Below are 57,671 nucleotides of genomic sequence, written 5' to 3'. Positions count from 1 at the left end.
TAAGCATTTCTTCGTTATAACCATTGATTTGACCAAGTTTCTTCTGCTGAATTTGGAAATAACGACTTGATCTCACAGTCAAGTAGCGAACAATTCCAAATGACAAAGCAAAGATAATAAATGAGAAGACAGTTAATTGCCAACTAAGTACAAACATCGCAATCACAACAAAAATCAAACTCAAAGCTGAATTAGTAAATTGTGGGATAGATTGCGAAATCATTTGCATCAAGGTATCAATATCGTTGGTATAACGAGACATGATATCACCAAATTCATTTTGATCAAAATATGAAATCGGCAAACTTTCCATGTGGATAAACATTTCATTACGAACACGGAATTGAACTTTTTGGGCTAAAACACCCATTAGCATGTTAAAAAGATAGTTAGACAAAAAACCAATTGCATAAATTCCAAACATTACCGCAATTGCTGTAGCAAGCGGACCATAATTGGGAACTCGTTCTTTTGTTAAAGGGACAATATAGTTATTGATCAATCGTTCAATAAATAATGAACCAATAACGTTGCTGGCTGCTGCCAAAACAATCGTAATCATGGAGATGATGAGCATCCATGGACTTGTGCTACCAACTAACTTAAGCAAACGAATTAAAATCTTAATTCTATTGCCTTTAGTTTGATTTTTATTTTCTACTGCATTTGCATTATCCAAATTACTCACCCTTTCCTTGTTCTTCTTGGAACTTAGCGATTGAACTGTAAAGTTCATTAGTCTTCATCAATTCATCGTGAGTACCGATATCTTGGATCTTTCCATGATCCATCACGATAATTCTGTCAGCATCCTTAATTGAAACAATTCTCTGGGAAATAATAATCTTAGTTGTTTCGGGCATATCTTTTGCAAGAGACATTCTAATTTCACGTTCTGTGCTGGTATCAACAGCTGAAGTGGAATCATCCAAAATCAAAATTTTAGGATCCTTAAGTAATGCTCTGGCAATAGTAATTCTTTGCTTTTGACCACCAGAAACATTGTTACCACCTTGTTCAACCATGGTATCGTAACCGTCTGGCATTTCACGAATGAAGCCGTCAGCATGAGCAATCTTGGCAGCAGCAACAACTTGTTCATCAGTAGCGTTTTCGTTACCCCACTTTAAGTTGTCTTTAACTGTACCAGTGAACAAAACATTCTTTTGCAAAACCATCGCTACGTTATCACGTAAGGTCTTTAGATCATATGACTTGACGTTATGTCCCGCTACACGAACAGCACCTGACGTTACATCATAAAGACGAGGGATCATTGATACTAAAGTAGATTTAGATGATCCTGTTTCACCAATAATACCGATTGTTTCCCCTGGCTTAATCCGCAGATTAATATCGCTAAGAGCCTCATTTTTATCAGCTAATTCATACTTAAAGTTTACATGGTCAAAAATAATTTCACCATTAGTCAAACGCTTAAGTGGTTTCTTTGGATTTTCAATAGTAGGTTTTTCATTAATTACAGCAGCAATACGACGACCGCTAGCACCTGAAATTACTAATTGGGTGGTAATCATTGCCAAAATATTCAAACTAAATAACACTGAATTTGAATAAGTAAACATAGAAATAAGTTGACCTGTTTGCAAGGTACCGCCAACTACTTCTTTAGCACCAAACCAGCAAATTGCCAAAGTTGAAATATTCAAAACAGCAGCTACTACAAGTGCATTCAAAGACATAATCTTTTGTGCGGTTGCAAATAACTTATAAATAAAACCCGATGATTTTTCGAATTTCTCAATTTGTGGTTTTTCTTGAACATAAGTCTTAACTTCGCGAATACCACGAACGTTTTCACGAACAACTTGGTTCATGCGGTCGTATCCTCTAAAAATCTTAGGGAAATATGGATAAGCTGATCTAATAATTAAACCTAAGGCAATTGCAAAAATTGGTCCTAATACCAAGAAAATCAATGATAATCTTGGACTAATAATTACAGACATGATGATTGAAACTATAAACATCATTGGTGCTCTTACCGCAATTCTGATAATCATTTGGTAAGCCATTTGTACGTTGTTAACGTCGGTTGTTAGACGCGTAACTAGACTGGCACTTGAAAAATGATCAATATTTTCAAAAGAATAATCCTGCATGTGATAGAACATATCTTTACGCAAATTAGCTGCAAAACCGGCAGCAGCGTGAGCTGAAACATAACTGGCACTCGCACCTAAGATTAACGAAACAATCGTTAATACAAGCAAAATAAGCCCCATTTTACTAATATAAGACATGTTCCCTTTCATAATTCCATTATCGATCAAGATACCAACCAAATATGGGATCAGCATTTCGATAATAACTTCACCGATAACGAACAATGGTGAGAGCAGCGACAATTTTTTATATTGTCGTATCGACTTGCTCAACGTTTTGACCATATAAAACCACCCTTCTATTTCTATCCTCATAAATTAAAAAGATAAATGGAGCAAAACCATTTATCTTTTTCTAGCTATTTAATTAAGTATGTACCTATTTTTTTAAAGAAGCAAGTTATTTATGTTGTGGACGCGGTGCAAATGTTGACCCCACAATGTGATAATGTCTTCTGAACAAGTAACGAACACCATATGCTATAGCAGCAATTACAATATCAGCAGCGCCTGGTAAAACTGGATTGATCATCCGGATAGCTGGAAGAGATAAAATCCAAATCCACACAAATAATACTGCCGCAATACCTAATCCACTTAAAAGTAATCTAGCCCAACCAATACGTTGACCATTCTTAGGGGTAATCCATTCGTTGTACTTAACCATAAAGATACCCATTAAGATACCAACACTAGCTAAAGTTAAAATACCCATTTGAGAGTTGGCTTGAGATTTATCATTTTCAAATAATGCAATGATCCCAAATAAACCTACAAAAATTGCTAAGTATAAAAGTGCACCATCAATTGCTGATTGCCAAAATGGTGTTTCAACTGGCTTTTGGTCTGGGTGAAGCATTTGTTCTGCTTTGATCTTAGGTGAAGCTAAGTATAAACCATTAGCTGGTTGACCGTGACGTTGCGCAATTACAATTTCACCAAGAAGCCCATCTGTCATTGCCATAGCTTCTTGTCTAGACATTGAGCCTTGAATTTGTAATTCTTTTTCTAAACGAAAAACGTAATCTTGGTTTTTGTTACTTAACTTTTGACGAAGAATCTTAGGATCTTCTTTTTTTAACTCTTCATCTTTAGTATCAGTTTCAGATTTTTTCTTTAACTTTTCTTGCTTTTCAGCGTTAATATTTGCGCTACTTTGCTCTTTCTTTGTTTCTTCAGCCATTCTTCTCCCCTAGACGTTAAATCTAAATTCGATAATGTCACCGTCTTGAACTTCGTAATCTTTACCTTCAAGGCGAAGCTTACCAGCTTCTTTAACCTTTTGCATAGTTTCAAGTTCGTCTAAGTCATCGTATGAAACTACTTCGGCACGAATGAATCCACGTTCAAAGTCTGAGTGAATAACACCTGCAACTTGTGGAGCTTTCATCCCCTTGTGGAAAGTCCAAGCACGAGTTTCAGGACCACCAGCAGTAAAGAAAGTTCTAAGACCCAAAATATGGTAGGCTGCACGAATCAGACGATCCAAACCAGATTCTTCAACGCCTTCCATTTCAAGGAATTCTTTCTTTTCATCGTCTTCCATACCGGCAATTTCTTCTTCTGTAGCTGCAGAAATACCTAAGCATTCTGCGCCTTCACTTTCTGCATGTCTTTTGACGATTTGGTAGTACTTGTCGCTTTCTGGATCAGCCATTGAATCTTCTGCAATATTTGCTACATAGATGATTGGCTTAGAAGTAAGTAAGAACAAGCCCTTAACAATCTTTTGTTCATCTTTATTAAAGTCAATTGAACGAGCGGCGTTTCCTTCTTCAAGAACTGGCTTCAATTTTTCAAGTACAGCCATTTCTGCCTTGGCATCCTTATCGCCTTGTTGAGCGATCTTTTGCACCTTACCAATACGCTTATTAACCGCATCAAGGTCAGCAATAGCAAGCTCTAAGTTAATAGTATTAATGTCTTCTTCTGGATCAACTTTACCAGTAACTGAAGTAATATTATCATCATCAAAGGCACGTACTACATGAACAATAGCATCAGTTTGACGAATATTTTCAAGGAATTTGTTACCAAGACCTTCACCCTTGGAAGCACCTTTTACTAAACCAGCAATATCGGTAAATTCAAAAGTAGTATGAACAATCTTTTTAGCAGGAATCAATTCTTGAATTCTTGCCAGACGCTTGTCAGGAACTTCAACCATTCCGACGTTTGGTTCAATGGTGGCAAATGGATAGTTGGCCATTTCAGCCCCAGCCTTAGTAATCGCGTTAAACAAAGTTGACTTACCAACATTTGGTAAACCAACAATACCAGCAGTTAATGACATTTGTTGTCCTCTTTTTCTAAAAAACTTTATTTATATTTTTATCTTACTTGTCTATTTTATCCAAAATTTGGACGAACGATACGATCTTTTGGTACATAATGCTCTTTTTTCAGATTAACCGGATCATTAGCCTTGGTTAAAACTTTTTTCACTTTACGATTAAACTCACTACGTGGCATCATTACCATCCGACCACATCCCAAACATTTAAGCTTGATATCTGCACCCATGCGTAAAATTTCCCAGTCATTGGTTTGACAAGCATGGGGTTTCTTCATTTGCACTGTATCAGCCAAATTATAAATAATTTCTTTAGCCATCTAAATCAACACCTAACAAATCAAGAATTCGATTCAATTCATCTGCAGAAGCAAAATCAATGGAAAGATGTCCCTTTCCCTTTTTGTTTTCTGAGATACTTACGCTTGCACCAAATTTATCAGAAAGTTGCGTTTCACTTGCATGAATAAAAGCAGATTTTTTAACTACCTTTTTCTGAGGTTTTTTCGCATTCATTTCACCAACAAGTGCTTCAACTTTACGAACAGGCATCCCTTCTTGGACCACTTTTTTAGCTAAAACATCAATCTTATCTTTATCCTTTAAGCCCAAAAGTGTTCTAGCTTGTCCCATTGATAATTCACCATGTTGCAATAAACGTTTAGTTTTACTTGGCAAAGTCAATAAACGCAAATAGTTGGCAATATATGGACGTGACTTACCCATCCGCTTAGAAACTTCTTCTTGAGTTAGTCCCAGATTTTTTTGCAACATTTCATAAGCTTGCGCTTCTTCAAGCGGAGTCAAATCTTCACGTTGCAAATTTTCTAATACCGCAACTTCCATCATTTGACTCTCGTCAAATTTACGAATAATAGCTGGAATAGTCGTCTTCTTGGCTAATTTAGAAGCGCGATATCTACGTTCACCTGCAATAATTTCATAACCATTCACAGACTTACGAACAATAATTGGTTGAAAGACACCATTTTCTTTAATTGAATCTGATAATTCCTTTAAACTTTTATCGTCAAAATGTTTTCTAGGCTGATATGGATTAGGGCGAATATCACTTAACTCAAGTTCTTGTACTTCTTCAGTTTCTTCAACTTGAGGTTCATCTTCGAAAAGAGCTTCAATACCACGGCCTAAGCCGCCTTTTTTTCTAGTATCTTTACTTTTTGAGTCTCTTACCATGAGCTTTTAACACCTCTTTTGCTAACTCATCATATACCTTCGCGCCACGAGATCTTGGAGCATATTCAGTAATTGGTTGACCGTAGCTTGGAGCTTCAGCCAATTTAGTAATTCTAGGGATAATTGTTTTATATACTTTCTTGCTAAAGTAAGATTGAACTTCTTTAACAACCTCGGCCCCTAAATTGGTTCTAGCATCAAGCATAGTTAAAAGTACGCCTTCAACGCCTAAGTCTTTGTTAAAGTGCTTTTGTACTAAACGAATAGTGTTTAGCAATTGACTTAACCCTTCCATTGCATAATATTCACTTTGCACTGGAATCAAGATTGAATCAGATGCAGTAAAAGCATTAATTGAAAGTTGGCCCAATGATGGGGGACAATCGATAAAGATAAAGTCATATTGATCACTAACTGCATCAAGAGATGACTTAAGGCGAGTCTCTCGGGCCATCATACTAATCAATTCGGTTTCGGCACCAGATAAGTTAATTGTTGCCGGAACCATATCAAGCTTAGCAGTCGAAGTATGATGAATTGTATCTTGAATAGGAACTTCATCAATCAAAACATTGTAAATGTCCTGGTCAATCTCTGATTTTTCAATTCCTAAACCAGAGGTAGCGTTACCTTGAGGATCGATATCAACGATTAAAACGCGATAACCACGGTCGGCAATTGAGGCCGCTAAATTAATAGTAGTGGTAGTTTTACCAACTCCACCTTTTTGGTTAGCAACCGAAATTACATTTACCATATTTTTCATCCTTTTCTATTTTCTCTTCAGTTCGATAGTAATCTTGTAGTCATCAGGATTTTTATCTTCTTTAATTTTAACTTTGATACCTGAGTCTTCAGCTAATTTAACAGCCTTTTTAATTGTATTGATTTGAACTTTTAGATCCTTAGGAATGCGGTTTACTACACGTTTTTGTTCAGATTTTGCCTTAGGCTTAGGATTAAAGTATGCTTCAACATCTTTAGCGATTTCTTCAGTTTGTTTAACATTTAAGCCCTTAGCTTCGATTTCTGCTAAAACGCGTTTTTGATCATCTTCGCTAAGACCAATTAAAGCACGACCATGACGAGCAGTAATTTTACCTTCGATTAAAGCTTGTTGAACTTCATCACCCAATTTAAGTAAACGCAATTTATTAGCAACATATGATTGTGACTTTCCCATATCTTTAGCTAAAGCTGTTTGAGTTAAATTATTTAACTTCATCAAATTAGTGTATGCTTTTGCTTCATCAATTGGATTTAAGTCTTCACGTTGTAAGTTTTCAATTAAAGCAAGAGAAGCTGCTTGATCATCGTCCATATTTTTAACGATTGCTGGAATTGTTTCCCAGCCTAAGCTCTTAGCAGCACGATATCTACGCTCACCGGCAATGATCTCATATTGATCACCATCTTCACGAACTACTATTGGTTGAAGTAAGCCATCCTTATCAAGTGTTTCAGCTAACTCTTTAATTGAATCTTCTGAAAATTCACGTCGTGGTTGGTAACGATTAGGTACAATCTTATCCAATTCCAAATCTTGGATTTGTTTGTTCTTAGGGACTTCCTCGTCATGACGCATAAAAGAAAATAATGACATAGCTATGTCCTCCTAAATTAATGTATTGGTTTACGCCGCGGCGTTCCAGCTTGACGTGGATACTTCTTTGGCGTTTGCTTGATTTTTTTTACTAAAATTAAAGTTCTCTCTTCCTTACTATGTGGCAAAGTTAATTCTTCTTCTTTAACTAATTTACCACCAAGCACTTCAAGAGCTTTTTGGCCGTCATCTAGTTCATCTTCTGCCTTAGGGCCTTTAAGTGCAATGAAATATCCACCTTTTTTAACAAGTGGTAAACAATATTCACTTAACACACTCATTCTAGCAACAGCCCGAGCTGTGACAAGATCAAATTTTTCACGATAAAGTTTATTTTGACCAACATCTTCTGCACGACCATGAACTAATTCGACATCAGTTAAACCTAATTTTTCAATTAAGTTCTTTAAAAAAGTTAATCTTTTAGCAAGAGAATCAACAATAGTCACCTTAAGTGTTGGATTTAAAATCTTAAGCGGAATTGAAGGAAAACCGGCCCCGGCCCCAACATCACATAATGTTGCACCATCTTTAAATACTTCACCAAAAGTAAATAATGGAGTCACACTATCAAAGAAGTGCTTTAAATAAACTTCATTTTCTTCAGTGATCCGAGTTAAATTGACATGCTCATTAACTTCGATCAAATATTTAAAATAAAGTTTAAATTGTTGCTTCTGCTTATCAGATAATTCAAAATTATGTTTTGATAGTTCTAAGATAAATTCTTCAGGATTCATTTTTCACCCGTGAAACTTGTTTCATATTTCTAAAATTAACGTAAAATGCATTGACTAGCAAAGACAAATCGTCCTTTCAATTATGAAGTATTTTACTGCAATCGTCAAAGTTTTGATGAGCAAAGAAAACTAGTTCTTTCACTTACGAAATAAGGTATAATTTAGCGCAAAGGAGAGTTTTATTTTGGTTGTTACTTTAATAGTTTTGGCCTACTTGGCATATCAAGCTTATACAGGTTATAAAACCGGCTTTACACGGTATATCATCGGATTAATTTGTTCTGCGATTGTTTTTATGGTGGCTATTTTTATGCAAAATCCATTTGGTAATTGGCTTTACACACAATTTACCGGAGAAATAATCGGAAACAATTCAACAAATAATATCGAATTAATGATTGCACGTTTCGCTGCATTCTTTATTATCTTCTTTATTGGAAAAATGGTAATGAAGATTTTCAAGAATTGGATTCCTGCAAAAAATCCTAATGCAACTAGCTTAGGCAGTTTGCTCGACAGCGTATTAGGCGCAATTGCTTCATTTGTAGCTAGTTATTTCTTAGTTTATGTTGTCTTGTCAATGTTCAACGCATTACAAAACCCATGGTTCATGCAACAAACACTTGATTCATCATTCTTACGTTTCATTATTTATAGCACACCTGGACTTTCAAATGGTGTATTCAATAGTATTTTCAATATTAGTAAAACAGCTGCTTAAGCAAAAAAGATTTGGAGAAATCCAAATCTTTTTTATTGATCAAAATTATCATACTCAACGTGTTCGTCGTTATAAACAAACACAGCACCAATTCTATCTGGGTCATCATGCCAGCCTTTCATTGGATGCCCCGCAAAAAACAATCTTTTGCATTCAATTTCTGCTTCTACTGAATACCTAGTAAAAGTAGTTACACCAGCTAAATCAGTTTTAACTGGATAGCCTGTTCTTGGATCAATCAAATGATGATACTTATGACCATCTACCACCAAATAGCGCTCATAAGTGCCACTCGTTACAGCAGAGCATTGTGGTACCATTACCGAGGCAATATTATCGCCACGGGGTTCCTTAGGATCTTGAATACCAATCATCCATTGGCCATTTACTCTCTTAGGCGAATCACCAACTAATAAGATATTTCCTCCCAAATTAATGATGCCAGCTTCTACACCATATGCTAACCAAAGATCACGAATTCGATCTGCAATCCAGCCTTTAGCGATTCCACCCAGATCTAATTCCATTCCCTTCATTTTTAAGAAAACAGTTTGATCTTGGTCATTTAACACTACTTTGAATGGATTAGTCAAAATCATCTTGTCTTTAATTTCTTCATCCCGTGGAACACAAGCCCCTTTAAAACCTATATGCCATAGTTTTACAACCGGTCCTATTAAAGCATTAAAGCCAAAATTTTCACGACTTTTTTCTACCGCTAATTTTACCAAGCTGTAAACAGCACTTGAAACTTGAACAGGATAATCTCCTGCAGCATGATTTATATCCATTACTTCTGATTCATCACGGTTAACAGTAAGAAGATCCTCATAATGATCAATCAAATCAAATGATTTTTGTAACAGCTTGCGATCTTGCGTTCCAAAAATTTGTAAAGTAATTGAAGTTCCCAATGCATGATGATGACCTACTACTTGTTCTAATGCCAAATCTTTTATCATTTTTTAGTCTTCCAAATATAATTCACGAAGTGTATCACGCAATTCAGGCGTTACACCGATTATTTCTTTTAAATAATTATCAAGACTACCGAAGTTCTTATGAATAGCGATTAATGATGTATCTAAAAATGCATCGCTAACTGAACCAAGAATTCGCATATTAGCACGGAAGCAAAGATTTTCGCCATTTTCCTGCATTATTTTATCTCGACTAGCGCGGTAATTATCTAGCATATAATTCGAATACAAATAATCTTGGCGGATTGTTTCCATATCAACGCCTAGCAAATAAAGAATCAATACCGTTACGATACCTGTTCTATCTTTACCTTCTGAACAATGGTAAATAATTGCACCATCTTTAGTATTAGCAAGCACTTCTAAAATACTGTGCAGAGCATGCTGAGCATGTTCTTTCATGACATGAGATCTATACCGATCACACATCATATTAAAACCAGCATATTGATCTTTACGATACGTTTCAAAGACTTTAGTAATATCCTTTTTTCCACCCTTAGTATTATCTTCTGTAGAGATCGATAGATCAATATGTTCAACACCTGGAATTTGACTATCGGGTGCCTTTTTACATTCAAATGGCGAGCGTAAATCTATAATTTTAGTCAAACCATAATCAAGCAGAAACTTCTTATCATGTTCAGTAATATTACTTATTTTTCCCGTTCTAAGTAAACGGTGCATCTTTATTTTGCGCCCATTATAACCAACATAACTACCTAAATCACGTGGATTGCGAACTTTATCTAATGGTAAAATAATTGGATTTATCATAATCTCACCCCTTATGTTTTTTTGATAAAAAAACCGAATAGTTTCCTATTCGGTAATTGTACTATTGAGATTGCAAACTAACAAAATTATTTATTAATTTGATTAACAAATTCAACAAAATTATTCATCATTTGATCAAGTTGCTTAATGTAACCGTCATTAATCAGATCGCCAGTTTCTTTATCAAAATTACTTGCAGCACCACCGATTAAAACTTCATTACCTGGTAAAACATTAGCGCTCATATCAGGTGAAAGCAAAATTTCTCTTGCATCTTCTTGAGCACGACTTGAGCCTTGAACACCGTAAGAAGTACCAACAACTGCTGCTGGCTTCATTGCCATTACATTAGGACCAGCATGTGAACCTAACCATTCAAGTGCACTTTTAAGTGCGGCTGGAATGGAGTGATCATATTCCGGAGTAGTTAAAATTACCCCATCAGAATTTTTAATATCTTCAATCCATTGTTTAGTAATTTCATCTGGTTCTTCAGATCTACAAAATGGTTTAATTTGGTCAATCTCTTTTACTTCAATATCGGCTTTATCACCATAACGCTTAGCAATAAATTTTGCTAAAAAACGATTATATGAAAATGGAGCATTTGTACCAACAATTACTAATAAATTCATAAATAAGCCCCCTATTTAGTGATTTTTGCATACCAATCATCAACTTCATCAAAGAAGTGATTTAAGAATTTAAGAGTTCCTGGATCTACTAAGTTACCCTCTTCATCAAATTGCTTTGGTGCGAATCCCATCATAAATTCATCACCGTTAAATACATAGGCACTAAAACCTGGAGAAGCTAAAATACTCTTTAAACGAGTTTGGGAACGAGCAGCGCCTTGTGGCATGGGTGAGGTCGAAACAATGACAACTGGCTTACCATGGAATGGGTGTATTGCACTTGAAAGCCATTCAAGCGCACTCTTTAAAGCGCTAGTTACTGAGTGTTGTTGTTCTGGTGAAGCAATCAGCACCATTTCAGCATTCTCAATTTTTTCACCTAAAGCTAAAATATCTGCAGGTGCTTCAACCCCCTCTTTAAACATAGGCAAACCTTTTACTGTTGCAAAATCAAAATCATATTTATACCCTAAATTTTTTATGATAATTCTAAGTAATTTTTCGTTAAATGAATTATCGGCATTTGAGCCAGATAGAGCTAGTACTTTCATAAAAACCACCTTTCAAAACTCTTTAGTTCAATTATAACTTATTATGAATCATAAATTGGCCTTGATTACTTTTCACATAAAATGAAAAAGACATTTCCGAGTATGGAAATGTCTTTTTGTCTTGAAAAGCATAAATGATTGGTGAAATATTATTATGCCAAGTTGTCCTTGAGAGATGCTTCTTCATCCGCAGCGAACATTGGGTTTTCTTGAGTTTCGCTAAGGTGATCATTAAGCATAGCATCATGGATCTGAGCATTCAAAACATTAATAATTTGATTTTGACTAAAACTTGCAATTTTGTTAACAACTAATGCAGCCATACCAGTAGTTGAAATCCAGTTAGCAATTACAATATTTCGAATTTTATCTTCATCATAGTTGGTATCAGGATATTGCTCTTTAAACTTTTCAGTTCCTAGTCCCAATAAAGTATCTGCAATAACCTTACTACCGAACTTACCATCAGCAAACATTGCACGGAATAAGTTAACATGCGTTTTAGCGAATTCAATATATGATAAATCTAAATCAATTAAAGGTTCGCCAGTAAATTCTTGCTGTAATGTATGATTTCTTAAGTCTGCTGAAATTCTTTCTAAGACTTGAGCACGAAGGTCGTCCATGTTGTCAAATTCTAGATATAAAGGTTGGGTTGAAAAATGTCCAGCTTTTGCAATGCTACGAGCTGTTAATCCTTCAATACCGTCCTTAATTGCCATCTTATAAGCAGTATCTAAAATTTTATCTTTACTAAATTCTTTTCTTCTTGCCATTTCTATGCACCTCAATCATTTGTTGCAAATATGCTTTTCAATACGCCTGTTATTTTTTCTTCACGAATATCATATATCCAATAAATAACAAATTCAAGTCTAAACTATTTATTTTTATAAACGTTTAAACAATGATGATCCGTTGTCTCCCGTAAACTGGTCATAATGTGATGAAACCATTTCAATAACTGCCTGCTTATCTAATCCTTGTGAAGCACAGAATGAAAAAAACGCAGCAGATAAAATATACCCACGTTCGCGATCATCTGTAAGGTTATTTGAAAACTTCATATTGATTGTATGATCAGCATAGTCTGTCGTTAATTCGATAGACTTGTCTTCTGGTTTATCATTCATATTAAAACCTCGCTTTACAAAATATTAATATAATATAAAATTACGACTTTTACATTATAATTATATTACAAATTATTTTAGAAAGCGTGAATTTTATGAATACTACAGTCGTTGGTCGTTCGTCTTGTACCTCAATCTTAATTGGTAAGAAAGCATCCCTTTCAGGCAGTGTAATTATTGGCCGCAATGAGGATGCAAAAACTGCTTGGCCAAAACATCTTGCATTCAATCACCATAAGAATGTTAAGAATAACCATTTTAAGTCAAAAGACAATAAATTTGAAATTGATTTACCTGAAAAGATATTCAGCTATTCTTCCACACCAGAATGGACAGATAAATACGGTGTTTTTGAAGAAGATGGCATTAATGAGTATCATGTGGCAATGAGTGCTACTGAAAGTGCCTATGCCAATGATCGTGTAATGGCAGTTGATCCATTCAATACAGAAAAGGGCATCCTAGAAGAAGCTATGGTAACGGTAGTATTGCCATATATTAAAACAGCAAAAGAAGGCGTTATTCGCTTAGGCAAAATCGTTGAAAAACATGGTGCCGCTGAAGCAGACGGGATCTTATTTGCTGACCGCGACGAAGCATGGTACATGGAAATTGGATCAGGTCACCACTGGGTTGCTCAAAGAATTCCAGATGATTCATATGCAGTAGTTGCTAACCAATTAGCAATTCAAGAAATTGACTTTGACAGTGACAATTTCTTATATTCAAATAATTTACAAAATTTTGTTTATAACAATCAACTTTGGCCAAAAGATAAACCATTTATTTGGCGTGATATTTTTGGTACACATGACGATAGTGATCTTCATTACAATACGCCACGTGTTTGGAGCGGTCAGCGTCTTTTAACGCCATCTGCTGAACAAAAGCCTCAAGACTTCAATTTACCATTTACCAGAAAGCCTGATGCGCCTATTTCTGCCCAAGATGCTCAACATGTTTTAAGTGATCACTTTAATAATACAGTTTATGATCTAACAAATAAGAAAAATAAAGATCAGCCTGCATTTCGTCCAATTTCTGTAGCTACTACTCAAGAATCACATTTGCTTGAATTAAACGGCGAAGACATGATTCATTGGCTAGCAATGGGCGTTGCCGCACAAAGCGTATATATTCCGTTCTATCCACAAGGTACTAAAGTTCCTAGTACCTGGAAAAACGGTAAAGAGACTTATTCACCGAATTCTGCCTACTGGGTATTTAAGCTTGCCAGCGTTTTAGTTGATCGCAATTGGAGTAAGTACGGTACTGCATTGAGTAATACCCAAAACTCTACTAATGAGAAATTATTGCAAATTAGACATCAATATGATGAAAAATTAGCTAAGGAAAATGATCCTGCTAAACGAACTGATTTAATTAATGAAGCAAATGCTAAACTGGCTAAGACAGCTACAGACGCATATAAAGAATTAACTGCAAAATTGATTACTGAACAAACTGGTGATTCACCACTTAGATTCCAAATGGATCCTAACCTATAAGAGTAAAAAAAGCCGCAAAATGCGGCTTTTTTTACAGATTATTTTTTCTGAGTCATTTTACCATCCATCATCTCATAAATATGATCAGCATATTTTTCTAGACGCGGATCGTGAGTAACTAACATCACAGCTTTATTACGCTTTTTAGCTAGATCTTTAAATAATTGTCCTACTTCTTCAACGTTTTTGGTATCAAGTGAAGCAGTAGGTTCATCTGCCAAAAGAATTTCTGGATTAGCATAAAGTGCACGTGCAATTGCTGCTCTTTGTTGTTGACCACCAGATAATTCCCCAGGATATTTTTTCAATAACTTCGTAATTCCTAACTGCTTTAATAACTTATCCAATTCATCTTTGGAGAGGTTATTTTGCTTTTTGACTTTATCTACTAAAACAAATTGTTCCTCAACCGTTAAAAATGGAACCAAATTGTATGCTTGTAATACAAAACCAATTTTAGTCAAGCGAAGTGCATTACTCTTTTTAGCTGATAAGTTGCCGATATCATCACCATCAATTATTACCTCACCTGAAGTAGGTTTTTGCAAAGAACCAGCGATTGTTAAAAATGTACTCTTTCCTGCACCTGATGGTCCCATTATTAAGACAACTTCACCTTTATTAGCAACAAAATTAATATCTTGTAAAGCTATAACTTGCGCATCGCCTTTACCATAAATCTTCTTAACATTTTTTAATTCAATTACTGCCATTTTATTCACCAATCGCCTTTGCTGGATCAACCTTCATAATTGATCTAATTGGAATCAAACTACCAATAATCCCCATTACTAGCATTCCTACTGTGCCACTAACCATAATTAATGGTGTGAAATTCATTGGTACAGCTGCTGGTAAAACAGCTGCAGTAATCCACATTAAAATTAATGCAATAATTACGCCAACCGCAACTAAAATAATTGATTGACTGATCGTTGCACCAACCAAAGTTTTGCTTGGAATACCTTGTGCGCGCATAACGGCAAAATTATGCATCTTTTGCATAGTTAAGATATATAAGAAAACAGCAATAATAATTAATGATATTACAAATAAAAAGCCAATCATTAGACCAAATGTCAAATTCTGTGCAGTATATCCTGGCAACTTGCTGATATATCTATCAATTGAATAAGTCTTTGCATCTCTATGATTAAATTTATAATTCTTATTTCTTGAAAGGATTGCTGATGCTTGAACATTTGGCGCTACCATTCGCATTTTCTTCCATGTAGAAAATGAACCATAAACAATTGGTGCAATATTAATCTTAGCATTTTTTACAAAACCAACAATTTTGTATTTTTTGCTTGAGCCATTCAGGCTAATTTTATCGCCTAATTTATATCCTTTATCTTTAAAACTACTATCTACTGTAACTTGATTGCTATTTTGCGCTTTTTTACCAGAAAGTAGTTTTTGTTCTTGATAAATAAACTGATTTTTCTTTATTCCCAAAAATTGTGCAGATACAGAACTACGGTCTTTAGCTTTAACTACTGCACCCATTTGGCCAACATAGGCTTCAGATTTTCCTACTTTTACATCCTTAAGATCTTCTTTAGTAAGAGCGGATTGACTCATACTAATATTAGAATTCTTATTAAGGACAATTTTTTGAGCGTCCCAGCTCTCAATCGCCTGAGTATTTTCACTAGCTAATCCCACTGCTAATGATGACAACATAAAAATTAAATAGCTAATCAAAAAGATCATTAAAATGATTAACCCATATCGTAATTTTTCATGCTTTATTTCTTTAATTGCTAAAAACAATTAATCCATCCCCTTTTTAAGCATGTATAAGCTCTTTTTGTATCTAGCTAAATTTTTCTCACGATTTTCCGGATCTGATAAACAAAGATTAATTATCTCATGACTTAAAACCATTGCACTCCACATTTGAGCATCTAAGTTTAAAAGCTGTCTAGAATACATCTTATAAGTATCTGGAATCAAATACTCATTTTGTGACATATGCAATTTCATCATTGGTTCAAATTTACTGTTTTGTGTTTTATCAATAAATTTTACAACTCGATCGTAAAAATGATCTGGATCATATTTTTCGCCCGGTGCCATATTTGCATGAATAGTATCAATAGCCTTGTAATACATATAAATATATGCATCTGTTAAATCATCGAAGTATTTATAAAATGCACCACGAGCAATATCTGCTTTTTTCACAATATGTGATACTTTAGCATTTGCTAAAGGATATGTACTAAATTCCTCTAATAATACATCTTCAATACGTTTACGTTTAGCTAACGGTAAATTTTTAAAAGTTTGCTTAACCATATAATCATCCCCCCTTTTCAGCTTATGACGTTTTGTCACTAAGCGTCTATATCATAGCTCATTGTGACGAGTTGTCAATAAAAATGGTTAAAAAAAGAGAACTTTCAACAGTTCCCTTTTATGCAAGTACACGATTATAATAGTTCATTCTAGCGATGCCTTCACGGTAACTAAACTTGGTTAATGCACAATTATCAACAGTTTCAAAATGAATCATATCACCATTAGTTAAATAATGTGCTGCCATCATTCTGATCAAAGTACCATGACAAACAACTAAAATCTTCTTATCTGGATACTTTTTAGCAATATCATCCAAAAATTCACCGCAACGCTTATTAAGTGCCTCATGACTTTCACCATTTGGAGCATATTTAACATAAGAGCGCGCTACTTTCCCCCAAGGATCTAAAGCATCTGGATGCTTTTCTTTTAATTCACTTAACGGTTTACCGTCCCATTCACCAAAATCGATTTCAAGCAAACGATCATCGAGTTGAATTTCTTTTTGTCCTTTAACAAAAATCTCTGCTGTTTCTACAGCACGATTTAGTGGACTACAATAAACCACATCGAAACTGCTGGGATCAAAATTCTTAGCAGCTTTTTCTGCATAAGCACGACCCGCTTCATTTAAACTTGCATTTACTGATGAGCCTTGGATACGTGCAGATTTATTCAAATCAGTTTGTCCATGACGAAGAAAAACAATTTCCATACTTTTATTACTCTTTCTGTTTCAATAATTAAATATTACGCTGATAAAATTAATCTTTCCAATTTCTTAATTTATTTTCGGCAAATTTCTTTATAAAAAGGCTTACAATAAAATTATACATTATGTGGAAAGAGGAAGAGTTATGTCTCGCATTACAATTGAGAGAGATGGCCTCACTTTAGTAGGCGATCGTGAAGAACCTTTTGGTGAAATTTATGATATGGCTATTCTTATGCATGGCTTTACTGCAAACAGAAATACCCCTTTATTAAGGCAAATTGCCGATAACTTACGCGATGAAAATGTAGCTAGTGTTCGTTTTGACTTTAATGGACATGGCGAAAGTGATGGTGCGTTTGAAGATATGACTGTCTGCAATGAAATTGCGGATGCACAAAAGATTTTAGAATACGTACGTACTGATCCACATGTACGTAATATTTTTTTGGTGGGACATTCACAAGGTGGCGTAGTTGCTTCAATGCTAGCTGGACTTTATCCAGACATTGTTAAAAAAGTCGTTCTTTTAGCACCGGCTGCTCAATTAAAGGATGATGCCTTAAATGGTGACACTCAAGGCGCAACTTATAATCCTGAACACATTCCAGCAGCTATTCCATTTCATGGTAAAAAGCTTGGCGGCTTTTATTTAAGAACCGCACAAGTATTACCAATCTATGAAATTGCTAAACATTATACTAATCCAGTTTCTATAATTGTTGGCTCCAATGATCAAGTAGTTGCCCCTAAATACTCAAAGAAATACGACGAAGTCTACGAAAACAGTGAACTGCACATGGTCCCAGATGCAGATCATAGTTTCACTGGTCAATATAAAGACTCTGCTGTTGATTTAACTGCAGAATTTTTGAAGCCCCTATTTTAATGCCGAGTAAAATCAAAATCAGTTCTAAAAATATAATGATCGTCTGAACTGACTTCTGGTACAAATTGAAAATCGAAATCATGAAAGTCTCGCAAATCTGCGGGATTTTTTATTTGCTTTTCTGCCATAAAGCGCACCATTTCACCGCGCGCCATTTTGGCATGAACACCGACAGTTTTCCACTTGTCATTTTTTAGTTCTTGAAAATCAACAGTAATCATTCGCCTAGCTGAATTCAGATAAGGTTTAACTAAACGCATATATTGCTTAGATGCTAGATTAATTACTACTTGATCCTCTTTAAATAAACTATTAGCAATATCTTCATCCCAAAAATGATACAAACTATAATCACGAAAGCCTACCATTTTGGTATTTAATTCCAAACGATATGGACATATTCCGTCAAATGGACGGAGCATCCCATAAAAACCTGATAAAATACGCAAATTTTTTTGAATATAATCAAGCGCTGGCTGAGTAAACAAATCTGGTGCCATGTACTGGTATTGAATACCTGAAAAAGCTAAAATTGCTGGCGTTAAATTAGTATCTAAATCCATATTTTTCAACTGAAATAAGCTTTGCTCAACTACTTTATCACTGGCATGCCATAACGTTTCCAGTTGATCTCGGGTTCTTGATTTTAAGAATTTCTCTAATATCCTAGTCTTTTTCAAAAATTCTGGTGTGGATTGAACAGGAAAAGAATCTCGATCTAATTTCATAATTTTTGCGGGAGCAATAATAATTTTCATTTCAATATTTCGTTCCTTTACGATAAACTAAACTAGTAATTAACAAGGAGGACAAAAATGAATCCTGATTTTGCAATTGTCTTAAATTTTAAGTTAAACGGACAAGCTGACGCTGATACACTAGTTAAAACAGCGCGTAACATTGGTGCACGTGCTGTAATGAGTAACGGCAAAAATGACCTTTTTAAAATGGCCTGTGAAAAATACACCATCTTTTTAGCAAATAAACAAGATGGATTAGATTTAACCAGTGAAAATGTTATTGATACAATGGTTGATAATCGTAAAAATGGTAAATCTACTATCATCAATGTTCCAGTAAACAATGGGCAAATCAATGAAAATACACAAGCATTGCTCAATACCATTAATTCTTGGATGCACATGTTTGGTCACGCATTTAATGAAAGTCAACCAAGTGAATTGACTTCTAGTGATGGTTTCATCTTGGAAAATCGTCATGCAACTTACCAAAAATACATCTTTCTTAATAATCTTTCTGATCAAATTATAGTGGAAGGCCTAAGCGAAGAACCTAACCGTATAGAATGGATCGACCATCGCACCGAACTTGATTTTAGAATGGAAGACGGAAAGTTGATCATTGACTTAGTCCAACCAGATGATAATTTTGACTGGCAAGTGTTACGCATTCAGGCTCATCGTCCTGAAGATGATATTATTCATACTGAATTCTAAAAAAGTATTCTCTAGTAGAGAATACTTTTTATTTTATTTTTGAATCATTATCATAAAATTCTTTAAAGCGGCGTGCCTCTTTAGTTAATGTCATTTCATCATTTACTTGGGATAATTTATAACCCACAAAATATGGTGGTGCATCAAAACGTGTAATAAATTTTGCACATATTCCCTCATCATTACGGGGATAAAAGAATAAATTGTATGAATCACATCTACCATCATACATAATATTAAGTAAATATTTGGCACCACTTTGAATCCAATCAGCCCATAGATCAACACTATTTCGATTAAGTAAATTGATATTTAACTCTGTATATCCTTGTACAGGATGCTCTGCCACATTCACCTCAACCCCATCTTTATCAAACAATGTCTCTCCTTCAAAATTATTTGGATGAATATATTTATATCCATCTACGTTTTTAAAGCCTACAATTTGCATATGTGGATGAATTAGCGAGCCTCCTGAATGAGGACCATAGTTTTTATACCAAACTACTGACTGATATTTATCATCACGGTTCATCCTTTCAAAGCACTGCAAACTAAAACGTAGCAACTTCCGATTATACTTTTTAGTATAAGTGCTTATATCACCGTTATGGTCGCTTGATTCAATTAAAACGGTCTGCAGTGTATCACGCAGCGTTGGAAATTTATTATGAAGCCAAATAATGTCTCCATCCTTTGCATAAATATCTGTTAAATTTTCCACATCACAAAATGGGCATATATCCTTATTTTTATCTTTACGATAAGATTGCGGTTTATTTTTGACCACGCTCATTTGAAATACAATTGGATCATTAGTCATGTTTTTCACCTAAAAAAATAAAATAAAAGCTGTTATGCATTTTAACACTAAGGTAGAATAATTTAGTAACTTTACTATAATAAGAATAGTTGTTATACTGTTTCGAAGCAAACGTTTATTCGAAAAAACTAAGGATACGGGTAATTTTAATATGCAATCTAGAAAAGAACTTAGAAAACATAATAACCGTAATAACCTCTACTTAATAATTGCTGGCGTAATTATTATAATTGCGATTATTTGTGGTGTATTTATTCATAATAGACAAGTAGCCAGTGAACAGAAGGAACGAGCCTTTGCGACTACTCACTTTAACCCTAACGTTACAATTTATGGCGTTAAGGTTGGAAACCTAACAGTAAAAAAAGCTACAGATAAAATCAATCAAAAGGCTGTTAACACAATCTTTTTGAGAAACAAGAAGATCGTTTCCGAACGCGATGAAAATGTTCAAACTATCGATTCTCAAACTGTACAAAATTATTTTGAAAAACAACATACAGATCTGCCGAATAATCAAAAATATACTTATAATTCAGCAACATTAACTCAAGCTAAGAAGAATCTTCAAAAGATACAAAAAGCTGCTGTAACTTATAAGATTGCAGGAAATAATTATACTTTAAAAGCAGATGATTTAATCGGTGAAGTCACATATAAAGATAGCAAGTATAAATTCACTGATGTCAAAAATTTAACTGCTAAATTAAACGAAATCGACAAAGAAGTTCAAACCCTTAATAAGAGCTATAAGTTCTCTGTTCCTGTGGGAAACAAAGTTAATGGTAAAACAGTTACTGTTAAAAATGAAAGTTACGGCTGGGGTGTACACGTTAAAAAAGCTCAAGTTGCTGTAGAAAAAGCATTCATGAATGGTAAGACTACTGTTGATGGTAGTAAATACATTTATGGTGATGGATACAGTACATATGCTCATGGTTACGGTAAGAATAATCATGGTATTGGTGAAAACTATGTTGTTGTTTCTATCAGCAATCAAGAATTATGGGTTGTACGCAAAGGTCGCGTAGTAGTTCACTTAAATGATGTAGTTACTGGTACTCTAGAAGGTGGAAAAGGTAATCAAACACCTAAGGGAGTTTGGTATATCATGTACAAGGAATCTCCTAGTGTTCTTCGTGGATATAACGACGACGGCTCAAAATATGCATCTAAAGTTCAATACTGGATGCCATTCACCTTAAGTGGTTGTGGTCTTCACGATGCTAGCTGGAGAAATGACTGGAGTAAAACAGCATACTTACAAGGCGGTTCACACGGATGTGTAAATATTCGTCCTGCAGAAATCAAGAGCGTTTGGGACAATGTCTTGACCAACGATGCCGTAATAGTTTATTAAAATGAAAAATATAGCTTTTCAAATTGAAGAGCTGTATTTTTTTGCGTAAAATTAAATAAAAAGATATAGATTTTTTGAAAGGATTTTTATGTTAATAATCGGGATTCTTTGCTTAGTCGTAGCAGCAATTTCTTACTTTAGATACTTAAGTGAAAAAAACGGCAATACTAATAAAAATAAAGAAGATAGTAAAAATGAGGCTAAATGGCAACGTACTTTAGCTATTATCTTTTTAATTTTGGGTTTAATTTTGGTTATTTATGCAATTGCTTTGCACAAATTTTAAGTAAAAAATAGCGTGGAAATCCACGCTATTTTTTAATGTACGCCTTCCATCAATACATTAATCTTCTTAACTAATAAGAACATAATAATACCGAAGACTACACTAACTAATCCAATGACAGTAAAGTATTGTACTTCTGTACCAGTGGAATAGAACTTAACAATTTGTGCATTGATTGCTTGACCCGTCGCATCAGCCATAAACCACATACTCATCATTTGTGAACGATATGCATTTGGCGCAAGCTTAGTCGTAATTGATAAACCAATAGGTGAAATCAACATTTCGGCAATTTCAACAATGAACCATGAACCAACTAGCCAGAAAGGACTAACTCGACCGCTTGTACCATAAAGCATCCCTGGCAAAGCCATCCACATATAAGATAAACCGGCAAAAACAAGTCCAGCAGCAAATTTACCCGGCGCACTTGGTTGTTTCTTCCAGTGTTCCCATAGCCATACAAAAACTGGCGTCAAAATCATAATAAACAAAGGATTAAGTGATTGGAAGTTGGCTGCTGTAAAATGCCAATTACCAACATGAAGTACAGTTCTTTGCTCTGCAAACAAAGCTAAAACAACAGATCCTGATTCTTCTATTCCCCAGAAAATAGCTGCCGCAAAGAATAATGGAATATAAGCTTTAACACGTGAACGTTCAACTTTAGTAACTTTTGAACTGCGTAGCATCATTACGAAGTAATAAATTGGCAATGCAATTGCTAAAACAGTCAACATAGTAATTATATTATCAACGTTCAATTGACCAAATCCAGCTAATGCAGCTAAAATTGCAGCAACTGCAACTACGATAATAACAACCCACTTAATAATATTAAGCAAATCACCTCTATCGATTGGATCATTAGGTTCTAGACTACTTGTGGGCAAATATTTTTTACCACCTAAAACATATTGAACTAATCCAAAGAACATTCCAATTGCAGCTAGCGAAAATCCAGCATGAAAGTTCAATTCATTTCCAAAAGCATGGAAGCCGAATCCTTCAGCTGCCCAAGGAACAAGCCATGGTGCGATAAAAGAACCCAGGTTAATACCAAAAACAAAAATACTAAACCCGGCATCACGACGACGATCTTCTACGGAGTAAAGTCCCCCTACCATATCTGATACATTAGGTTTTAATAAACCTGTACCAACCACAATTAAAGCAATAGAACTATATAATGCACCTACACCCGCTGGTAAAGCCAGCACGATGTGACCTAGCATGATCAATACACCACCATAAAAGACGGTCTTTCTTGATCCCCATACTCTATCGGAAAGCCAGCCACCTACTAAAGCTGACAAATAAACAAGCGAGCCGTAGATCGACATCACCGATGCAGCGGTAGTTTGATCCATTCCTAAACCGCCCTTTGTAACTGCATAGTACATGTAGAACAAAAGAATTGCTCGCATGCCGTAGTAACTGAAACGCTCCCACATTTCAGTAAAGAATAATGTAGACAAACCCTTAGGTTGTCCGAAAAATGCTGTATTTGTATCTCGTTTACCCAAAGAAAAACTCCCCTCTTTGTTTAAGGTAAGCAACAAAGAGTTATTATACCATGAAAAATAAGGATTCACTTTGACTAAGTGAATCCTTATTTCCCAATCTGTTATTGTTAATTAATCAATCGCCTTAGCAATTGCGCTATTTACAGCATCTTTTTCAGCTTCGATCAAGTTAACCTTGCTTTCGATAACCTTAGTGTCCATCTTAATTTCACGACTAAGAAGTGGAACATTTACCTTTGGTTCAAAGAATTCCTTGAATTCCTTAAGTCTTTCAGGAGTGTGGAACACACCAGCAGTAACAGTGATGAATGTAGCAAATTCCATGTCACCACCAACAGTCTTATCAAGCCAGTCCCAATCTTCTCTGATCCAGTCCCAAGCAGCTTGTTGACCATGATGGTTAGCAAGTAAGCCGCGGTACCAGCCGCGAAGGTCTTGTGGCTTAATAATATCTGCATTTTCGAAATCTTCTACAATTGTAGCTACTTCTGCCTTATCAATTGTGCTGGTAATAGCAGAACGAAGGTCTACCTTGTATGAAGCATCAGCAGTTCTTTGGTATTCCTTAATTAACTTGGCAATTAAGTTATGGCTTCCAAAATTCTTTACTTCGTTAATCAAAACGTATGGGCGAACATCAGCGTTCATTGCTTCCAAGTTATCTTCATTTTCAGTGAAGATTTGGTGAGCTGCCTTAATTGAATCAGTATTATCTGCGTAGAGACTTGCGCTTAATTCGTATGGACGAATTTGAGCATCTTCATCGCTTTCGCCCTTCTTAACTTCCCAGCCTAAACGAGCAACTTGCTTCTTTGATAAGAGATCGTAAAGCTTCTTCAGGTTCTTTTCTTCTTCTGATTCTGGTTTAACAAATTGACGAAGCTTGTTAGCAGTAGTGTACAAAGCGTTAATTACCAAACTTGATTTAGAATCTGCGAACTTAGTAAGAAGTGGCACAATTACAGCGTAAGAAATTTGCTTACCTTCTGCTAAAAGTCTAAGGTCTTGTAATAATTGCAACTTATCGATTGGATCAAGTGCATTAACGTCTGCCAAAATATCGTTAAGTAAGGTTTCATCATATTCAACGATGAAGTGAGAATTATTACCAACGTTAAGTCTAAGTGGGTGACCCGCTTCTTCACGAAGAACCTTGTAGTTGCCTAGATCAATTTCCTTTTCTGACATAATCTTAGGAGCATCAAAGTTAGCGTTCAATGGAATCTGCCATAATCTCCCCTTATCTTCACCTTCACCAATGAAGAATTGCTTTTGAGTAAGCTTCAAATGGCCATCTTTATCAACAAAGGCACTAACTACTGGGTAACCTGGTTGTTTTAGCCATGAATGCATAATTTCACCAATATTAAGGTCAGTTGCAGTTGAAAGTGCATCCCAAAGATCGTCACCTGTGGCATTACCAAACTTGTGGTGATCGAAGTAGTACTTAAGACCCTTTCTCAAAGCTTCATCGCCAAGAAGTGAACGAACCATGACCAACATTCTTGAACCCTTAGCATAAACAATCGCACCATCAAATACTGAATCAATATCTGCTGGATCGTTAATTTCCATTTGAATTGGTTGAACACCATCTGTAGCATCACGTGATAATGCTGAAGAAGCTTCATTAGTTTGGAACATTTCCCAAATGTGCCAATCTGGTTCCAAGCCATCAACTGACAAGTATTCCATCATGTTAGCAAAACTTTCGTTAAGCCATAAGTTATCCCACCACTTCATGGTTACTAAGTCACCAAACCATTGGTGAGCCAATTCGTGAGTAATAACTGTAGCTACCAACTTCTTCATTTCCAAACTAGTATTGTCTGGATCAAGCAACAAGTAAGCTTCACGATAAGTTATAAGTCCCCAGTTTTCCATCGCACCGGCACTAAAATCTGGCAATGCAAGTTGCAATGATTGTGGAAGTGGGTACTTAGTTTGGTAGAAGTCTTCGTAAAATTCAATTGCACGAGTAGCAATATCTAATGCAAAATCCAATTCCTTAGGCTTGTGAGCCTTAGTTGCATAAACACCTACTAAAACGCCGTCTTTAGTATGATCAGTCTTTGATTGCAATTCACCAAAGGCAAATGCAACAAGGTAACTAGACATACGAACAGTTTCTTCAAAATGGTGGTAACCATCTTTATCAACTTCGATTTCAGGCATGTTGGCAAGAGCAATTTCGCCATCTTGTTCATCCCATTTAAGAGCAAGCGTAAAGGTCGCTTTAGCTTCTGGTTCGTCAACACACGGAAATGCTTGACGCGCAAAAGTGGTTTCAAATTGCGTACCAATAATTTGCTTCTTTTTACCTTCCAATTCGTAATATGAAGGATAAATACCCATCATAGTATCTGTCAAAGGTGCACTATAAGCAATTTCGATGATGGCTTTACCAGTTACGCCGGTTTCAATTTTAATTGCTTCGTCTTTTTCAACTACTTCAAAATCAACGTCTTTTCCCTCAACTTTAACACTGTCGATAGTCATAAACTTCTGATTAATAAATACTGGATTCTCAACTACATCACCAGTAATAGTAGAAGTACCATTAATTTCCTTATTTTTACGGTTTACATCAATACGTAAATCGTAATGTTCTGGATGGAAAGTTTCATAAAAACGTTTTACTGCCATTTTTTACCTCCTAAAAACAGTTGTTTCTTCTAATAAATTTTACCAAATTAAGGCAAAAAGCGCTTAAAAAAGGCTATTTATTCCTGATTGTAAGAATGATGTTTTCGTTTTGTAACATTGCTGTCATATTGAGCTTGTAAGATATAAGCATAATCATTAAGAAATTGATAAATTTGAAATTAAGTTTTATTAACGAGGATGAATTAAATAAATGAGTAAAAACGTTAAATCTACTTTGGTTAAAATTTTTGCAGCTTTAGCACTTGCCTTTGCATGTGTTACTGTTGCCCAAGCTTTTTCTACCACTTCAAATAACCAAACTGTACAAGCCGCAACTAGAAAGCTTTCTAAGAAGGAAAAGGCAGCTAAGCGTTGGATCGCAATGCGTGAATCAGGTGGTAGCTACACTGCTAGAAACGGTGTTTGTTACGGTAAATATCAATTAAATATTGGTTACTTAAACGGTGATTTATCACCTAAGAATCAAGAACGTACAGCTGATAATTACGTTTATGGTCGTTACGGTTCATGGGTTAATGCCAAGAGATTTTGGCTAGCACATAATTGGTATTAATTCATTCTTTTAATTTCCAATCATGAAAAAAATCATCTAGTCCAATTGACTAGGTGATTTTTTTATGTCGTCAAATCTTATTTTGGCAAAATAAAAGTGCTGGACGAAGATTCACCTTCATCTAGCACTGGGTTAAAATATTTATCTTTATTCAAAATTATCTTGTTTAACAAAACGATAAATTGCAATAATCAAAACCATAATTGAGCACCCCATACCAACATACGCCATGGTACCAATATGAACTGCATTGTTGGCTGCTTCTCTTGCCATTTGATTTTCCATTGCATAACCTACTACCCATCTTCTCATTAAAACAGGAGTTAATACAAAACTTACCGTAGTGATCAATGAAGTAACTAATGTTGCATTTCTTGAATATGGCTCTTTAAAGAACTGTGCCAACACACAAAATGCTGGAGCAATCATCAAAAGCATGATCCAAATAATAATCCATCTTCCTGAATTACTACTCATCATTTGTGCACTATTGGTTGCATACCGATAAGAGCTCCATAACTGCCCACCAGTTACTGTATTAAGCAAATTCAAGAAATATGATCCACGTTGACCATAATAACCACCATTATTAGACAGCATCCCTTGAATAATTTGGAAACTATCGGTTGATCCTGCTGATGAGAAATCTACAGAAACCACTTGTTTCATATAAGTTGCTAAAAACATAACAACAGAGCCACCTAATTCAAAGGCTCTAAGCATACTAAGTTTTCTAGAAGCTTTCATATGAAACTCTAGACTCAGCACACGGTTAGGATGATGACTACGTCCTATCACATAAATACCAGCTATGACAGCAATAAGCAGCACAATGAGTCCCCACCACAGTTTGATCATAATAAAGAACAAAGCCAACACAATTATTGTTACAGAGACATATGGCCTATCAGAGAAAATATTCCAAAAGTTAAGTTTGACATGATTATAATTTTCTCTTGTAGCATTAGCCACATTCACATTGTTAATTGGCGCAGGATTGCTAATCTTTTTACTTCTAAATTCTTCACGACTAGTTATCTTATTTTTAGAATAATTAATTCGCGATTGACTAGCACCAGATTGTCCATGTTCTTTTTTCATGCGATATTCTCGCCTAGACATATGTGCCATAATGAAAACTCCTTTCTCGAATCACTATCGTAGCACATTATGAACAAGATATCCCACTTTCAAGGCAGAATTTGAAGAAAAATTTAGCTTTTTGCATGTGCTAAAATTAAAGTATTGTTTTACTTTTTGGAAAGAGATGACTTTTTGACTACTACAAAATCAACTGCCTTTCCAGCTGGATGGCATAAAGCTTTTTATACCTTATGGTTAGGCTGTTTTATTACAGGAATGGGCTACTCAATGACGATGCCCTTTATTTCTTTATTTATTTCTGATCTGGGTAATTATACAAAATTTCAAATTAATCTTTACTCAGGTTTAGCATTTGCCATGACATTTATTGCCCAGGCAATTGTTTCACCATATTGGGGCAACTTGGCTGACCGTAAAGGTAGAAAATTAATGTGTATGCGTGCTTCAGGGGTTATGGCATTAACTATTACCCTGACTGGTTTAGCACCAAACGCTATATATATCGTTGTTATGCGTTTTATTCAAGGAGCATTTTCTGGTTATATCAATAATGCAACAGCATTAATGGCTGGAGAAACTCCTCATCACAGAAGCGGCTGGGTAATGAGCCAAATGATGATAGCCGGAACTGCAGGTAACTTAGTTGGACCACTTTTAGGCGTGCTTTATCAAGTTTCTTTGGCAATTGGCTCGGCGGTGCTTGGGGATATCGTATTCCATTCTTTATTACCGGATTATTGATGTTCCTTGTATTTTTGGGTACTACATTCTTTGTTCATGAAGAATTTACTCCAATTTCTCGCGAAAAGATGAAGCCAATGAACGAAATTATGAAAAGCTTGCCTAGTGTAAAATTGATCATTGTTATGTTCATAACCACTATGCTTGTTCAATCATCAACCATGTCAATTGATCCAATCGTTTCGCTTTATGTTAAATCAATGATGACCGACGGTAAAAATGTAGCCTTGGTCGCCGGTGTTGTTGCCGCAACGCCAGGACTTGGTACCTTGATTGCTGCATCAAAGATTGGGCATAAGATGGATGAAGTTGGGCCTTTGAGAGTTTTACGAATTGGTCTTATTGTTGGCTTTATTTTATTTATTCCAATGGCTTTGACTAATAATCCATGGGTGCTTGCAGGATTAAGATTCTTGCTGGGAATTGCTAGTGCGGGAATGTTGCCAGCTGCACAGACCGTTTTAACCTTAAACACACCTAGTGAAAGTTTCGGACGGATCTTCTCTTATAATCAGTCATTCCAAGCAATTGGTGCCGTAGTCGGCTCATTAATGGGATCGATGATTTCCGGTTTATCAAACTACGCAACAGTATTTTGGGTAACTGGTTTTACACTATTGCTTAACTTTATTCTTGTATTGATCTTTGCCTGGGGAATTTCTTATCGCAAATAATAAGTTCCTTTAGCATCACTTTTATATTTTTAAGCCTATACTTGAATTAACAGGTATTAGCATGAAAGTAGATGAGTGAAAATGCTGAAGCAACAAAAAAAGTGGAGAATTTTCTTCGCAGTAATCGCAATTATCATTCTTTTATTTTGGATTTATGCCGACTTTTTCTTAGGTAATAGTTCACCAATGAAGACGTTAGCATTCTTAGGAATAATAACTATGATTGTAATAATGTATTTCATTAACCTAAAGTCAGACCCAAGATATGCGACATTCGTTTCACTTTTTATTATATGTGTGATGGATGGTCAATTATGGTTACCAAGTTTTTTAAGACCATATCGTGGGTTAATCTTTTTCCTAATTTTTCTAATGTCAATTGTTATGTTAATTTATGGAATCATTAACTGGCATCGAGCTAAAAAGAATCAGAATAAATAAAATTAAGCAGCATCTGATTAAGGTGCTGCTTTTTAGAAAGGGTTTTATGGATAAATATGCTTATCCCTCATACAAAATAGCGGATATTGGCGACTATTTAAAAGTTTTCGCCTGCACCGCCGTTATGGCGCAACCTATTATGGCAATGATCATGAATGTAGAACAACCCAATCATGTTCAAGATATTTTCGGAGTTTTGTACAACTTAGTTAAGTACACTGCTCCTGCATTTATTTTCGGCATCCTTTACACGACTATCCGCGTTAATGATACAAATGGTAATTTTTCTTATAAAAAGTATTTGCGCAGTAACTGGTCAAATCTCTTTGTTCCTACGATTTGGTGGACATTAATTTATTTGTTGGGGATGCCGTGGCTACAACAAGTTGATCATTATTATAATTTTTCTTCTTTTTGCTGGCAATTCATCAACGGCAATGCTGCACCACATCTTTGGTACAACACGATGATGTTACAGTTTATTATTCTAATGCCAATTTTTTGGACGATTAGTTGTTACATCGGTAAAAATATCAAACGCGGAATCTTTGTAGCAATTCTTACTTTCATTCTTTATTTTACCTGGATTTACTTTTATGACTACTACGTCTTCCACGGAATCCATGAACTCGATTGGTATTTGCTCGATCGTGTATTTATCTCATTTTTCATTTACGGAATTTATGGCGTTCTTGCTTGGCAATTGCGAGATAAGATAAACATTTTTATTAGCGAATTCTGGTGGATCATTGCTGGGATTTTTATTCTTTGTTTTATTTGGACTAATATTGAACTTCAAAGATTTGGGCATCCAATTAACTTTAATAATGCCCCATATTACAGGCCATCGATGACTTTCTATTGTTTAGCTGCAATTGCACTAATTAGTTCATTTTGCTTATATCAAGTTAGAAAAAATAAATTAACTAGTCTAAAGGCATTTCACTTTTTAGCTACTTATGCTTATCGTGCATATCTTTCTAACGTCTTTTGGAATCAACTAATTTGGCGTGGACTTAACATGCAATTCCATGCTATTTATCATCCCTTCTTAACGCTTTTTGGTACCTGGATTCTTACATGGATTCTATCTTTTACATCCGCATATTTTCTTCACGGTTGGTGGTCAAAAATTAAAAAGTATCTTACAACTACTAGATTAGTCTAACAATGTAAGATACTTTTCTTCTATAATTGATTTTTCAAAACTTGTTCCATTCGCTTATCAAAAGCACATAGTGAGATATGCATCTCATAGTCAGGATTAGCTTTTAACCAATCTCTGGAGGTCTTAATCGCTACCTTTGCTGCATCTTTAGCAGGATAACCATATACCCCAGTTGAAATCGATGAAAAAATAATACTGTGTAAATTATTCTTCTTAGCTAAATCCAAGCTATTACGATAACAATCTGTAAGTAACTTAGCATCTTCTTCCAGAGTGTGGAAACGGTAGATTGGTCCAACTGTATGAATTACATGCTTAGCTAGCAAATTGTAACCTTTGGTTATCTTAGCTTCGCCAGTATCACAGCCATGAAGCGTTCGACATTCTGCTAGAAGTTCTGGACCAGCTGCAGCATGAATCGCACCGTCAACCCCACCACCACCTAATAAACTCTTGTTAGCGGCATTGACAATAGCATCAGCCTTCATTTTAGTAATGTCACCTTGAACAATTTTTATATCAGTCATTTTTTATGTCCTTTTAATAATCTAATCTTCTACAGTTATTCTAACCTAAAAAAGACCGAATCAAACCGATTCGATCTTGAAGAAAATTTTTATTACTAAATATATGCTTCTTTTTGCAAATTATACATGTTCCTATAATCTATATTCGTCTTCATCAAATTCTCGTGAGAATCAAAGCCTTGAACTTTTCCATTCTGCAAGAAGAGGATTTTATCTGCATACTTAACAGCGGAAAGACGGTGTGTAACAAAGACAATGGTTTTATTTTTATTCTTTGCCAAAAAATGTTCATAGATTTTATTTTCACTTTTAGCATCTATTGCGGCAGTAGGCTCATCCAAGAATTCAACTTGCGCATCGCTATAAATATCACGGGCAAGAGCAATCTTTTGCCATTGACCACCTGACAATTCGACCCCATTGGCGAACTCTTTACTCAAGATTGTATCCAAGCTTATGTCTTTATCGTTGAGTAAAGTACTCAAACCTGCATCCCCTAAAGCTGTCTTTACTTTGTCCTCATTACCATTGCGAAAAACGGACACATTTTCAAGTAGGCTCAATTTAAACTTAGAGTAATCTTGAAACGTTGCAGATAAGTGGTTTCGGTAATCTTTAATATCATAATCTTTCAGATTACTACCATTAAGATCTATTTTACCCTTACTTGGATCGTAAAATCTCATTAGCAATTTAATCAATGTAGATTTACCAGATCCATTTTCACCAACAATTGCAATCTTTTCGCCTTTATTAATATTGAAGTTAACATCATGCAAAATTTCTTCATTAGAAAATGGATATGTAAAAGAAACATGGGATAATTTTATTTGATTAATTGGAGTATCAAGCTGTCTAGATCCATTCTGAAAATCATCATGGTATTTTTCAAAGCGATTGTACTTTTCAACCCATAACAATGAATCATAAAGTAAACTGCTATCTTCCACCAAAGTAGCTAAGGAACTAGAAACAGAAGCGATAACAGATACAAACATTAATAGTGCACCAGCACCGACAATTCCATCGTTAACTGAAGATGCAAACCAATAAAATCCGTATCCTGAAACTATCACCACAAGTCCTAAGAAAAATGAACTAACATACATTTGTTTCATTCGAACTTGATCTACATTTTTCCTGGTATCCTTGAACAATTTGATATATCTGTCAATTACAGCAGGAAACATGTTGAACAAACGGACTTCTTTGGTATCTTTTCTGTCTAGAAGCAGTGAACTTAAGTAATCAAGTTTTCTTGCATTTTTACTTCTAGTTACCATAGTTTCAAAGGCTTGTTGCTGGATTCGATAATAACTAAGGCTTTGTGGCACCATTACTATTAGCAATAAAATCGCTACCCATGGATTGTATCTAGCTAACAAACTTAACATGAACAATAAGGTTAAACCAGATTGGATAATTGCAACTCCAAATACAATTAAGTTAACTGGCCGCCAAGATGCACCCTCTTTTAACAATTGTAAATCATCAAAGTAAGTACTATTGTCAAAAATACTGAGGGATTGCAGATCTTTAGACTTTTTCATGAGGTTCATATTGATAAACCCCGTTAATTTATCCGTCAGAATTCCTTGAAGAGATGTGGCAACCGGTGGCAAAAGTTGCGTTAAGGCCGTAGCTATGATCCAGATACCTATACTTGTCCAAAATTGCTTATGTACAGTCACCTCATTAATTACATTTTGGCCTGCATTAATGGCTAAGACTGAAGCAATAGCCTGAATAGGTGCTAATAGAGCTACAAAAGTTGCTATAGCAGGAGCAGCTTTGAAGAATAATTTATACGTAGACAATAGAAGTTTCAAAGAATGTTGAAAAGAATGTATCTTTTTCATGCTATCTTGCCTACCTTTCTATTCTATGTAATTAACTAAATCCAATTATTAGGATTTACAAAATTAGAAACAATATAATCAATCTCACTTTGTGTAATTTTCTTTTGATATTTTACTTTATATCTATCTCTCATTGGCTTATTATCATCAAATGTAAGAGACGTTTTGGTTAAAGCTAATTGTTTAAAAATATCAAATCTATTTCCCTCCTCATCATATTCATAAATTGTAGCTGGGAAATCCAAAGTGTAGTAACAGTCCTCATGATCTGAAATATTGTCGATAAATATCGTAGTACTTTCACACCAACAACTAGTATAGTATTTGTGAGTAGGCTGTTGATCACGTGCTTCTACATAGACTTCTCCATAATAGACAGGAACAACACCTTCTATAGTTTTTTCTATACTGAATGCGCTATTTAATCCTAATCTAAATAGCGTTCCATTAGAGGACGTAATTTCTACTCTATGAGAATTTGTTTTAATGTGACAAATGTCAGTTAGAATATCGCCTACTTTTAACTTCTTTTCTTACCCATTGCTAAAGCTGATAGTTGGAGCATTACCTTCATCGTTACTGATAAAAGTTACAGAATAGGGTTTAAGCAAACTGCCGGTTTGCTCATGCAAGTTTTTTTGAATTAAATTCTTTTTCATAATCTTCTCCTTATTTGGGACAACTATTCTTTTGTTGCTTTTTTTACGGTAAAACCGGAAATTCCCATTCCCACATATTCATTCCCCTCTTTCATTTGATTTAATAATGTTTTAACACAATTATAAGCATCGTAAGTTGAATGTGGTCAAAAAGCCACACTAAAATTTCCATTCTTTGACCTGCACGTACCCTATGTTAATTAATTCTCGTTTTATCTCTTTAGCCCGATCAATTTTACCCATAATAGCAGCTAAACTTAATTTAACTAAGCCTTTATATTCCAAAAGAGATGTATCATTAATATTTAAAATGTAATCCTGAATTTGAAGCATTGTCTCGTTTAAAGAAAACTTACGTTCATAGCAAGCTCGAAGATAATTTACGCTTGCCACAGCAAAGCGTTTGTTATCTAATTCCGATATATTTTCTTTTTTGATTATTTTCGAAATATAGCTCTGCATTAAATAGTTGAGCTGATCATCAGTAAAAATTGGCATTGCATTGGCAAATAGCCTAATAGCTTCAATGTTGTTGCTTAAATTATCATTTTTATCAAGTTGCTTAAATATTCTTTCTTTAATTTGATTATCTAAGTTATTAACATTGTTGGTTAAATATGCAATCGCTACTATAGACCTTAATTTCAAGATCTCTTCACCCTTTAAATTCATTATTTTTTGATGAATAGCTTGCATTTCAGCTAGATCACGATTGTTAAAAGCAATACGCATATTCTTTTCCAGTCTTATTTTATTAATAAAATTTTTGCAGGCGTAGTTAGGTTCAAGATTAGTAAAAAATTCATTAATATCTATATCATGTGCAAAAAGAAGACGAACTAAGGCTTCAGAACCAATATTGCGCATATTCTTTTCAACTTTACTGTAAGATGAGGGATCAATAATATTCCCAGCCATTTTTCTGATTGAGAGACCTCTTCTAATACGCTCATTTTTCAAAGCTTCGCCTATTGTCATCGTAATCACCTCGTGCGTTTGTAATATTTATTTTCTTTATAGACATAAATATAACCCCATAAAAAGACTAAAAATAAAAAGTGTCAAATATGGCACCTATTATTTTCGAATTTTTTCAACAATTTCTCCTAATCCATTTTCTTTTAAAAAATCTAATATTTCTTGACCTTTTACTAAGTCTCCTTTCAATATATATTGATAATAATTCGCCATTATTTTTGCAAAACAGTTTTTTGGTTCTGCAGTTAGGGATTTCAATCTATTTATAGATTGGTACACGTTATCTTTTTTATTGATTCCAAGTGATACAAAGAATAATTCAAATAGTTAATCAAAATCGCAGAAAACATTTTTTGTTTATCTTCAGAAATAGAATTTATATTTGGAATATCTTTCAGCATTGTCGTCAAAATAGCATTAATATCGTCCATATCAAAAATAAACATTGAAAAATAATCTCAAACTACTTTCTGTCCAATTAGTCGTTTCAAAAATTGCTCTTTTTATGCGATCTTTTTCATCATCAGAAATTTTATCCAGACTATTCGAAATGGCAGCTTTGATAACAATAATTTGAGCATTAATACTATCCAAGTTAAATTTACTAGTATCTTTTTGCTTAATTAATTCTTGCAGTTTCAATATTTTGGACCAGTCATTATTGTAATAAGCAGCGTGTAACAAATTATTGCATTCCGTTTCTGACAGTTCATTATCATTATTTTCAAATTTTAGTTTTTCAAAAAAATAAGAATAATCAATATTGTGCAAACTCAAAATACTGAGTAAATCATTTGCTCTAATGCTGCAAAGATTACGCTCCACCTTAGAATAAAATGACTTAGTCAATACATCCCCAGCCATCTGACTTTGACTAAGATTCAATCGCAGTCTTTCTTGTCTTAACGCTTCCCCAATCTTCATTTCGTCACTTCCTAATTCTAGTTATGTTAATCATCTTAAGTTGATTGTATAACTTCGCCTTCAAAAGCAAACAAAAAATGCCTTGCCGAAGCAAGACATTTTTTAGCATAAGCAAATTTTTGATTAACCTTTATCAGCACCAGCAGTAATACCATTAACATAGAACTTCTGCATGAAGACAAACAAGATAGTAATAGGGATAGCAATGATTACACATCCTGCAACGAATTGTGCAAAGTATGCAGTTGCATTACCCTTAGCCGTGTGAACCATGTTGTAAAGTCCGTAGGCAATAGTATAAGTCTTCGCATTTCCTGAAGTTGAAAGAATGATACCTGAGAAAATGAAGTCTGTCCAAGGTGCAATGAAAGCAGTTAAAGCAGTATAAACGATCATTGGCTTTGAAAGTGGCAATCCAATATGAAGAAATACTTGCCACTTAGTAGCACCATCAATTTCAGCAGCTTCATCAATTGATCTAGGAATTGTATCAAAGAATCCTTTAGCAACGTAGAAGCCAAGTCCGGCACCACCAACGTAAACCAAAAGTAAACCAAAGAGGTTTAACATATTCAAACCTTTTAAGATGTAGTACAAGGCAATCATTGACATGAAACCTGGGAACATCCCCAAAACTAAAGCAATTTGAAGAAATGGCTTTCTAAACTTAAAACGAAGTCGTGATAAAACATAGGCAACTGAAATTGTTAAGAATGTTGAGATAATCATTGAAAGAAGTGAAACAATCAATGTATTAATAATCCAGTTAACAAATGGATACTGTGAATTAGTAAAAATACCAATATAGTTTTGCAAAGTAAATTGTTCTGGCCAGAAGGTCGAAACAAATCCAGTATCATTGTATGAAAAACTTGCCAAGACGATCCAGACAATCGGTAAAATCCAAAGAATAGCTAATACAGTTAAAAGAATATACCGAAAGATTAATGAGAGCCGTCTTTGATTAGAATATGACTTCATGTCTAGCCCTCCTTATAAGCGTTAGTGTGTCTATATGCTATCAACGATACAACCGCACTAATTATAAAGATTAAGATACCAAGTACGGCTGAAGCGTTATATCGCTGCTCTTGCCCGAACGTTAAGTTATACAACCACGTTACCAGTAAGTCAGTCGATCCGGCGCCGTTATAGTGACTGTTCATCGGCGCACCACCTGTCAGCAAGAAGATAACATTGAAGTTGTTAATGTTACCAATAAATTGTTGGATAAGTGAAGGTGCCATAACAAATAAGATTTGTGGGAAAGTAATTGATCTGAAAATTTGTGCAGCATTAGCACCATCAATCTTGGCAGCTTCAATTTGATCTTGTGGCAAGTTTTGAATAATAGCTGTAGATACCAGCATTGAAACTGGAATACCGATCCACATGTTAACAATAATAACTGTAATTCTGGCTACCAATGGTGAAGCCTGGTTATCAATAAAGTGGATAGGAGAGCTAATCCAGTGTAAGTTCATCAAGATATTGTTTAAAGCACCTTGATAGTCCAAGAACTGAGCCATCATTAAAAGTGAAACGAATTGAGGAACAGCCCAAACAATTACAAAGACTGTTCTCCAAAAGCCCTTATGTTTAATACCCTTGGATTCAATCAATAAAGCAAGTAACACACCAAAGAAGAAAGTAGTAGCAGTAGCTGCTACAGCCCAAATCAATGTCCAGCCCAATACTGGGAAGAAAGTACCCGCTAAGTCACCACTAAGAACATTACCAAATGCTTGAAATCCAGTCCAAGAGAAGGCAATTGGGTGTTGACGGTCATAGTTAGTAAATGCCATTGAAATCATAAAGATTGTTGGCAAGATGGTAAAGAACAAAATACCTAATAATGGTATAACCATTAAAGTTGCGTGTAAACGCGTGTCAAGTAAGCTCTTAAGTTCTTCAACATTGGTCGGAATGTGACCACCATCACGTTTTAATATGTAATTATGTCTTGTTGAGCGCAAGTTAACAATGTATAGATAAATAATTGCTATACATAAAATTACTGCCAGCACCCCAAATAGCAAAATTAAAACTGAGTTTGACGGTTGCTTAGTAACATAAACACCTTGTGCAGCATCATAAACAACTTTTTTGGTCTTATTAGTACCTAATGTAGCTAAAGTATTTAAAGTTGGAATACCGCTAAGAACAAACCAAACAATGAAAATAATTTCTGAAAGTAAAAATGCAAGACCTTTTACCCATTGTTTGTTAGCTAAGGCATTACTACCCATTATGAAAAATGATAACTTGGTAGCAAGATCACCTTTTGACCATACTTCACGGTATGTCGCTTTAGGAGCTACATGCTTTTTCTTTAGAAACATAACTTCTCCCCTTCTTAGGCAAAAAGGTTGGACAATTTTTAGCCCAACCTTTGCTTATGCTTTTAGTTGACTATTTCTTTTCAACAGTCTTTGCGAGTTTAGCAAGTTGTGCCTTGTATTGACTTGGCTTAATCTTACCATCGTAAGTACCACTGATAAGTGGAGCTGAACCATTCCAGAATGCAGCCATTTGTGGAAGCTTAGGTTGCAATACTGAGTTACCTGGCTTAGCCATTTCAATTACAGCTTCAGCAACTGGATCACTCTTAACTGCACTTGAGTTAACTGCAGCCTTTAATACAGGAATTTGACCTGCTTCTTTGTGAGCAATCAATTGTGACTTCTTATTAGTGATGTAAGCAGCTAAGTCTGAAGCAGCTTTAGCATTCTTAGTGTTTGAGTTAACTGCGAAGCCTTCAATACCAAGGAATGCTTCCATTTGTACATTCTTACCGCCAACATCAATCTTAGGATACTTAGCAACTGCAAAGTTCTTACCTAAAATCTTCTTAATATTAGCTGCGTTCCATGGACCATCAAGGATTGCTTGAGCATTACCCTTCTTCAATTGATTCAAAGCATTTGAAGTTTGCATTACGCCTTTATTCTTCTTTTGAGCTGCGTACCACTTCAAAGCATTAATACCGTCTTGTGAATTAAATGTTGAACCCTTAAGGTCTTCACCATTGTTACCATAAAGCTTCGTACCTGCTGAGAACATTACTGGCCACATTACATATGCGTTAGTGAAGTCAGTAGCTACAACACCTTTAGAAGTTAAAGTCTTCCAATCCTTAACGTCATTTGCTGAAAGCTTAGACTTGTTGTAGTAAATAGTTTGAGCTTGTTGTGCGTATGAAAATGCGTAAACCTTGCCCTTCCAAGTTACACCCTTTGATGCAACATCAATGTAGTTAGCCTTGATGTCCTTAGATGCAGATGGTGAAAGTGGGTTAATGTAGCCTGCTTCTGCCATTTGACCTAATTGGTCGTTAGGTACTTCAAATACATCAGCTGCCTTTGATGGGTCCTTACCAACATCTGTCTTAGCGTTAGCTGAACCGTTTGGACTTTGTACAACACGAACCTTAATGTTCTTGTTCTTCTTAGTAAAGTCCTTAGCAATTTGTTTGTAGTAAGGTACTTGTTCAGTATCTACCCAAAGTGTCAAGTTAGCCTTCTTATTTGAAGTGTTACTTGAACTTGATGAATTTGATGAGCCATTTGAACAAGCTGCAAGTGACATAGCAGCTAAAACAGCAGTACTACCTAAAGCCATTTTCTTCCAAAACTTCATGACTTTTTCCTCCTAAAAAATCAAAACAATAAACAATTCTTAACAACAGTAGCCTTTGCTACCTATGGTTGTAAGCTTTAATAAAATTAGTTAACGATAGCTTTTGTACTATCCTTATCGAAGAAGTGAGCCTTATTAACATCGAAGCCCATCCTGACCATATCACCTGGTTTATGGAAATCACGTGAATTTACGATTGCAGTAAATTCAGTGCCATCTACTTCTTGGTGAAGTTGAATAGTTGCACCTAAAAGTTCTGAAACAACAACTTTTGATTCAACTACTGAATCTGGCCAAGTTTCCATAAATGCTTCTTCTGAGTGAATATCTTCTGGACGAATACCGAAGACTAAGTCCTTATCGTTGTATCCTTTTTCTTCAAGTAATTTTGCTTTACCTTCAGGAATACCAATATTCAACCCTTTGCCATCACTAATTCGACCGTTCTTATAGTGAACATTGAAGAAGTTCATTTGAGGAGAACCAATGAATCCAGCAACAAACATATTTACTGGCTTGTTGTAAACCTCAAGTGGTGACCCGATTTGCTCAACTTTACCAACAGACATAACAACAACTCTGTCAGCCAAAGTCATCGCTTCAGTCTGATCGTGGGTAACATAAATAGTTGTAGTTCCCAATTCTTGGTGAAGCTTAGCAATTTCTGTACGCATCACCACACGAAGCTTAGCATCAAGATTTGATAATGGTTCATCCATTAAGAAGATAGGTGCGGCACGAACGATCGCACGTCCTAATGCAACACGCTGTCTTTGACCACCGGATAAAGCACCTGGCTTTTTATCTAGATAATCTTCTAGACCTAACATCTTAGCTGCTTCTTTAACCTTCTTGTCGATAACATCCTTAGGTGTGTGACGAAGCTTAAGACCAAATGCCATGTTGTCATAAATGGTCATATGTGGATACAAAGCATAGTTCTGGAAAACCATCGCAATGTGACGGTCTTTTGGAGCAACATCGTTCATTACTTTATGATCGATTTCCAAAGTTCCTTCACTGATATCTTCCAAACCGGCAACCATTCTTAATGTAGTTGACTTACCACAACCTGATGGACCAACGAAAACGATAAATTCCTTGTCTTTAATGTGTAAGTTAAAGTCATTTACAGAATACCGATCGTTACCTGCATATTTCTTGTAAATATGGTTTAAATCAACCTCAACCATTGTTTCTGAAGTGGGCCGTAAAAGTTAGACACTTTTACGGCTTTTACTATGTCCAAATTAAACAAAAAACAAAGACTTAAAATTTATAATGATTGGAGAAATGGAAATGAATCCTTATCTGTAATCGCTTCTGAAATAAAATTAAATCGTTCTACCCTACAATATATGGTTAATTTAATAGATCGTCATGGGATCGAAATCTATGATAAATCTAAGGAATTGTTTACCAAAGAATTTAAGGAAAAAGCCATTGTTAGATCATTAACTGGTAATAATTCAATTAATCAGTTGTCTTTAGATCTGGGACTAAGAAGCAACGGTATCTTGTATAATTGGATTCGCGAATATAAGAAAAATGGGTATAATGTCGTTATCAAGAAGAAAGGACGGCATTCCGTTCATGAGTCAGAAGAAGCAATCCCAAACATCGCGCAAAGATTTAGAGAAGCAGATCCAGCAACTCAAAGAAGAAAACTTGAAATTGCGTATCGTCAATGCCTACGTAAAAAAACTAAACGCCTTGGATCAGAAACATCACAAGAAATAGCTCAGGCAGTCACTGAACTAAGGCAAGAATTCAAGGTTAGCTTGGACTATATATTTACAGTCTTGGCTCAAAATAAAGATCTGCCTTTAATAGCTCGCAGTACTTACTACAACATTATCAAGCCTAAAGATAAGCCTAAGAGAAAGAAACCAGGTTTCTTATCCAGAATGAAAGAAATCTTCGATTATCATCAAAGACGTTATGGCTATCGTCGTGTAGCTATGCAATTGCGAAAAGAAGGCTATGCCGTTACAGATCGAGCAGTTCGATACTGGATGCACAAACTTAAGCTCAAAGGTCGAAGACGCAACAAGCGTAAGTATTCCAGTTATAAAGGTACGATTGGTAAGATAGCTCCAAATCTGATTCATCGAGGCTTCTTTGCCATACGACCAAATATGAAGTGGTATACAGACATCACTGAATTTCACTTAAATGGTCAGAAACTTTACTTATCGCCAATTCTTGACGGCTGTGGTGGTGATATAGTTTCTTATTCAATCTCACGTCATCCGGATATGAATTTAGTTATGTCCATGCTCAATAAGGCTTTTGCCAAGCATAAGGCACTTAATGCCTGTATTTTTCACACAGATCAGGGCTGTCAATATCAGAGCAGAGTTTATCAGCGAGCCTTAAAGCTTCATGGCATCACGCAAAGCATGTCTCGTAAAGGTAATTCCATGGATGATGGTCTAATGGAAAACTTCTTTGGCCTGCTCAAAACAGAAATGTTCTATGATCAGGAGTACAAGTATCACAATCTTGAAGAATTAACACAAGCAATCGAAGAATATATCAAATACTATAACAACGAAAGGATAAAGAGCAGACTAAAAGGCTTAACCCCGATTGAATATCGAGATCAAGCCTTAGTCAGCTAGAACAAATATTTGTCTAATTTTTACGTCTCAGTACATTCCCCTACTCTCTTTTAATTTTTATTCTTTCTCTTCAAAAACTTTTTCAATTTCACTAAGCTTAAGATCAGCAGTGGTTGGAACGATGTAATCAGCTTCTTTCAAAAGCTTTTTATTACCTATTCCAACTGCAAATTGATGAGCAGCCTTAATTGCTTCAACACCAGCTTGGGCATCTTCAAAGCTAATTACTTCATTTGCCTTCAATCCAACAAGTTCTTGCGCTTTGATATAAATTTCTGGATCTGGCTTACCATGATGAAGAGTGGCAGGATCAACAATCCCATCAAATTCATCCATAATTCCTAGTCTAGTTAAAATCTTAGGTGCATTCTTTGAAGCAGAAGCAATTACCATCTTTAAGTTTTGCTTCTTAGCATCACTAAGTAATTCTGGAATGCCAGGTAGGATATCCTTTGGTGTCATTGTTTCAACTTGCTCAACAAACTTAGCATTCTTTTCTGCAGCAAATTTTTCTTTTTCTGCTTCAGTATACTTATCTTCTTGACCGCCATACTTCAAGATCAAATTAAGCGAATCCATTCTTGAAATACCACGTAAACTATCAAGTTGTTCGTTTGTTAAAGTAATGCCTAATTCCTTAGCCAAATTATTCCAAGCTGTAAGGTGGAAACGTGCTGAGTCGGTTAAGACACCATCTAAATCAAAAATTAAGCCTTTAAGCATTTAGTTTTACCTTCCTTCAAATCCAATTTATTGTCATGTACCATGACTTCAAGATCATCACCAGAAAGTAAAGTAATCTTGCATTCATCATGATCTACATAAACTTCAATCAAACGACCACGATAATTAATCTTAAAGCTGTAGTGATCCCAACCATCAGGAACAAATGGGTTGAACTTCAATTGATCATGATCGTAACGCATCCCTGCGAAACCTTGAACAATCGCAAGCCATGAACCACTCATTGAAGTAATGTGTAAACCATCTACTGTGTCGTTATTATAGTTATCAAGGTCAAGACGTGCAGTTCTTTGGTAAAGTTCAACTGCCTTTTCTTTCTTGCCAAGTTCTGCAGCCATAATTGAGTAAATACATGGTGAAAGTGAACTTTCGTGAACTGTTAATGGTTCATAGAAATCGAAGTTCTTTTCCTTTTGATCCATAGTGTATTGATCATCAAAGAAGTAAATACCTTGTAAAACATCGGCTTGCTTAATAAATGGTGAACGTAAAATCTTGTCCCATGACCAGTGTTGATTAATTGGACGTTGATCTTCAATCTCAGTAACAGGACGAATATCTTTATCTAAGAAATCATCTTGTTGCAAGAAAATGCCAAGATCTTCATCTTCTGGTAAGTACATGTTATCCACAATATCTTGCCATTTAGCTTTTTCTTCGTCAGTAACACGAACTCTTTCTTGAGCTTCCTTAGTAGCAAGTGGCAAACGTTCCAAAGTATATTTGAGAAGCCATCTAGCCATTGTGTTAGTAAACCAGTTGTTGTTTACGTTATTTTCATATTCATTAGGACCTGTTACACCGTGCATTACGTATTTGTTACGCATCTTTGACCAGTGAACTCTAGCTGCCCAGAATCTTGCTGTACCGACTAAAACGTCCATACCTTCATTCTTAACGTAACTGTCATCGCCAGTGTAATCAGTGTACATGGCTATTGCGTGGGGAATATCTGCATTTCTGTGAATTTCTTCAAATGTGATTTCCCATTCGTTGTGACATTCAATACCATTGAAGGTAACCATTGGGAATAATGCACCTGGAAGGCCTTGTTCTTTAGCATTATGGTAAGCACCTGGCAATTGATCGTGACGATATTGAAGAAGTGCTCTTGTAACACTTGGTTTAGTTACTGCTAAATACATTGGAACGATAAAGGCTTCGGTATCCCAATAAGTGGCACCACCGTATTTTTCACCAGTAAAGCCTTTAGGACCTACATTCAAGCGCTTGTCTTCACCGTAATATGTCATAAATAATTGACAAATATTGAAGCGAATACCTTGTTGAGCTGCATCGTCGCCGCTGATTTCTACATCACTTGTTTCCCAACGCTTCTTCCAAGCTTCTGTATGATCTGCTAAGTTATCTTCAAAACTCTTGGTTTGAAGTTTACTCATCAAGTTGTTAGCAACGGCTGCTTGATCTTTTTCTTCAACATCACGACTAGTTACAACAATGACATCTTTTTCAAGTTCATAGCTTTGACCTTCGTCTAATTCTACTGAGAATCTTTCACTCAATTTTGCATCTTCAGTAGTAACTTCTCCATTTACTGCTACGCCATTATTACGTAATGCTTCTTTCAACAATACTGTAAATTGTGGTACGTCATATGGATTTTTCTTAGTCTTTACTTGAATAGTTTTTTCATCTTTATCTTCACCAAGTGGAATCCAGAAGCGATCGCCATAATTACTGTCTTCATTAACAACAGTGCCGTCTAAAGTTGAGTCAAAATCAATCTTTGCATGGCCTTCAAGTACAGTTGCTTTAACTTTAATTAGAGCAGCTTCTTTTTGAACAATGTGAAGAAAGCGTTCAAATTCAAGCTTAACTTTGACATCTTTACCTTCATAGATAAAACTTCTCGAAAGAAGACCTTGATGCATGTCTAGTGATAATTCAAAGTCGCTAAATTTAACTTTAGCTAAATCGACCTTTTCACCATTTACATTGATTCCAATTCCAATAAAACTTGGAGCATTTGGTGTTTTACCAAAATATTTTGGATATCCATTCTTCCACCAACCAACAACCGTTTTATCTGGGAACCAAACTCCTGCTAAGTATGTACCTTGGAGGCTATCACCTGAATAACCTTCTTCAAAGTTTCCTCTCATTCCCATGTAATCGTTACCGATTGCAGTCATACTTTCCTGCAATCTCTTATCTTTTGGATCAAATTTATGAGTAATGACTTTCCAAGGATCAATTTCAAAAATTCGTTTCATATAATATCTCCCGCAATATTTGAAGTGCTTATTTGTTTACGCTTTCATTATCATGTAATTGAAAGCGGTTTACAACATCAAAAGCCATGTTACCGGTATCAGAATTAATTAATAAAAAAAGAAGGTAGAACTTAACCTACCTTCTTTTTCTTGCTTATTAAAAGTAACTTTTAATCAACCATGATTACAAAGCCTTTTGGAGCGAGTATTCCTTTTTCAAAATCTTGACTTAATTCAGCTTTACCATCAAGTTTTACATCATTTTTAGTTGTATTAAAGTAAGCATGAATACTTTCTTTGCCCTCTCTAATAACTTCAATTAGCCTATTTTCTGTTACGCTTAACTTGATTTTACCTTCACTGAGCGTTTTATCATGAGCTAAACGGAATTTAATTAGCTTATGAACCCTTTGCCATACAGGTCCATCTTCTTTTGACCAATCCATTGGCTTACGACAATCTGGATCATTATCTCCAGCCATCCCCATTTCAGTTCCGTAATAAATACATGGACTACCTTTTTGCATGAATTCAAAAGTTAATGCTTGAAGCGCCAAGTCTTGATCACCTTTTGCAACTGTCAAAATTCTGGCAGTATCATGTGAATCGAGCATATTCATCATTGCTTCATTAGTAGAATCACGATATTTCATAAGTTGATCAGTCAAGCGTGTAGTCATTTGATCAGCAGTTAACTTATGCTTGAAAAAGTGGTCTTCAATTTGCAAAGTATACGGATAGTTCATTACACCTGTAAATTCATCGCCATTAAGCCATGGACGAGCCGAATGCCAAACTTCACCTACAATGTAAAAGTCTGGCTTAATATCAGTGACTGCTTTATGGAACTTCTTCCAGAAGTGATGATCAACTTCATTTGCCACATCAAGACGCCATGCATCGATATCAAAATACTTCACCCAGTATGTAGCAATTTCTAACAAGAAATCTTGAACCTCAGGATTAGCAGTATTCAACTTTGGCATATGTTCTTCAAAGGCAAAAGTATCATATTGCGGATTCTTTTCGCCTTTTAATGGATTACGATATGGTTCAACTGGATACTCATTAATATGGAACCAATCTGCAAAACGTGACTTAGATCCATTTTGCACTACATCTTGCCATTGCATTGATTGATCACCTAAGTGATTAAATACGGCATCGAGCATAATCTTCATACCACGTGCATGTGCTTCGTTAACCACTTTAGCAAATAAATCTTTATCACCAAATTCCGGATCTACTTGTAAATAATCAATCGTGTCATATTTATGATTAGAGCTCGCTTTAAAAATTGGACAAAAGTATAAACCATTAACGCCTAGCTTTTGTAAATAATCTAAATGATCTAAGACACCTTGCAAATCACCGCCATAATAATCCTCTCTACCAGGATGATCAGTTGGATTCCATGGCTTAATATTCTTAGGATCGTTTGATTTATCCCCATTAGCATAACGTTCAGGGAATATCTGATACCAAACGGTATTCTTAACCCAGTCTGGTGTTTTGACCATATCAATTTCATGACAATATGGAATTTTAAAATATGATCCATCTTCATTGATTGCGTCTTTAATATCATCGCTAATCGCACGGTCACCATAAACTACACTTGTACCGTCCTTACCAATAACTTCAAAAGTGTACTTTAAACGATGATATGGTGCATCAAGTGTAATACCCCAATAGTCTTCAACTTGACCCTCACCGATCTTTTCCATTTCAGTAGTTTCTGCAAATTTTAATGGTAAATAATTATCACAGTAATGAACAATTACTTTTTCAACATCATTTTTTGCAGTGTGAAAACGAACACGAACATGTTTTGGATCAACTACAAAACTATCTTCACTTTCTGTTCTGTGTCTTAAAGCGGCTAATTGCATACATTAATTCTCCTTTTTCAAAACAACACCCGCGTAAGGCATTAAAGTTAATTTTCCATTAGTTAATTGATATTCCCCAGCCTTTAATAGTTCTTTAATATACTCTTCCGGAAGATCGATTGAAATCTTTTTATTACTTAACGAAACAGCTACAATCGCACTCTCATTGCCCAAATCACGTTGATAAACGTAACTGTCCTTACCAGTTGAGATCATATAGTAAGTTCCGTCTTGGAATAGTTTTTCTTTTTTCAGATTCAGCATATTTTTATAAAAAGTAAACATGCTGTTATCAGAGTTGACTTCATTTGCAACTGTTACATCATCTTGACTAATTCCATTGAGCCAAGGTTTAGCACTAGTAAAACCATTATTTTCTGTATCGTTCCATGGCATTGGACCACGAGCCGGTAATTTATGGGTATCGCTAACCATAGCAAATGCGGCATCTCTACTTATTCCAGCTTTTTGTGCCTCTTTTATCCATGGAGCAACAGTTTGATCTTCAAATTGATCAACACTAGTAAAGTGTAAATTCTTAAGCCCTAATTCTTCACCATAATAAATAATCGGAATACCGCGTTGCAGATACATCAACATTGCTAAGCTCTTTGCTTGAGTTGAAGTCTTCGCAATTCTAGTAGCAAGTCTTGCCATATCGTGATTATTCCAATAAAGCGTGGGTTGTGATATATCAGCTAACGTTTGTTGCCAAACCACCTGATTTTGTTTAAAAGCTGTTAAATCAAGCTCCTTAGGCTGATATTGTGCGGAATAACTCTTATCGATTTTGGAATCATCTTCTGTAAAATAACGAAATGTAATCACGCAATCCATTAAATGATTACGTTTATTCGTATAATCAACTGCTAAGTTAACGCTAGCACTAGCTGCTTCACCAAGTAAAAGTGCATCTGGATAATCTTCTTTAATTTGTTCACAAAATGGTCTCATCCATTCTTGCACTTGTGGCAAATTAGCAAAAAACGGCTCTGCAATAACCGGTTTATCATCCATAGCTGGATAATTTTGTCTTAAGTCTGCCTTACCAATATGAATAAATGCATCAAGTCTTAAGCCGTCTATTCCCTTCTTTAACCAAAATTCAGCTATTTCAAGCATAGCATGTCGAACTTCAGGGTTTTTCCAGTTAAGATCTGGCATCCGTTTATCAAATAAGTGAAAATATGACTGACCAGTACCTGCCGGATCAGGTTCCCAGACGCTTCCTCCAAAGAAAGATCCCCAATTATTAGGTTGTTTATTATCATGACCAGCAAAAATGTAGTAATCACGATATAAACTATCCGGATTCTTAATAGCATCTTGGAACCATGGATGTTGATCTGAAGTATGATTTAAGACAAAATCCATAATGATATGAATTCCAGCTTTATGCAGATCTTTAATTAAATTCTCCATATCTTCCATCGTTCCCATGTGAGAATCAATCGCAAAATAATTTGAGACATCATAACCGTTATCCACTTGTGGCGAAACAAAAACAGGATTAAGCCAAACTGCATTAACTCCTAAATTTTGTAAATAGGGAATTCTTTTACGAATACCATTAAGATCGCCAATACCATCGTCATTGCTATCTTGAAAAGACTTAGGATAAATTTGATAAATAATTGCATGATCGTACCAATGTGACATAATTTTTTCCTCCACGCATAGTTTAGCCGAATAAAGAAACCGTTTTCAACATATTGTTAGATGTTAGCGGTATCAAAAAACATCCCTTTCGGGATGCACTTTTAATTGATGTTAACGCGTCAAACGAACTACTTCACGAGCAATCATTAATTCTTCGTTAGTTGGCACAACCAAGGCCTTTACCTTGGAGTTAGGCATTGAAATAAACTTTTCGCCATCGGTTCTGTTAGCCTTGTAGTCAGGCTTTAATCCTAAATACCTCAACGATGACATCACTCCAGCACGAATTCCAGAATCATGTTCTCCAACTCCGGCTGTGAAGATAATCCCATCTACACCATCCATTTCAGCTGCATAAGCACCAACATACCGGACAACACGATTAATATAAATACGCCGAGCAAGTTCAGCACGTTTTTGTTTACTTTCAATAAGATCACGCATATCTGACGACACACCAGAAATACCGAGCAACCCTGACTCATGATTTAGCATATCGATTCCTTCATCAATCGACATACCAGTTTTATCCATTATGTATCTTAAAGCTGATGGATCAAAGTCGCCGCTGCGTGTACCCATTGTCACTCCAGTAAGCGGACTAAAGCCCATTGAAGTATCATATGATTTACCATTTTTTACAGCAGTTACTGACGAGCCTGATCCCAAATGGCAAACTATTAACTTGCTAATATTTAAATTTTTACCCATCATTTTAGCTGCACGAGGTGCAACATATTCGACTGAAATGCCATGAGCACCGTACTTACGAACTGCATAATCTTCATAGTACCTATATGGAATAGAATACAAATAATTAATCTCACTAAGACTTTGATGATACGATGTATCAAATACTGCGATTTGCGGAATATCTGGAATTATCTGCATAAAGGCTTCTATTCCAACTGTTTCGGGAATATTGTGCAAAGGTGCTAAATTACCTAATTTAATAAGCTGCTTTAAATTCGCTTGATTAATGACGACTGAATGTTTGAAAACCTCACCACCATTAACTACTCGGTGACCGACACCAGACAATTCTTTCAGATCTTTAACCACGTTAAATTTCTTTAAGCTTTCAATTAACAAACTAACTGCAGCTTCTTGATTAGGAATAGGCGTATTTTTGATGTATTCTTTACTATTAAGCTTTATTTTAAATACCGCATTAGCCATACCAACACGATCTGCCATACCCGATGCAACTACTTTTTCATTAGGAAAAGTAAACAACTTATATTTAAAGGATGAACTACCTGAATTAATTGCTAAAACTTTTTTCATAAGTATGACCTCTATTTCAAAATTCGATATCTGCCATAAATTCCCTTTTGTTTTAAAGTATAGCGCTTTCATTGCTGACATGGAACGTTTTTATTCAATAAAAAAATGCACAGCAACCTTGTAGTTACTGTACATCTTTTTTATCTTGTTGTTTCTCGTCTAATTAATTGTGGTTTAACCATTAATTCACCTTGAGGTGAGCCGGATTGGTCAATTTTTTGTAATAACATCTTAGCAAGCATCTTACCCATTTCAAAAATCGGCTGCTTTATAGTTGTCAATTTAGGATTAGACACCTGATCCAGAAATACGCCGTCAAAACCAATTACGCCAAAGTCTTCTGGAATTCTTGCTCTTTCATCTTGCAATTGTCTAACCACTCCGACGGCAATACGGTCACTTGCACAAATAAAACAAGTATCTTTTTTAAATTCTTTAAAATGCTCATGTATTACCTTTTGTGCTGCATGACTATGATTAGATACTCGATAAATCTGAGGGATTAATCGATGCTGTTGTAAAGTATTAATATATCCCGCTTCACGTGAATATTCAAATGGTTCTTTAATATCAATCCCAATAAAAATAATATGTTTGTATAATCTGTCCAATGCATATTGGGTCGCCATTTTTTCAGCTGTTTGATTATCCGTATCAACAAAATCATAACCGCGGTGATTTTCTCCAAATAAGACAAACGGCTTGTCTAGTTTATCAAACATATCATAATCTTCATTACGAGCGCCTGTAATCAAGTACCCATCTGCTCGTCCTTTTTCAATTCTAGTGGGATCAACTACTAATTGCAGCGCATATTGCTTGGCATTTAATCCACGAGCAAAACCAAAAAGCAGATTAGTATAATAAGGTTCTGTTGTATCAATATCTTCTAAAGTAACGAACTTTACTACATTAGATCGATTGTTAACTAAAGCTTGTGCAATAGAATTAGGGTGATAGTTCAACTTCTCCATAGCTTTTTCAACCATTGCACGTAATTCTGGCGTTACTTGTTCTGGATGATTAATCACCCGTGATACGGTCATTTTCGATACATTTGCTTCTTTAGCTACATCAGATAAAGTTGTCATATTTTCACCTATTCTAGATACATATTTCTAAAACGATCTAAATCCTTTTGACTAAAACCTAGTTCTTTTTTAAAGAAGGTATCAAAACTGCCCCAACCAGCACGAATAGTTTCGGTAATGCCACGAATTGCCGGACCTTCACCTTTAGTAATATTCATTTTAGAAACTACCTTGGCAATTTGATTATCATCAGGATATTGCTTAGCAACAGCGAAATTATATAATTCATTAGTTAATAAGTAATCACGCGAAATTGTGTCATCGTCAACGCCAAGTGCAGTTAAAATTAATGCAGAAGTCATTCCAGTTCTATCTTTGCCTGCACTGCAGTGGTAAACTAACGCGTCTTCTTCAGGCAATTCGATTAATTCCGCAAAAATTTTTGCAAATTCTTCTTGGCTATGCGAATTAAGTAAAACTTGTTGATAAATTTTACCTAAGAAATTATCTCCCATATCTGGAATGTGGTGGATAAATCTATATAACTTATTATCGCCTTTATTTTCTTTAGGATTTTCTGAATAAATATGTGCATCAACATAACGCACACCCGGCCAGCTTTTATCTGGCGAAGAATTTTGTTCATACTTTGAACGTAGATCAATATCAACGGCAATACGACGATCAGCTAATTTTTGTTTATCTTTATTGGACAAAGAACTAAGTGAATCTGAACGGTAGATTTTGTTCCATTTAACGTGTTGCCCTTTATCATTCTTGTAGCCGCCAATGTCTCTAAAATTAAGTGGCCCATCTAAAGCTAATATTCTTTCATGCTCCATCTTTGCCTGCCGCCTTTTCTTGTGAATTTATTAATTAGCACCTTCATTATAACAAAAAAAGAGTCGATTATAATCGGCTCTATTTTAGCTAACTTTTTGCTACTTGATGATCGCTTATCTTCCAAGACTCAAAACCATATTTTTTAATCAAATCAAAATTAATATGGTGCGCACTTTCGATAATCGTCTTAGGAGTATTGTACAGAATCTCTCTAATATCATCAGAATTCTTTTCATCAAGTGCTGCAGTGATTTCATCCAGCAGAATAATTGGACGATCACGTAATAATGCTCTGGCAATGACCAAGCGCTGTTTTTGGCCACCTGATAAATCTTCTTGTTCGGGGTGGATTACTCTATTTAATGGATCTTTGCCTAACTCATCAGCTAAACCTACTTCATTTAAAACTTTTAATAATTGTTGATCAGTAAATGATTCGCCTAAACACAAATTATCTTTAATCGTTCCTTGAAACAGCCAAGGTGTTTGAGCAATATAAACGGATTGTGCCGGGTTAGGATCTTCACCACCAATTTTTATCGTGCCACGTGTTGGTTTAAGCAGACCTGAAACCATATTAAGTAGCGTACTCTTACCTGATCCAGATGGACCTTGTAACAATACCTTTTTGCCATAAGCTAAATCAAAGTTCAAATTCTGATAAATTGGATGATCCTTGTAAGTTAAACTAACATTATCAAATTTAATATCCGGCTTTTCATTTTCTGTTTTAATATCTTTAAAAATATCATATTTAGCAACTTTAATTTTTCTAATCTCAGTAGTGCTGGCAACTTGTGCCCAATATTGCATTAATCCGCGGAAGTTCTGTACAACACTATTGGCTGATAAAGTTAACGAAAGAAGTGCACTAATGGTTACACCAAATTGATGGGTAGTAATGAAATAAAAACCAATTGCCCATGGTGCGATGATGGCTAAAACAGTGAAAAGCAAGTTAGCATATTGAATCCACCATTGGAGATTTTCCTGCTTTAACAAAGTATTTTCACTAGTTTCGACATCTTGACTAACTCTTTTGAAAAATGGCTTTTGGGCTTGATATTGTAAAATATCGCGTAAGCCCTTAAACCAATCACTAGCAGAGCGCATCATCTGGCTGTTTTCATTACTCCATTGCTCGCCTAGTTTTCCTAGCTCATTCTTTCCAAACAACATCGGGATCAAGCTTAGGCATGAGAAAGCAACGAAGATAATTCCCATTAGCAAATTTACTTGTAAAACATAAATCGTGGAAATAACTGCAGCCGTCCCAGTTGATAAGATGCCGGCAATTACAGCAAAATATTGATCATCGATCTTAGTTGCATCGTTACTAATATGATTAAGTCCGCTTGCGGCATCTTCTTTTAAGGCGAAGCTATTGATCAACATAGTTTTTTTCAACTTCACTCTGAGGCGTTTACGAGCCATATTAAGAAAGATGTTTTGTAAAACAATTGCAGTGTAAGTTGCGACAAAAATTATCGTACTTCTAATTAAAAATAGAATTAAATCCGTACCACTTTTACCAACTAAATTAGGGAATTGACCTAAGATTATACCGTTAATGACGCCTTCAAATCCTCCGGCAATTAAGGTGATAACAATGAGGATAAGCAGCCAGAATGGCAAGTTTTTAATGATCCATTTAAAGTTTATGTTCATAGTTTTTACTACTTTCGTTTAATGTAATAAAATTATATTTTTATTCATTCTTTAATAATACACTCATTTTTTGATTGTTAACAAAACTTTTTTATTAATTTCAAAATATTATATAAACTAGCTTTAATATAACTGCTTTCTCTTTATTACATCGCTTAAATTATAATATCTATTTTTCTATATTAAAAAAATGGAAGTGTCATATTAGACACTTCCGTTCTTATTATTCTCCTACATAATAGTTCATATCATTTTCAATAAAAAACTGTTTAATCCTCTCCGCTTTCTTTTTATCATTATCAAATTGAGCCGTATAATATTGTTCCATAATTTTAGCAAAGCAATTTTTAGGTTCGTGACTTAACTGTCTAAGTAAAGAAAGAGCTAATTTTATTTCTTTTTCATCTTTATCATGCTCATGATAAGCTAATCCCAAATAGTTTACAGCAATTGCAGATACCAATTCTTGCTGAACATCCAAAACATCTTTCATTGAATAATATTTACTAAAAATAGTATTAATAATAAATTTTAAGTCCTCTATATTAAAAAATGGCATAGCCATCGCCAATAGCCGTAACGAGTTTTCATTCCAGTCTTTTGTTTTAAATATTTGCTTTTTTATATCTGCTTTTTCTCTATCTGAGAGTTCATTCAAACTATGCGTTAAATATGCTTTTATTACAATTGCCTGTGTTTCTAAATTTAGAATTTCACCAGTTTGTGCTTCTTCTTTTAATTGCTTTTGTAATTCAGAAAGTTGCTCTAGATCTTTGTGATAATAAGCTCTATGTAATTTAGATAAATATACTCTAGAAATATATTTTTATCATTTATCTTCTGATTTGTCCCAATTTGGCTAAAAAACCGAGAAACATCAATATCATGTAGCCGCAAAATTTCTATTAAATCAATAGCTTTAATTTCATGTTGACCGCGTTCAACTTTAGAATAATAAGACTTGGTCAAAATGTTACCGGCCATCTCCGTTTGGGTTAATCCCAAATCTTTTCGTTCTTTTTTTAAAGCTTCACCAATTGTCATATTTACTCACCATGTGCAAAAACTCGTGTAGCCTTAATCGCACGTTGCCAGCCATCGTATAATTTCTTTCGTTCTAGGTCGCCCATCTTAGGTTCGAAAGCCTGACCAATGGTAAAGACGTGCTTCAATTCATCAATGTTCTTCCAGTATCCTACAGCAAGGCCAGCTAAAAATGCGGCACCCATACTAGTTGTTTCAAGCACCTTGGTACGTTCAATCTTTTTACCTAAAATATCTGCTTGGAATTGCATCAAATAGTTATTGTTACTTGCACCACCATCAACGCGAAGAGCTGGAATATCAATACCAGAGTCTTTTTGCATTGTATCAACTACGTCTCTCGTCTGATATGCAAGTGATTGAAGCGTTGCTTTAATCATATCTTTGTCAGTAGTTCCACGTGTAACACCAAAAATTGCACCACGTGCTTCCGCATCCCAATATGGCGCACCAAGTCCCGTAAATGCAGGTACAACATAGACTTCATTCTCTGAAGTTGATTCATATGCGGCCTTTTCAGAATCAGGAGCATTCTTGATTAGCTTCATTGAATCGCGCAGCCATTGAATCGCACTACCTGCTACGAATATTGAGCCTTCCAGCGCATAAGTAATCTTGCCATTTATGCCATAACCAATCGTAGTAAGCAAATTATTGTTAGAAGTTGTCGGCTTATCGCCTGTATTCATCACAATAAATGCACCTGTCCCATAAGTGTTTTTCACCATACCTGGCTTTAAAGCAAGTTGACCAAATAATGCAGCTTGTTGGTCACCTGCCATACCAGCGATTGACACTTCTCCACCAAAGAACATATATGATGCAGTTGTTCCATAAACCTCTGAATTTGAGCGAACTTCCGGCAACATTTTTTCTGGGATATTGAGCAAATTCAAAATTTCTTTATCCCACTTTAAGGTATGAATATTAAACAACATGGTTCTAGAAGCATTAGTATAATCCGTTACATGCTTTTGACCATCAGTTAATTTCCAAACAAGCCAGCTATCAATCGTACCAAATAATAATTTACCTTGTTCTGCTTTTTCTTGTGCACCTGGAACATGATCAAGAATCCAGCGAATTTTAGTTGCACTGAAATATGGATCAACAATCAAACCTGTTTTTTCTCTAATTAAGTTGCTGTAGCCATCTTTTTTCAGTTTTTCGGCTAAATCAGTTGTTTGACGTGACTGCCAGACAATTGCATGATAAATTGGTTTACCGGTATCTTTATCCCAAACCACAGCAGTTTCACGCTGGTTCGTAATGCCAATTGCTGCAATCTGGCCTGGCCAAATACCTGATTGAATAAAGGCATTAGCTATTGTAGTTTGCACGGCCATCCAAATTTCATTAGCATCATGTTCAACCCAGCCAGGTTCTGGAAAGTATTGGGTGATTTCTTTTTGAGCTGAGACAATTTCATTACCATTATGATCAAAAATAATTGCTCTAGTTGAAGTTGTTCCTTCATCAATTGATAAAATGTATTTTTCTTTCATAATTATTCTTCCTATCAAAAGCGCTTTCTTATTAGTTTACTTTTTTTAGGATGCAGATTCTAGCAGTTGCACAATTAATCGCGTTATAATTTTTATTGAATATTTTAAAGTAAGAGAGGCCTTCAAATTAATGACAGATCAAAATCAAAAAATTGCAGTAACTATTGCTGGTAATGACAGCGATGGTAGCGCGGGGATGCCTGCAGACTTACATTCATTTTTTGCACGTGGCGTTTACGGTATGGGGTTATTAACCGCTGCTGTTGCTGGTAATACAACTGGAATTTATGCAGCAGAAGTAATGCCCGTTGACTTTATTCAAAAACAATTCGATGTTTTAGCTGATGACTTTACAATTAATGCTGCTAAAACCGGTATGGTTGCCGATTCTAAGGTAATGAACGTTGTTGCCGATAATCTTGAAAAATATGACTTCGGTAAAATTGTTATCGATCCCGTAATCTCTACTAAACATGGCAACACTTTAATGGACGATGATTCCTATAATACTTTTATTAAACGTCTTGTGCCGCTTGCCGATATAATTACGCCTAACTTCTATGAACAAAAGAAATTAACTAACCTTGAATTAAACAATCTTAATGAGGTTAAAAAAGGCGCTAAAATGTTGCAAGATATGGGTGCTAAGAACGTTTTGATGAAAGGACGCCATGATGGTGATCAAACTGAAGTAACTGATCTTTTGCTTACCGAAGACGGCCAATTTCATACCTTTACCAAGTCATATTTTAAGACTGATCGTGTAAACGGAACTGGCGATACGTTATCCGCAGTTATTGCAGCAGAACTTGCTAAAGGTAATGATTTAATTGATAGTGTCAAGATTGCTAAAGACTTTACCTATGAGGCAATTTCACACCCAATTAATGTTGGTTCAAAGTTTGGCCCAATTAATCATTTGGCTGCGCAGAAAAATAATAATGAATAATATGAATGGAAATTTGCAAATTATATAAAATAAGAGATTAGGACTGCTCAAAATCCTAATCTCTTACTTTTTTATCTTTAAAAATTTACTTTCAGAAACATAATCAATTGTTTTAACGTATTGACCCTTATGATCGATCTTGATGTATTTTCTACTTGGATCATAGCCAGTTATTTCCTTTATCTTGTAACTACGATTTTTACCACTCTTAGGATCAATTATTTCCACATTTACATATTGTTGTGTTTTTTCAGGAACTTGAGCATAACTAACAGTTTCGCTAACAAAAGGATTTAGTCTATCTACAATCGCATCATGCTTTTTAACACAAGTTGCTGCTTCAGCAATATAAGGACTAACCCGATTGATCATCGGACTATTTACAGATACAAATAAAGTTATAATCACTACCAAAACAGATAATGCCCCAACTAATGCCACCTTTTTATTTTTCATAATATTCCTCCACTAATTTTAGTATTAATTATAGTTTACCAAAATCTAGTCGAAGAAAGCATGGGATTTTAATCTCGTGATGAATTCGATCCCTTTAAAAAACTAGTGTTCTGTTTTTCCTTTTGGTATAATTTTCATTAAAAAAAGAGGGGGAACAAATGTGCTGAAAGGAATCAA

At 35.2% G+C, this 57,671-nt stretch carries 58 protein-coding genes and 1 pseudogene (2 of these 59 running past the window's edge); 13 read left to right on the top strand and 46 right to left on the bottom strand.

Going from position 1 to position 57,671, the window contains the following annotated elements:
• From SO785_RS09475 to rsmG, 9 genes are all read right to left on the bottom strand, one after another.
• Positions 1–688, bottom strand: the 5' end (the start) of a protein-coding gene (locus SO785_RS09475; protein WP_021721608.1) for an ABC transporter ATP-binding protein. Its footprint begins 1,187 nt before the window's first position; 688 of the gene's 1,875 nt are visible here — the first part of the coding sequence; it begins with the start codon at positions 686–688; its stop codon lies beyond the left edge, outside the window.
• Positions 681–2,411, bottom strand: a complete 1,731-nt coding sequence (locus SO785_RS09470) for an ABC transporter ATP-binding protein (protein WP_011254586.1) — start codon at positions 2,409–2,411, stop codon at positions 681–683. Before SO785_RS09470 ends, SO785_RS09475 begins: the two co-directional genes overlap by 8 nt.
• A 115-nt stretch (positions 2,412–2,526) precedes the next feature.
• Positions 2,527–3,309, bottom strand: coding sequence for a DUF1129 domain-containing protein (locus SO785_RS09465; protein WP_003549711.1), 783 nt, complete (start codon positions 3,307–3,309; stop codon positions 2,527–2,529).
• Between the two features lie 9 nt (positions 3,310–3,318).
• Positions 3,319–4,419 carry a redox-regulated ATPase YchF gene (ychF, locus tag SO785_RS09460; protein ID WP_003549709.1) on the bottom strand — a complete coding sequence of 367 codons (1,101 nt, stop codon included), beginning with the start codon at positions 4,417–4,419 and terminating at the stop codon, positions 3,319–3,321.
• Positions 4,420–4,475: 56 nt separating this feature from the next.
• Positions 4,476–4,739: a DUF951 domain-containing protein gene (locus SO785_RS09455; RefSeq protein WP_003549703.1), complete on the bottom strand. Its 264-nt coding sequence runs from the start codon at positions 4,737–4,739 to the stop codon at positions 4,476–4,478.
• The gene (locus SO785_RS09450; RefSeq protein ID WP_021873986.1) at positions 4,732–5,616 is read right to left on the bottom strand and encodes a ParB/RepB/Spo0J family partition protein; all 885 of its coding nucleotides are present in this window, start codon (positions 5,614–5,616) and stop codon (positions 4,732–4,734) included. Before SO785_RS09450 ends, SO785_RS09455 begins: the two co-directional genes overlap by 8 nt.
• Positions 5,594–6,373, bottom strand: a complete 780-nt coding sequence (locus tag SO785_RS09445; RefSeq protein ID WP_011254587.1) for a ParA family protein — start codon at positions 6,371–6,373, stop codon at positions 5,594–5,596. The genes SO785_RS09450 and SO785_RS09445 overlap by 23 nt, the downstream gene beginning before the upstream one ends.
• A gap of 15 nt (positions 6,374–6,388) precedes the next feature.
• Complete coding sequence (noc, locus tag SO785_RS09440) at positions 6,389–7,219, bottom strand: nucleoid occlusion protein (protein ID WP_011254588.1); 831 nt, start codon at positions 7,217–7,219, stop codon at positions 6,389–6,391.
• A 17-nt stretch (positions 7,220–7,236) separates the two neighbouring features.
• On the bottom strand, positions 7,237–7,959 hold the full coding sequence (gene rsmG / locus SO785_RS09435; RefSeq protein WP_003549696.1) for a 16S rRNA (guanine(527)-N(7))-methyltransferase RsmG: 723 nt from the start codon (positions 7,957–7,959) through the stop codon (positions 7,237–7,239).
• A 184-nt stretch (positions 7,960–8,143) separates the two neighbouring features.
• On the opposite strand from rsmG, the gene SO785_RS09430 reads away from it, so the two are divergent.
• The gene (locus SO785_RS09430) at positions 8,144–8,680 is read left to right on the top strand and encodes a CvpA family protein (protein ID WP_003549693.1); all 537 of its coding nucleotides are present in this window, start codon (positions 8,144–8,146) and stop codon (positions 8,678–8,680) included.
• A 32-nt stretch (positions 8,681–8,712) separates the two neighbouring features.
• Here the strand turns inward: SO785_RS09430 and SO785_RS09425 are convergent, their stop codons facing one another.
• The 6 genes from SO785_RS09425 to SO785_RS09400 form a co-directional block, all read right to left on the bottom strand.
• Positions 8,713–9,642, bottom strand: coding sequence for an FAD:protein FMN transferase (locus SO785_RS09425; RefSeq protein WP_003549691.1), 930 nt, complete (start codon positions 9,640–9,642; stop codon positions 8,713–8,715).
• Positions 9,643–9,645: 3 nt separating this feature from the next.
• On the bottom strand, positions 9,646–10,437 hold the full coding sequence (locus SO785_RS09420; protein WP_003549690.1) for a tyrosine-protein phosphatase: 792 nt from the start codon (positions 10,435–10,437) through the stop codon (positions 9,646–9,648).
• A gap of 86 nt (positions 10,438–10,523) precedes the next feature.
• Positions 10,524–11,072, bottom strand: a complete 549-nt coding sequence (locus tag SO785_RS09415) for an NADPH-dependent FMN reductase (RefSeq protein WP_003549689.1) — start codon at positions 11,070–11,072, stop codon at positions 10,524–10,526.
• 11 nt (positions 11,073–11,083) lie between these two features.
• Complete coding sequence (locus tag SO785_RS09410; RefSeq protein WP_003549688.1) at positions 11,084–11,623, bottom strand: NADPH-dependent FMN reductase; 540 nt, start codon at positions 11,621–11,623, stop codon at positions 11,084–11,086.
• Between the two features lie 152 nt (positions 11,624–11,775).
• Complete coding sequence (locus SO785_RS09405; RefSeq protein WP_003549687.1) at positions 11,776–12,399, bottom strand: TetR/AcrR family transcriptional regulator; 624 nt, start codon at positions 12,397–12,399, stop codon at positions 11,776–11,778.
• A 114-nt stretch (positions 12,400–12,513) separates the two neighbouring features.
• Positions 12,514–12,756, bottom strand: a complete 243-nt coding sequence (locus SO785_RS09400) for a hypothetical protein (RefSeq protein ID WP_003549686.1) — start codon at positions 12,754–12,756, stop codon at positions 12,514–12,516.
• Positions 12,757–12,851: 95 nt separating this feature from the next.
• Here SO785_RS09400 and SO785_RS09395 point away from each other — a divergent pair, with 95 nt between their 5' ends.
• Complete coding sequence (locus SO785_RS09395; protein ID WP_021873988.1) at positions 12,852–14,264, top strand: C69 family dipeptidase; 1,413 nt, start codon at positions 12,852–12,854, stop codon at positions 14,262–14,264.
• Between the two features lie 38 nt (positions 14,265–14,302).
• Here SO785_RS09395 and SO785_RS09390 read toward each other — a convergent pair whose 3' ends face one another.
• From SO785_RS09390 to SO785_RS09375, 4 genes are all read right to left on the bottom strand, one after another.
• Positions 14,303–14,977, bottom strand: coding sequence for an ABC transporter ATP-binding protein (locus SO785_RS09390; RefSeq protein WP_011254590.1), 675 nt, complete (start codon positions 14,975–14,977; stop codon positions 14,303–14,305).
• A gap of 1 nt (position 14,978) precedes the next feature.
• Positions 14,979–16,040, bottom strand: a complete 1,062-nt coding sequence (locus tag SO785_RS09385) for an ABC transporter permease (protein ID WP_011254591.1) — start codon at positions 16,038–16,040, stop codon at positions 14,979–14,981.
• Entirely contained in the window at positions 16,041–16,568 is a 528-nt protein-coding gene (locus SO785_RS09380; protein WP_011254592.1) for a TetR/AcrR family transcriptional regulator, read from the bottom strand.
• Positions 16,569–16,686: 118 nt separating this feature from the next.
• On the bottom strand, positions 16,687–17,286 hold the full coding sequence (locus SO785_RS09375; RefSeq protein WP_003549678.1) for a histidine phosphatase family protein: 600 nt from the start codon (positions 17,284–17,286) through the stop codon (positions 16,687–16,689).
• Positions 17,287–17,428: 142 nt separating this feature from the next.
• On the opposite strand from SO785_RS09375, the gene SO785_RS09370 reads away from it, so the two are divergent.
• Positions 17,429–18,172: an alpha/beta hydrolase gene (locus tag SO785_RS09370; protein ID WP_011254593.1), complete on the top strand. Its 744-nt coding sequence runs from the start codon at positions 17,429–17,431 to the stop codon at positions 18,170–18,172.
• On the opposite strand, the gene yaaA is transcribed toward SO785_RS09370, so the two are convergent.
• Positions 18,169–18,930: a peroxide stress protein YaaA gene (yaaA, locus tag SO785_RS09365; RefSeq protein WP_011254594.1), complete on the bottom strand. Its 762-nt coding sequence runs from the start codon at positions 18,928–18,930 to the stop codon at positions 18,169–18,171. The genes SO785_RS09370 and yaaA overlap by 4 nt on opposite strands.
• A gap of 57 nt (positions 18,931–18,987) precedes the next feature.
• Here yaaA and SO785_RS09360 point away from each other — a divergent pair, with 57 nt between their 5' ends.
• Positions 18,988–19,629 carry a hypothetical protein gene (locus tag SO785_RS09360; protein ID WP_003549674.1) on the top strand — a complete coding sequence of 214 codons (642 nt, stop codon included), beginning with the start codon at positions 18,988–18,990 and terminating at the stop codon, positions 19,627–19,629.
• A 28-nt stretch (positions 19,630–19,657) separates the two neighbouring features.
• Here SO785_RS09360 and SO785_RS09355 read toward each other — a convergent pair whose 3' ends face one another.
• Positions 19,658–20,452, bottom strand: coding sequence for a DUF4931 domain-containing protein (locus SO785_RS09355; RefSeq protein WP_003549672.1), 795 nt, complete (start codon positions 20,450–20,452; stop codon positions 19,658–19,660).
• A 151-nt stretch (positions 20,453–20,603) separates the two neighbouring features.
• On the opposite strand from SO785_RS09355, the gene SO785_RS09350 reads away from it, so the two are divergent.
• Both SO785_RS09350 and SO785_RS09345 read left to right on the top strand, forming a co-directional pair.
• On the top strand, positions 20,604–21,812 hold the full coding sequence (locus SO785_RS09350; protein WP_003549671.1) for a L,D-transpeptidase family protein: 1,209 nt from the start codon (positions 20,604–20,606) through the stop codon (positions 21,810–21,812).
• Positions 21,813–21,900: 88 nt separating this feature from the next.
• Positions 21,901–22,098 (top strand): hypothetical protein, encoded by a 198-nt coding sequence (locus SO785_RS09345; protein ID WP_003549669.1) that lies wholly within the window; start codon positions 21,901–21,903, stop codon positions 22,096–22,098.
• 32 nt (positions 22,099–22,130) lie between these two features.
• On the opposite strand, the gene SO785_RS09340 is transcribed toward SO785_RS09345, so the two are convergent.
• The gene (locus SO785_RS09340; protein WP_011254595.1) at positions 22,131–23,624 is read right to left on the bottom strand and encodes a peptide MFS transporter; all 1,494 of its coding nucleotides are present in this window, start codon (positions 23,622–23,624) and stop codon (positions 22,131–22,133) included.
• 111 nt (positions 23,625–23,735) lie between these two features.
• On the bottom strand, positions 23,736–26,270 hold the full coding sequence (locus SO785_RS09335; RefSeq protein WP_003549665.1) for a M1 family metallopeptidase: 2,535 nt from the start codon (positions 26,268–26,270) through the stop codon (positions 23,736–23,738).
• 211 nt (positions 26,271–26,481) lie between these two features.
• On the opposite strand from SO785_RS09335, the gene SO785_RS09330 reads away from it, so the two are divergent.
• Positions 26,482–26,844 carry an aggregation-promoting factor C-terminal-like domain-containing protein gene (locus tag SO785_RS09330; RefSeq protein WP_003549663.1) on the top strand — a complete coding sequence of 121 codons (363 nt, stop codon included), beginning with the start codon at positions 26,482–26,484 and terminating at the stop codon, positions 26,842–26,844.
• A gap of 147 nt (positions 26,845–26,991) precedes the next feature.
• On the opposite strand, the gene SO785_RS09325 is transcribed toward SO785_RS09330, so the two are convergent.
• Positions 26,992–27,975, bottom strand: a complete 984-nt coding sequence (locus SO785_RS09325) for a cytochrome C5 (RefSeq protein ID WP_003549662.1) — start codon at positions 27,973–27,975, stop codon at positions 26,992–26,994.
• A gap of 144 nt (positions 27,976–28,119) precedes the next feature.
• On the opposite strand from SO785_RS09325, the pseudogene SO785_RS09320 reads away from it, so the two are divergent.
• The 3 genes and pseudogenes from SO785_RS09320 (at position 28,120) to SO785_RS09310 (ending at position 30,972) form a co-directional block, all read left to right on the top strand.
• Positions 28,120–29,363, top strand: a pseudogene (locus tag SO785_RS09320) (MFS transporter).
• An 81-nt stretch (positions 29,364–29,444) separates the two neighbouring features.
• The gene (locus SO785_RS09315) at positions 29,445–29,804 is read left to right on the top strand and encodes a hypothetical protein (RefSeq protein ID WP_021721401.1); all 360 of its coding nucleotides are present in this window, start codon (positions 29,445–29,447) and stop codon (positions 29,802–29,804) included.
• 46 nt (positions 29,805–29,850) lie between these two features.
• Positions 29,851–30,972 (top strand): acyltransferase family protein, encoded by a 1,122-nt coding sequence (locus SO785_RS09310; protein ID WP_011254598.1) that lies wholly within the window; start codon positions 29,851–29,853, stop codon positions 30,970–30,972.
• A gap of 20 nt (positions 30,973–30,992) precedes the next feature.
• Here SO785_RS09310 and SO785_RS09305 read toward each other — a convergent pair whose 3' ends face one another.
• The 10 genes from SO785_RS09305 to SO785_RS09260 form a co-directional block, all read right to left on the bottom strand.
• Positions 30,993–31,499, bottom strand: a complete 507-nt coding sequence (locus tag SO785_RS09305) for an O-acetyl-ADP-ribose deacetylase (protein ID WP_003549649.1) — start codon at positions 31,497–31,499, stop codon at positions 30,993–30,995.
• Between the two features lie 95 nt (positions 31,500–31,594).
• A complete protein-coding gene (locus SO785_RS09300; RefSeq protein ID WP_021873989.1) occupies positions 31,595–33,358 on the bottom strand; it encodes an ABC transporter ATP-binding protein in 1,764 nt (587 codons plus the stop codon).
• A gap of 35 nt (positions 33,359–33,393) precedes the next feature.
• A complete protein-coding gene (locus tag SO785_RS09295; RefSeq protein WP_003549645.1) occupies positions 33,394–33,603 on the bottom strand; it encodes a hypothetical protein in 210 nt (69 codons plus the stop codon).
• Between the two features lie 288 nt (positions 33,604–33,891).
• Positions 33,892–34,017, bottom strand: a complete 126-nt coding sequence (locus SO785_RS09290; protein ID WP_003549644.1) for a hypothetical protein — start codon at positions 34,015–34,017, stop codon at positions 33,892–33,894.
• 159 nt (positions 34,018–34,176) lie between these two features.
• Positions 34,177–34,995 carry a helix-turn-helix domain-containing protein gene (locus SO785_RS09285; protein WP_003549642.1) on the bottom strand — a complete coding sequence of 273 codons (819 nt, stop codon included), beginning with the start codon at positions 34,993–34,995 and terminating at the stop codon, positions 34,177–34,179.
• 432 nt (positions 34,996–35,427) lie between these two features.
• On the bottom strand, positions 35,428–35,919 hold the full coding sequence (locus SO785_RS09280; protein ID WP_003549636.1) for a helix-turn-helix domain-containing protein: 492 nt from the start codon (positions 35,917–35,919) through the stop codon (positions 35,428–35,430).
• A gap of 123 nt (positions 35,920–36,042) precedes the next feature.
• Positions 36,043–36,900, bottom strand: a complete 858-nt coding sequence (locus SO785_RS09275; protein ID WP_003549634.1) for a sugar ABC transporter permease — start codon at positions 36,898–36,900, stop codon at positions 36,043–36,045.
• Positions 36,901–36,902: 2 nt separating this feature from the next.
• Positions 36,903–38,261: a carbohydrate ABC transporter permease gene (locus SO785_RS09270; protein ID WP_003549632.1), complete on the bottom strand. Its 1,359-nt coding sequence runs from the start codon at positions 38,259–38,261 to the stop codon at positions 36,903–36,905.
• A 70-nt stretch (positions 38,262–38,331) separates the two neighbouring features.
• The gene (locus tag SO785_RS09265) at positions 38,332–39,558 is read right to left on the bottom strand and encodes an extracellular solute-binding protein (RefSeq protein ID WP_003549630.1); all 1,227 of its coding nucleotides are present in this window, start codon (positions 39,556–39,558) and stop codon (positions 38,332–38,334) included.
• 86 nt (positions 39,559–39,644) lie between these two features.
• Positions 39,645–40,751, bottom strand: a complete 1,107-nt coding sequence (locus SO785_RS09260) for an ABC transporter ATP-binding protein (protein ID WP_003549629.1) — start codon at positions 40,749–40,751, stop codon at positions 39,645–39,647.
• 48 nt (positions 40,752–40,799) lie between these two features.
• On the opposite strand from SO785_RS09260, the gene SO785_RS09255 reads away from it, so the two are divergent.
• On the top strand, positions 40,800–42,182 hold the full coding sequence (locus SO785_RS09255; protein WP_011254600.1) for an IS3 family transposase: 1,383 nt from the start codon (positions 40,800–40,802) through the stop codon (positions 42,180–42,182).
• A gap of 57 nt (positions 42,183–42,239) precedes the next feature.
• Here SO785_RS09255 and pgmB read toward each other — a convergent pair whose 3' ends face one another.
• The 11 genes from pgmB to glpK all read right to left on the bottom strand — a co-directional run bounded on the left by pgmB (position 42,240) and on the right by glpK (position 56,089).
• Entirely contained in the window at positions 42,240–42,905 is a 666-nt protein-coding gene (gene pgmB / locus SO785_RS09250) for a beta-phosphoglucomutase (RefSeq protein ID WP_003549628.1), read from the bottom strand.
• Positions 42,890–45,160 carry a glycoside hydrolase family 65 protein gene (locus tag SO785_RS09245; RefSeq protein ID WP_003549627.1) on the bottom strand — a complete coding sequence of 757 codons (2,271 nt, stop codon included), beginning with the start codon at positions 45,158–45,160 and terminating at the stop codon, positions 42,890–42,892. Before SO785_RS09245 ends, pgmB begins: the two co-directional genes overlap by 16 nt.
• A gap of 170 nt (positions 45,161–45,330) precedes the next feature.
• On the bottom strand, positions 45,331–47,052 hold the full coding sequence (locus SO785_RS09240; protein ID WP_003549626.1) for a glycoside hydrolase family 13 protein: 1,722 nt from the start codon (positions 47,050–47,052) through the stop codon (positions 45,331–45,333).
• A gap of 3 nt (positions 47,053–47,055) precedes the next feature.
• Positions 47,056–48,711 (bottom strand): alpha-glucosidase, encoded by a 1,656-nt coding sequence (locus tag SO785_RS09235; protein ID WP_011254601.1) that lies wholly within the window; start codon positions 48,709–48,711, stop codon positions 47,056–47,058.
• 111 nt (positions 48,712–48,822) lie between these two features.
• Complete coding sequence (locus SO785_RS09230) at positions 48,823–49,998, bottom strand: acetate/propionate family kinase (protein WP_011254602.1); 1,176 nt, start codon at positions 49,996–49,998, stop codon at positions 48,823–48,825.
• Positions 49,999–50,138: 140 nt separating this feature from the next.
• The gene (locus tag SO785_RS09225; protein WP_003549622.1) at positions 50,139–51,089 is read right to left on the bottom strand and encodes a LacI family DNA-binding transcriptional regulator; all 951 of its coding nucleotides are present in this window, start codon (positions 51,087–51,089) and stop codon (positions 50,139–50,141) included.
• Between the two features lie 8 nt (positions 51,090–51,097).
• Positions 51,098–51,871, bottom strand: coding sequence for a tyrosine-protein phosphatase (locus SO785_RS09220; RefSeq protein ID WP_003549621.1), 774 nt, complete (start codon positions 51,869–51,871; stop codon positions 51,098–51,100).
• 88 nt (positions 51,872–51,959) lie between these two features.
• Entirely contained in the window at positions 51,960–53,540 is a 1,581-nt protein-coding gene (locus SO785_RS09215; RefSeq protein ID WP_011254603.1) for an ATP-binding cassette domain-containing protein, read from the bottom strand.
• A 223-nt stretch (positions 53,541–53,763) separates the two neighbouring features.
• A complete protein-coding gene (locus SO785_RS09210) occupies positions 53,764–54,360 on the bottom strand; it encodes an Rgg family transcriptional regulator (protein ID WP_075917345.1) in 597 nt (198 codons plus the stop codon).
• Positions 54,306–54,584 (bottom strand): helix-turn-helix domain-containing protein, encoded by a 279-nt coding sequence (locus SO785_RS09205; protein ID WP_021721405.1) that lies wholly within the window; start codon positions 54,582–54,584, stop codon positions 54,306–54,308. Before SO785_RS09205 ends, SO785_RS09210 begins: the two co-directional genes overlap by 55 nt.
• Before the next feature lie 2 nt (positions 54,585–54,586).
• Positions 54,587–56,089 (bottom strand): glycerol kinase GlpK, encoded by a 1,503-nt coding sequence (glpK, locus tag SO785_RS09200; protein WP_003549614.1) that lies wholly within the window; start codon positions 56,087–56,089, stop codon positions 54,587–54,589.
• 130 nt (positions 56,090–56,219) lie between these two features.
• Here glpK and thiD point away from each other — a divergent pair, with 130 nt between their 5' ends.
• Entirely contained in the window at positions 56,220–57,038 is an 819-nt protein-coding gene (gene thiD / locus SO785_RS09195; RefSeq protein WP_003549612.1) for a bifunctional hydroxymethylpyrimidine kinase/phosphomethylpyrimidine kinase, read from the top strand.
• A 63-nt stretch (positions 57,039–57,101) separates the two neighbouring features.
• Here the strand turns inward: thiD and SO785_RS09190 are convergent, their stop codons facing one another.
• Positions 57,102–57,494, bottom strand: a complete 393-nt coding sequence (locus SO785_RS09190; protein ID WP_003549609.1) for a YxeA family protein — start codon at positions 57,492–57,494, stop codon at positions 57,102–57,104.
• Positions 57,495–57,654: 160 nt separating this feature from the next.
• Between SO785_RS09190 and SO785_RS09185 the strand changes: the two genes are divergently transcribed.
• Positions 57,655–57,671, top strand: the beginning of a protein-coding gene (locus SO785_RS09185; protein WP_011254604.1) for an RNA-guided endonuclease TnpB family protein. Its footprint extends 877 nt past the window's final position; 17 of the gene's 894 nt are visible here — the first part of the coding sequence; it begins with the start codon at positions 57,655–57,657; its stop codon lies off the right edge, out of view.

It is taken from the genome of Lactobacillus acidophilus (assembly GCF_034298135.1).
GTDB lineage: Bacteria > Bacillota > Bacilli > Lactobacillales > Lactobacillaceae > Lactobacillus > Lactobacillus acidophilus.
Note: the sequence above shows the minus strand (reverse complement) of the source record. Positions and strands in the feature narration are given on the sequence as shown.

What these genes read in the sequence shown, in the direction of transcription:
- rsmG (WP_003549696.1), bottom strand. Translation starts at nt 7,959, where the DNA reads ATGAATCCTGAAGAATTTATCTTAGAACTATCAAAACATAATTTTGAA.
- SO785_RS09215 (WP_011254603.1), bottom strand. Translation starts at nt 53,540, where the DNA reads ATGAACATAAACTTTAAATGGATCATTAAAAACTTGCCATTCTGGCTG.
- SO785_RS09265 (WP_003549630.1), bottom strand. Translation starts at nt 39,558, where the DNA reads ATGAAGTTTTGGAAGAAAATGGCTTTAGGTAGTACTGCTGTTTTAGCT.
- SO785_RS09375 (WP_003549678.1), bottom strand. Translation starts at nt 17,286, where the DNA reads ATGGAAATTGTTTTTCTTCGTCATGGACAAACTGATTTGAATAAATCT.
- noc (WP_011254588.1), bottom strand. Translation starts at nt 7,219, where the DNA reads ATGTCATTATTTTCTTTTATGCGTCATGACGAGGAAGTCCCTAAGAAC.
- SO785_RS09300 (WP_021873989.1), bottom strand. Translation starts at nt 33,358, where the DNA reads ATGAAAAAGATACATTCTTTTCAACATTCTTTGAAACTTCTATTGTCT.
- SO785_RS09240 (WP_003549626.1), bottom strand. Translation starts at nt 47,052, where the DNA reads ATGCAATTAGCCGCTTTAAGACACAGAACAGAAAGTGAAGATAGTTTT.
- SO785_RS09220 (WP_003549621.1), bottom strand. Translation starts at nt 51,871, where the DNA reads ATGGAGCATGAAAGAATATTAGCTTTAGATGGGCCACTTAATTTTAGA.
- SO785_RS09400 (WP_003549686.1), bottom strand. Translation starts at nt 12,756, where the DNA reads ATGAATGATAAACCAGAAGACAAGTCTATCGAATTAACGACAGACTAT.
- SO785_RS09270 (WP_003549632.1), bottom strand. Translation starts at nt 38,261, where the DNA reads ATGTTTCTAAAGAAAAAGCATGTAGCTCCTAAAGCGACATACCGTGAA.
- SO785_RS09205 (WP_021721405.1), bottom strand. Translation starts at nt 54,584, where the DNA reads ATGACAATTGGTGAAGCTTTAAAAAAAGAACGAAAAGATTTGGGATTA.
- SO785_RS09255 (WP_011254600.1), top strand. Translation starts at nt 40,800, where the DNA reads ATGTCCAAATTAAACAAAAAACAAAGACTTAAAATTTATAATGATTGG.
- ychF (WP_003549709.1), bottom strand. Translation starts at nt 4,419, where the DNA reads ATGTCATTAACTGCTGGTATTGTTGGTTTACCAAATGTTGGTAAGTCA.
- pgmB (WP_003549628.1), bottom strand. Translation starts at nt 42,905, where the DNA reads ATGCTTAAAGGCTTAATTTTTGATTTAGATGGTGTCTTAACCGACTCA.
- SO785_RS09355 (WP_003549672.1), bottom strand. Translation starts at nt 20,452, where the DNA reads ATGACTAATGATCCAATTGTATTTCAAATGAGCGTGGTCAAAAATAAA.
- SO785_RS09335 (WP_003549665.1), bottom strand. Translation starts at nt 26,270, where the DNA reads ATGGCAGTAAAACGTTTTTATGAAACTTTCCATCCAGAACATTACGAT.
- thiD (WP_003549612.1), top strand. Translation starts at nt 56,220, where the DNA reads ATGACAGATCAAAATCAAAAAATTGCAGTAACTATTGCTGGTAATGAC.
- SO785_RS09450 (WP_021873986.1), bottom strand. Translation starts at nt 5,616, where the DNA reads ATGGTAAGAGACTCAAAAAGTAAAGATACTAGAAAAAAAGGCGGCTTA.
- SO785_RS09285 (WP_003549642.1), bottom strand. Translation starts at nt 34,995, where the DNA reads ATGACAATAGGCGAAGCTTTGAAAAATGAGCGTATTAGAAGAGGTCTC.
- SO785_RS09455 (WP_003549703.1), bottom strand. Translation starts at nt 4,739, where the DNA reads ATGGCTAAAGAAATTATTTATAATTTGGCTGATACAGTGCAAATGAAG.
- SO785_RS09390 (WP_011254590.1), bottom strand. Translation starts at nt 14,977, where the DNA reads ATGGCAGTAATTGAATTAAAAAATGTTAAGAAGATTTATGGTAAAGGC.
- SO785_RS09350 (WP_003549671.1), top strand. Translation starts at nt 20,604, where the DNA reads ATGCAATCTAGAAAAGAACTTAGAAAACATAATAACCGTAATAACCTC.
- SO785_RS09275 (WP_003549634.1), bottom strand. Translation starts at nt 36,900, where the DNA reads ATGAAGTCATATTCTAATCAAAGACGGCTCTCATTAATCTTTCGGTAT.
- SO785_RS09190 (WP_003549609.1), bottom strand. Translation starts at nt 57,494, where the DNA reads ATGAAAAATAAAAAGGTGGCATTAGTTGGGGCATTATCTGTTTTGGTA.
- SO785_RS09465 (WP_003549711.1), bottom strand. Translation starts at nt 3,309, where the DNA reads ATGGCTGAAGAAACAAAGAAAGAGCAAAGTAGCGCAAATATTAACGCT.
- SO785_RS09315 (WP_021721401.1), top strand. Translation starts at nt 29,445, where the DNA reads ATGCTGAAGCAACAAAAAAAGTGGAGAATTTTCTTCGCAGTAATCGCA.
- SO785_RS09370 (WP_011254593.1), top strand. Translation starts at nt 17,429, where the DNA reads ATGTCTCGCATTACAATTGAGAGAGATGGCCTCACTTTAGTAGGCGAT.
- SO785_RS09360 (WP_003549674.1), top strand. Translation starts at nt 18,988, where the DNA reads ATGAATCCTGATTTTGCAATTGTCTTAAATTTTAAGTTAAACGGACAA.
- SO785_RS09230 (WP_011254602.1), bottom strand. Translation starts at nt 49,998, where the DNA reads ATGAAAAAAGTTTTAGCAATTAATTCAGGTAGTTCATCCTTTAAATAT.
- yaaA (WP_011254594.1), bottom strand. Translation starts at nt 18,930, where the DNA reads ATGAAAATTATTATTGCTCCCGCAAAAATTATGAAATTAGATCGAGAT.
- SO785_RS09290 (WP_003549644.1), bottom strand. Translation starts at nt 34,017, where the DNA reads ATGAAAAAGAATTTAATTCAAAAAAACTTGCATGAGCAAACCGGCAGT.
- SO785_RS09410 (WP_003549688.1), bottom strand. Translation starts at nt 11,623, where the DNA reads ATGAAAGTACTAGCTCTATCTGGCTCAAATGCCGATAATTCATTTAAC.
- SO785_RS09280 (WP_003549636.1), bottom strand. Translation starts at nt 35,919, where the DNA reads ATGAAGATTGGGGAAGCGTTAAGACAAGAAAGACTGCGATTGAATCTT.
- SO785_RS09245 (WP_003549627.1), bottom strand. Translation starts at nt 45,160, where the DNA reads ATGAAACGAATTTTTGAAATTGATCCTTGGAAAGTCATTACTCATAAA.
- SO785_RS09415 (WP_003549689.1), bottom strand. Translation starts at nt 11,072, where the DNA reads ATGAATTTATTAGTAATTGTTGGTACAAATGCTCCATTTTCATATAAT.
- SO785_RS09420 (WP_003549690.1), bottom strand. Translation starts at nt 10,437, where the DNA reads ATGATAAATCCAATTATTTTACCATTAGATAAAGTTCGCAATCCACGT.
- SO785_RS09260 (WP_003549629.1), bottom strand. Translation starts at nt 40,751, where the DNA reads ATGGTTGAGGTTGATTTAAACCATATTTACAAGAAATATGCAGGTAAC.
- SO785_RS09405 (WP_003549687.1), bottom strand. Translation starts at nt 12,399, where the DNA reads ATGGCAAGAAGAAAAGAATTTAGTAAAGATAAAATTTTAGATACTGCT.
- SO785_RS09470 (WP_011254586.1), bottom strand. Translation starts at nt 2,411, where the DNA reads ATGGTCAAAACGTTGAGCAAGTCGATACGACAATATAAAAAATTGTCG.
- SO785_RS09345 (WP_003549669.1), top strand. Translation starts at nt 21,901, where the DNA reads ATGTTAATAATCGGGATTCTTTGCTTAGTCGTAGCAGCAATTTCTTAC.
- SO785_RS09305 (WP_003549649.1), bottom strand. Translation starts at nt 31,499, where the DNA reads ATGACTGATATAAAAATTGTTCAAGGTGACATTACTAAAATGAAGGCT.
- SO785_RS09225 (WP_003549622.1), bottom strand. Translation starts at nt 51,089, where the DNA reads ATGACAACTTTATCTGATGTAGCTAAAGAAGCAAATGTATCGAAAATG.
- SO785_RS09425 (WP_003549691.1), bottom strand. Translation starts at nt 9,642, where the DNA reads ATGATAAAAGATTTGGCATTAGAACAAGTAGTAGGTCATCATCATGCA.
- glpK (WP_003549614.1), bottom strand. Translation starts at nt 56,089, where the DNA reads ATGAAAGAAAAATACATTTTATCAATTGATGAAGGAACAACTTCAACT.
- SO785_RS09235 (WP_011254601.1), bottom strand. Translation starts at nt 48,711, where the DNA reads ATGTCACATTGGTACGATCATGCAATTATTTATCAAATTTATCCTAAG.
- SO785_RS09395 (WP_021873988.1), top strand. Translation starts at nt 12,852, where the DNA reads ATGAATACTACAGTCGTTGGTCGTTCGTCTTGTACCTCAATCTTAATT.
- SO785_RS09310 (WP_011254598.1), top strand. Translation starts at nt 29,851, where the DNA reads ATGGATAAATATGCTTATCCCTCATACAAAATAGCGGATATTGGCGAC.
- SO785_RS09380 (WP_011254592.1), bottom strand. Translation starts at nt 16,568, where the DNA reads ATGGTTAAGCAAACTTTTAAAAATTTACCGTTAGCTAAACGTAAACGT.
- SO785_RS09330 (WP_003549663.1), top strand. Translation starts at nt 26,482, where the DNA reads ATGAGTAAAAACGTTAAATCTACTTTGGTTAAAATTTTTGCAGCTTTA.
- SO785_RS09325 (WP_003549662.1), bottom strand. Translation starts at nt 27,975, where the DNA reads ATGGCACATATGTCTAGGCGAGAATATCGCATGAAAAAAGAACATGGA.
- SO785_RS09445 (WP_011254587.1), bottom strand. Translation starts at nt 6,373, where the DNA reads ATGGTAAATGTAATTTCGGTTGCTAACCAAAAAGGTGGAGTTGGTAAA.